General features: G+C 71.9%; 46 protein-coding genes and 2 pseudogenes. 20 read left to right on the top strand and 28 right to left on the bottom strand.

What is annotated here, in order from left to right:
- Together CA984_RS07590 and CA984_RS07595 are read left to right on the top strand one after the other, a co-directional pair.
- Positions 1 to 674, top strand: a pseudogene (locus CA984_RS07590) (ThiF family adenylyltransferase); the annotation flags it as partial.
- A 64-nt stretch (positions 675 to 738) separates the two neighbouring features.
- Positions 739 to 2,076 (top strand): ABC1 kinase family protein, encoded by a 1,338-nt coding sequence (locus CA984_RS07595; protein WP_086569695.1) that lies wholly within the window; start codon positions 739 to 741, stop codon positions 2,074 to 2,076.
- Between the two features lie 214 nt (positions 2,077 to 2,290).
- Here the strand turns inward: CA984_RS07595 and CA984_RS07600 are convergent, their stop codons facing one another.
- The 5 genes from CA984_RS07600 to CA984_RS07620 all read right to left on the bottom strand — a co-directional run bounded on the left by CA984_RS07600 (position 2,291) and on the right by CA984_RS07620 (position 6,276).
- The gene (locus CA984_RS07600) at positions 2,291 to 2,446 is read right to left on the bottom strand and encodes a hypothetical protein (RefSeq protein WP_165781151.1); all 156 of its coding nucleotides are present in this window, start codon (positions 2,444 to 2,446) and stop codon (positions 2,291 to 2,293) included.
- An 89-nt stretch (positions 2,447 to 2,535) separates the two neighbouring features.
- Positions 2,536 to 2,805, bottom strand: coding sequence for a WhiB family transcriptional regulator (locus CA984_RS07605; protein WP_012894732.1), 270 nt, complete (start codon positions 2,803 to 2,805; stop codon positions 2,536 to 2,538).
- A gap of 127 nt (positions 2,806 to 2,932) precedes the next feature.
- Positions 2,933 to 3,229, bottom strand: a complete 297-nt coding sequence (locus CA984_RS07610) for a hypothetical protein (protein ID WP_086569699.1) — start codon at positions 3,227 to 3,229, stop codon at positions 2,933 to 2,935.
- A 114-nt stretch (positions 3,230 to 3,343) separates the two neighbouring features.
- On the bottom strand, positions 3,344 to 4,210 hold the full coding sequence (locus CA984_RS07615; protein ID WP_086569701.1) for an acyl-CoA thioesterase: 867 nt from the start codon (positions 4,208 to 4,210) through the stop codon (positions 3,344 to 3,346).
- Complete coding sequence (locus tag CA984_RS07620) at positions 4,207 to 6,276, bottom strand: ATP-dependent DNA helicase UvrD2 (RefSeq protein ID WP_086569703.1); 2,070 nt, start codon at positions 6,274 to 6,276, stop codon at positions 4,207 to 4,209. Before CA984_RS07620 ends, CA984_RS07615 begins: the two co-directional genes overlap by 4 nt.
- 179 nt (positions 6,277 to 6,455) lie before the next feature.
- Here CA984_RS07620 and CA984_RS07625 point away from each other — a divergent pair, with 179 nt between their 5' ends.
- Positions 6,456 to 7,535 (top strand): alpha/beta hydrolase, encoded by a 1,080-nt coding sequence (locus tag CA984_RS07625; RefSeq protein ID WP_086569705.1) that lies wholly within the window; start codon positions 6,456 to 6,458, stop codon positions 7,533 to 7,535.
- A 198-nt stretch (positions 7,536 to 7,733) separates the two neighbouring features.
- Entirely contained in the window at positions 7,734 to 7,970 is a 237-nt protein-coding gene (locus CA984_RS07630; protein WP_031171307.1) for a mycoredoxin, read from the top strand.
- Here CA984_RS07630 and nudC read toward each other — a convergent pair whose 3' ends face one another.
- Positions 7,971 to 8,948 carry an NAD(+) diphosphatase gene (nudC, locus tag CA984_RS07635; RefSeq protein WP_086569707.1) on the bottom strand — a complete coding sequence of 326 codons (978 nt, stop codon included), beginning with the start codon at positions 8,946 to 8,948 and terminating at the stop codon, positions 7,971 to 7,973.
- Positions 8,949 to 9,175: 227 nt separating this feature from the next.
- Here nudC and CA984_RS07640 point away from each other — a divergent pair, with 227 nt between their 5' ends.
- The 4 genes from CA984_RS07640 (at position 9,176) to CA984_RS07655 (ending at position 14,998) form a co-directional block, all read left to right on the top strand.
- Positions 9,176 to 10,381, top strand: a complete 1,206-nt coding sequence (locus CA984_RS07640) for an ATP-grasp domain-containing protein (protein WP_086569709.1) — start codon at positions 9,176 to 9,178, stop codon at positions 10,379 to 10,381.
- Entirely contained in the window at positions 10,378 to 12,096 is a 1,719-nt protein-coding gene (locus CA984_RS07645) for an IucA/IucC family protein (RefSeq protein WP_086569711.1), read from the top strand. The genes CA984_RS07640 and CA984_RS07645 overlap by 4 nt, the downstream gene beginning before the upstream one ends.
- Complete coding sequence (locus CA984_RS07650; RefSeq protein ID WP_086569713.1) at positions 12,093 to 13,718, top strand: IucA/IucC family protein; 1,626 nt, start codon at positions 12,093 to 12,095, stop codon at positions 13,716 to 13,718. Before CA984_RS07645 ends, CA984_RS07650 begins: the two co-directional genes overlap by 4 nt.
- Positions 13,719 to 13,819: 101 nt before the next feature.
- Positions 13,820 to 14,998, top strand: coding sequence for an alanine racemase (locus tag CA984_RS07655; protein WP_242675800.1), 1,179 nt, complete (start codon positions 13,820 to 13,822; stop codon positions 14,996 to 14,998).
- An 88-nt stretch (positions 14,999 to 15,086) separates the two neighbouring features.
- On the opposite strand, the gene CA984_RS47050 is transcribed toward CA984_RS07655, so the two are convergent.
- Entirely contained in the window at positions 15,087 to 15,359 is a 273-nt protein-coding gene (locus tag CA984_RS47050) for an ATP-binding protein (protein ID WP_207620774.1), read from the bottom strand.
- On the opposite strand from CA984_RS47050, the gene CA984_RS49215 reads away from it, so the two are divergent.
- The 3 genes from CA984_RS49215 (at position 15,327) to CA984_RS07670 (ending at position 16,686) form a co-directional block, all read left to right on the top strand.
- Positions 15,327 to 15,572, top strand: a complete 246-nt coding sequence (locus CA984_RS49215; RefSeq protein WP_423229291.1) for a Scr1 family TA system antitoxin-like transcriptional regulator — start codon at positions 15,327 to 15,329, stop codon at positions 15,570 to 15,572. The genes CA984_RS47050 and CA984_RS49215 overlap by 33 nt on opposite strands.
- Before the next feature lie 27 nt (positions 15,573 to 15,599).
- On the top strand, positions 15,600 to 15,803 hold the full coding sequence (locus CA984_RS07665) for a DUF397 domain-containing protein (RefSeq protein WP_086569717.1): 204 nt from the start codon (positions 15,600 to 15,602) through the stop codon (positions 15,801 to 15,803).
- Between the two features lie 358 nt (positions 15,804 to 16,161).
- Complete coding sequence (locus CA984_RS07670) at positions 16,162 to 16,686, top strand: DinB family protein (protein WP_086569719.1); 525 nt, start codon at positions 16,162 to 16,164, stop codon at positions 16,684 to 16,686.
- 104 nt (positions 16,687 to 16,790) lie between these two features.
- Here the strand turns inward: CA984_RS07670 and CA984_RS47055 are convergent, their stop codons facing one another.
- The gene (locus tag CA984_RS47055; RefSeq protein WP_207620776.1) at positions 16,791 to 17,081 is read right to left on the bottom strand and encodes a hypothetical protein; all 291 of its coding nucleotides are present in this window, start codon (positions 17,079 to 17,081) and stop codon (positions 16,791 to 16,793) included.
- A 200-nt stretch (positions 17,082 to 17,281) separates the two neighbouring features.
- On the bottom strand, positions 17,282 to 17,839 hold the full coding sequence (locus tag CA984_RS45330; protein ID WP_133061573.1) for a hypothetical protein: 558 nt from the start codon (positions 17,837 to 17,839) through the stop codon (positions 17,282 to 17,284).
- 399 nt (positions 17,840 to 18,238) lie between these two features.
- Between CA984_RS45330 and CA984_RS07680 the strand changes: the two genes are divergently transcribed.
- Positions 18,239 to 19,093, top strand: a complete 855-nt coding sequence (locus tag CA984_RS07680) for an alpha/beta fold hydrolase (RefSeq protein WP_086569721.1) — start codon at positions 18,239 to 18,241, stop codon at positions 19,091 to 19,093.
- 189 nt (positions 19,094 to 19,282) lie between these two features.
- Here CA984_RS07680 and qcrB read toward each other — a convergent pair whose 3' ends face one another.
- From qcrB to CA984_RS07740, 12 genes are all read right to left on the bottom strand, one after another.
- Positions 19,283 to 20,920, bottom strand: coding sequence for a cytochrome bc1 complex cytochrome b subunit (gene qcrB, locus CA984_RS07685; RefSeq protein WP_086569724.1), 1,638 nt, complete (start codon positions 20,918 to 20,920; stop codon positions 19,283 to 19,285).
- 210 nt (positions 20,921 to 21,130) lie between these two features.
- Positions 21,131 to 24,844, bottom strand: coding sequence for an ATP-dependent helicase (locus tag CA984_RS07690; RefSeq protein ID WP_086569726.1), 3,714 nt, complete (start codon positions 24,842 to 24,844; stop codon positions 21,131 to 21,133).
- Positions 24,845 to 24,872: 28 nt separating this feature from the next.
- On the bottom strand, positions 24,873 to 28,028 hold the full coding sequence (locus tag CA984_RS07695; protein WP_207620777.1) for an ATP-dependent helicase: 3,156 nt from the start codon (positions 28,026 to 28,028) through the stop codon (positions 24,873 to 24,875).
- 328 nt (positions 28,029 to 28,356) lie between these two features.
- Positions 28,357 to 31,143: a CDP-glycerol glycerophosphotransferase family protein gene (locus CA984_RS07700; protein WP_242675801.1), complete on the bottom strand. Its 2,787-nt coding sequence runs from the start codon at positions 31,141 to 31,143 to the stop codon at positions 28,357 to 28,359.
- A gap of 181 nt (positions 31,144 to 31,324) precedes the next feature.
- Positions 31,325 to 31,645: an MGMT family protein gene (locus CA984_RS07705; protein WP_086569731.1), complete on the bottom strand. Its 321-nt coding sequence runs from the start codon at positions 31,643 to 31,645 to the stop codon at positions 31,325 to 31,327.
- Positions 31,633 to 32,004 carry a hypothetical protein gene (locus CA984_RS07710; RefSeq protein ID WP_031166756.1) on the bottom strand — a complete coding sequence of 124 codons (372 nt, stop codon included), beginning with the start codon at positions 32,002 to 32,004 and terminating at the stop codon, positions 31,633 to 31,635. The genes CA984_RS07705 and CA984_RS07710 overlap by 13 nt, the downstream gene beginning before the upstream one ends.
- A 131-nt stretch (positions 32,005 to 32,135) precedes the next feature.
- On the bottom strand, positions 32,136 to 33,368 hold the full coding sequence (locus CA984_RS07715) for a S8 family serine peptidase (protein ID WP_086569734.1): 1,233 nt from the start codon (positions 33,366 to 33,368) through the stop codon (positions 32,136 to 32,138).
- Positions 33,362 to 34,339 carry a hypothetical protein gene (locus tag CA984_RS07720; protein ID WP_242675802.1) on the bottom strand — a complete coding sequence of 326 codons (978 nt, stop codon included), beginning with the start codon at positions 34,337 to 34,339 and terminating at the stop codon, positions 33,362 to 33,364. Before CA984_RS07720 ends, CA984_RS07715 begins: the two co-directional genes overlap by 7 nt.
- Before the next feature lie 104 nt (positions 34,340 to 34,443).
- The gene (locus CA984_RS07725; RefSeq protein ID WP_086569738.1) at positions 34,444 to 35,754 is read right to left on the bottom strand and encodes a S8 family serine peptidase; all 1,311 of its coding nucleotides are present in this window, start codon (positions 35,752 to 35,754) and stop codon (positions 34,444 to 34,446) included.
- On the bottom strand, positions 35,748 to 36,482 hold the full coding sequence (locus CA984_RS07730; protein WP_242675803.1) for a hypothetical protein: 735 nt from the start codon (positions 36,480 to 36,482) through the stop codon (positions 35,748 to 35,750). The genes CA984_RS07725 and CA984_RS07730 overlap by 7 nt, the downstream gene beginning before the upstream one ends.
- 208 nt (positions 36,483 to 36,690) lie before the next feature.
- Positions 36,691 to 37,872, bottom strand: coding sequence for an adenylyltransferase/sulfurtransferase MoeZ (gene moeZ / locus CA984_RS07735; protein WP_086569742.1), 1,182 nt, complete (start codon positions 37,870 to 37,872; stop codon positions 36,691 to 36,693).
- Positions 37,873 to 37,949: 77 nt separating this feature from the next.
- The gene (locus CA984_RS07740; RefSeq protein WP_086569745.1) at positions 37,950 to 38,864 is read right to left on the bottom strand and encodes an alpha/beta fold hydrolase; all 915 of its coding nucleotides are present in this window, start codon (positions 38,862 to 38,864) and stop codon (positions 37,950 to 37,952) included.
- A gap of 284 nt (positions 38,865 to 39,148) precedes the next feature.
- Between CA984_RS07740 and CA984_RS07745 the strand changes: the two genes are divergently transcribed.
- The gene (locus tag CA984_RS07745) at positions 39,149 to 39,478 is read left to right on the top strand and encodes a hypothetical protein (protein ID WP_086569747.1); all 330 of its coding nucleotides are present in this window, start codon (positions 39,149 to 39,151) and stop codon (positions 39,476 to 39,478) included.
- A gap of 352 nt (positions 39,479 to 39,830) precedes the next feature.
- Here the strand turns inward: CA984_RS07745 and ku are convergent, their stop codons facing one another.
- Positions 39,831 to 40,724, bottom strand: coding sequence for a non-homologous end joining protein Ku (gene ku / locus CA984_RS07750; RefSeq protein ID WP_086569749.1), 894 nt, complete (start codon positions 40,722 to 40,724; stop codon positions 39,831 to 39,833).
- Positions 40,725 to 40,920: 196 nt separating this feature from the next.
- Between ku and CA984_RS07755 the strand changes: the two genes are divergently transcribed.
- From CA984_RS07755 to CA984_RS07765, 3 genes are all read left to right on the top strand, one after another.
- Positions 40,921 to 41,214: a hypothetical protein gene (locus CA984_RS07755; protein WP_207620778.1), complete on the top strand. Its 294-nt coding sequence runs from the start codon at positions 40,921 to 40,923 to the stop codon at positions 41,212 to 41,214.
- Positions 41,215 to 41,274: 60 nt separating this feature from the next.
- Entirely contained in the window at positions 41,275 to 41,904 is a 630-nt protein-coding gene (locus CA984_RS07760; RefSeq protein ID WP_031166735.1) for a TetR/AcrR family transcriptional regulator, read from the top strand.
- Positions 41,905 to 41,994: 90 nt separating this feature from the next.
- A complete protein-coding gene (locus CA984_RS07765) occupies positions 41,995 to 42,225 on the top strand; it encodes a DUF3107 domain-containing protein (RefSeq protein WP_086569751.1) in 231 nt (76 codons plus the stop codon).
- A gap of 480 nt (positions 42,226 to 42,705) precedes the next feature.
- Here the strand turns inward: CA984_RS07765 and CA984_RS07770 are convergent, their stop codons facing one another.
- Positions 42,706 to 43,356, bottom strand: a complete 651-nt coding sequence (locus tag CA984_RS07770) for a ferritin-like fold-containing protein (RefSeq protein WP_086569753.1) — start codon at positions 43,354 to 43,356, stop codon at positions 42,706 to 42,708.
- Between the two features lie 370 nt (positions 43,357 to 43,726).
- On the opposite strand from CA984_RS07770, the gene CA984_RS07775 reads away from it, so the two are divergent.
- From CA984_RS07775 to CA984_RS07785, 3 genes are all read left to right on the top strand, one after another.
- On the top strand, positions 43,727 to 45,619 hold the full coding sequence (locus tag CA984_RS07775) for a DEAD/DEAH box helicase (protein ID WP_423229292.1): 1,893 nt from the start codon (positions 43,727 to 43,729) through the stop codon (positions 45,617 to 45,619).
- A gap of 120 nt (positions 45,620 to 45,739) precedes the next feature.
- Positions 45,740 to 46,612, top strand: coding sequence for an alpha/beta fold hydrolase (locus tag CA984_RS07780; protein WP_086569755.1), 873 nt, complete (start codon positions 45,740 to 45,742; stop codon positions 46,610 to 46,612).
- A 100-nt stretch (positions 46,613 to 46,712) separates the two neighbouring features.
- Positions 46,713 to 47,630, top strand: a complete 918-nt coding sequence (locus tag CA984_RS07785) for an oxygenase MpaB family protein (protein ID WP_086569757.1) — start codon at positions 46,713 to 46,715, stop codon at positions 47,628 to 47,630.
- A gap of 18 nt (positions 47,631 to 47,648) precedes the next feature.
- On the opposite strand, the gene CA984_RS07790 is transcribed toward CA984_RS07785, so the two are convergent.
- The 4 genes from CA984_RS07790 to CA984_RS07805 form a co-directional block, all read right to left on the bottom strand.
- The gene (locus CA984_RS07790; protein ID WP_086569759.1) at positions 47,649 to 48,530 is read right to left on the bottom strand and encodes a RecB family exonuclease; all 882 of its coding nucleotides are present in this window, start codon (positions 48,528 to 48,530) and stop codon (positions 47,649 to 47,651) included.
- Between the two features lie 6 nt (positions 48,531 to 48,536).
- Positions 48,537 to 49,253 (bottom strand): MBL fold metallo-hydrolase, encoded by a 717-nt coding sequence (locus CA984_RS07795; RefSeq protein ID WP_086569761.1) that lies wholly within the window; start codon positions 49,251 to 49,253, stop codon positions 48,537 to 48,539.
- 132 nt (positions 49,254 to 49,385) lie between these two features.
- Complete coding sequence (locus CA984_RS07800) at positions 49,386 to 49,997, bottom strand: MarC family protein (protein WP_086569763.1); 612 nt, start codon at positions 49,995 to 49,997, stop codon at positions 49,386 to 49,388.
- Positions 49,998 to 50,043: 46 nt separating this feature from the next.
- Positions 50,044 to 50,685, bottom strand: a complete 642-nt coding sequence (locus tag CA984_RS07805; RefSeq protein WP_086569764.1) for a DUF6758 family protein — start codon at positions 50,683 to 50,685, stop codon at positions 50,044 to 50,046.
- A 74-nt stretch (positions 50,686 to 50,759) separates the two neighbouring features.
- On the opposite strand from CA984_RS07805, the gene CA984_RS07810 reads away from it, so the two are divergent.
- Positions 50,760 to 51,179 carry an NUDIX hydrolase gene (locus CA984_RS07810; protein WP_086569766.1) on the top strand — a complete coding sequence of 140 codons (420 nt, stop codon included), beginning with the start codon at positions 50,760 to 50,762 and terminating at the stop codon, positions 51,177 to 51,179.
- Here CA984_RS07810 and CA984_RS45935 read toward each other — a convergent pair.
- A pseudogene (locus CA984_RS45935) lies at positions 51,142 to 53,980 on the bottom strand (hypothetical protein); the annotation flags it as partial. The gene CA984_RS07810 and the pseudogene CA984_RS45935 overlap by 38 nt on opposite strands.

A 53,980-nucleotide genomic window follows, 5' to 3' on the forward strand; every position in this document is an offset into this window, starting at 1 on the left:
TCGTCGCCCTGCTCGCCGCCTCCGGAGTCGGCCGGCTCTGCGTCGTCGATCCCGGTACGGCCCGCCCCGGGGATGTCGTACCCGGCGGGCTGACCTGGGCCGAGGTGGGGATGAGCAGGCAGGACGGCGCGGTGGCGGTGGCCAGGGCCCTGGCGCCCGAGGTCACCGCGTGGACCGGTGACGGCGCGCCCCAGCTCGCCGACGGCGCCCGCCGGCCGGACCTGGCGATCCTCGCGCCGGTGGAGCCGCTGGACGGTCTGCTGGTCGGCGAGCTCGTCGCCTGGAAGGTTCCGCACCTGCTGGTGACCGCCTTCGAGGGCTCCGGATCGGTCGGTCCGATGGTGCTGCCGGGGCAGAGCACATGCCTGCAGTGTCTAGATTTGATTCGACGCGATCGCGACCCCGGCTGGCCGGTCGTCAGCGCCCGCCTGGGAGGCTTCCCCGCAGGGGAGATCGCCTGCGGCACGGTGATGTCGACGCTGGTCGCGGCGGTGGCGACCGGTCATGCGCTTGCTCTGTTGGACGGAGGTGAGCCAAGTGTGACCAACGGCACAATGGATGTATTGCCTGATTGGAGATGGAAGCGGCGATCCTGGAGTGTTCATCCACAATGTCGTTGCTTCCGAAACGACATGGGTTCGCTAACAATGGTCGCGTCGGCTACCTGCTGCTGATAGACACCACCCCGAAGGGAGGGAGCGGCGTCTCGCTGTACGGCGGACACGCCGCAAACCAAAGGTGAGTGACCTTCCGCGCCGCGCCGTTGCGCGCTCCGCCAAGCTGGCGGCCCTCCCTATCGGGTTCGCCGGCCGCACCGCTCTCGGGCTGGGAAAACGGATCGGGGGCAAGCCCGCAGAGATCGTCGCCCAGGAAATCCAGCAACGCACCGCCGAGCAGATCTTCAAGGTTCTGGGAGAGCTCAAGGGCGGGGCGATGAAGCTCGGCCAGGCATTGTCCATCTTCGAGGCCGCTCTGCCTTCGGAGGTCGCCGGGCCGTACCGCGCGACTCTGACCAAACTGCAGGACGCCGCTCCGCCGCTGCCTGCCGCCACCGTGCACAAGGTCCTCGTCGAGCAGCTGGGGGACGACTGGCGAGAGAACTTCCAGTCGTTCGAGGACAGGCCGACCGCCGCCGCGTCGATCGGGCAGGTGCACAAGGCCGTCTGGCACGACGGCCGGACGGTCGCGGTCAAGATCCAGTATCCGGGGGCGGGCAAGGCGCTGCTGTCCGACTTCACCCAGCTGGCCAGGCTCGGCAAGCTCTTCGGCGTGCTGCTGCCCGGCCTCGACATCAAAGCCGTGCTCAGCGAGCTGCGTGAGCGGGTGGTCGAGGAGCTCGACTATCTCCGCGAGGCCGAGGCCCAGCACGCCTTCGCGCTGGAGTACAAGGACGACCCCGACTTCCTGGTCCCGGACGTCATCGCCGCCAACGAGCAGGTGCTCGTCTCCGAGTGGGTGGACGGCACCCCGCTGTCGCGGATCATCACCGGCGGCACCAAGGAGGAGCGCGACCGCGCGGGGCTTCTCCTCGTCCGGTTCCTGTTCTCCTCTCCCGCCCGGGTCGGCATGCTGCACGCGGACCCCCACCCGGGAAACTTCCGGGTCCTGGAGGACGGACGGCTGTGCGTGCTCGACTTCGGCGCCGTCAACCGGCTGCCGGACGGCTACCCGTCGGTCTTCGGGAAGCTGACCCGCATCTTCAACAACGGTGACATGGCGACCGTTGTCCAGGGCCTGCGGGACGAGGGATTCATCCTCCCGCACATCGAGGTGGACATGGAGGCGTTGCGGGCCTTCCTCTCCCCCTACATCGAACCGACCGCGGTCGAGGAGTTCACCTTCAGCCGGGAGTGGCTGCAGCACCAGGCGGCCACGGTCACCGACCTACGCCCCGGCAACGTGGTGCGCCAGCTCAACCTGCCGGTGTCCTACGTTCTCATCCACCGGGTGCACGCGGCCGGGGTCGGGGTGCTCTGCCAGCTCGGCACCACCGCCCGCTTCCGCGAAGAGGTGATCCGCTGGGTTCCCGGTTTCACCGAGGAGGACCCCGAGGAGCACGCCGTCGCCGCGAGCTGAACCGGACGCGGGCCAGGCGAGCGCAGGAAGGCGGATACGGCCGACCACGGGTGACGGAGCGGACACATCCAGCCGGTCGGCAGGGCGGGGACGGTGATCGGCTGCGGCGGGAGGCAGCCGGCGCGGTGCGGATCGACATAGCACGGAGGGGTGGCCCGTTCGGACGGGCCACCCCTCTGTGTCATTCGTCTACCTCTCGGTGATCCTTATCGGATCAGGCGAGGCGCAGGAGCGCGTTGCGGAGGCGCGAGGACGCGCGCTCCGCATCACGACGGGCGCGTCGCAGGCGCACGATGCCCGAGACCAGACGCTGCTCCTCCGCCTCGCGGTGGAGCGTCCGTATTCGGTCCCGGACCAGTTCTTCATGCATAGACGGCATCTCAAGGCTCCGGGTGGCGAAGTAGGTCATTGGAAGTGGTCCTTTCAGGAACTTCGAGTTCTTGGTTGATCAGGTGGTGATCAGGCAGCGAGCGGAGTCTTGCGGGGACGTCCACGCGGACGCTTCCGCGGAACGACGGCTCCCCGAAGGATGAGTTCGCCGCCCCAGACGCCCCACGGCTCCTCGCGCTCGAGCGCGCGGGCCAGGCAGGCCTGCTGGATCGGGCAGCCTCCGCAGAGCGCCTTGGCGAACTCCACGTCCTCCGGAGACTCGGCGAACCAGAGGTCGGGGTCGGTACGACAGGGGATTGTGGCTTCGTCGATCAGGTCCATGACCGTCTGGGCCCCCATCTGTTTCACCTCTCTGTTAGGTGTTGATCTTTGTTTACCTCTGGCTGGGGGTCAGGAATGACGCGGACAAACAAGAAGGCCGCGGATCCTGGTTGCGGATCCGCGGCCTGAAGGCTCTCCCTCTCGGTCAGGTTATGACCGGAGGTTGCCCCCAGGGGTGCGGACCGCGCAGGCCACCGTTTCGGGCGTGCTTGGTCGGTGCGTAGCCGCCTGCATCGGGAACCGGGACGGCCAGGGCGCCCACCGCCGGGAAGGCGGTCAGGGCGGTCGTGTGGCCTGCCGGGATCTGGATGCGGACAGACTGCTCCTGCTGAAGCTGAGCGGCCGCGCCAACCGTGAGGAGGGTCCGGCTGCCGCAGGGCAGGATGGTGCTACGGCGCTCGAAAGTGAGCCCGATCTGGGCGGACATCATGTTGATCTTCACAGCGGACTCACCTCGATTCGTGGATCGTCGGACAGGACCGTCCGACTTGCTTGACCATGACCCTAAACCCGGGTCCCGGGGACGAGCAACATATTTTCTACCTGCAGTTTTACACTAACTCACGCGGATCATGGCCTCCTGCACCACCGACACCGCCAGTTCGCCGGAGCGGGTGAACATCTCGCCCCTCGCCAGCCCGCGCGCCGCCCCCGACCACGGCGACTCCTGGGCGTACAGCATCCAGTCGTCCACCCGGAAGGGGCGGTGGAACCACATCGCGTGGTCGAGCGAGGCCCCGGCGACGTTGGAGGCTCCCCAGGCCAGGCCGTGGGTGAGCAGCACGGTGTCCACCAGGGTGAAGTCCGAGGCGTAGGCGGCGAGCACCACGTGCAGCAGCGGGTCGTCGGGCAGCTCGGCGTCGTAGCGGAACCACACGTTCGTCTCCGAGCCGCGCAGCTCCGGGTCGCGGTGGGCCTCCCACGTCAGGGGGGTCACATACCTGGCGTCCACCGGGCGCGGCCTGGCCAGCCACTCCCGCCACGGCGAGTCCTCCCCCACGACCTCCAGCATCCGATCCTGGAACATGGGCAGGCTCTCCGGCGCGATCACGTCCGGCATAGCGGCGGCCTGGTGCTCGACGCCGGTCTCCATGACGTGGAAGGAGGCCGACATGGTGAATATCACCTTGCCGTGCTGGATGGCCGAGATCCGGCGGGTGGTGAAGGAGCGGCCGTCGCGGACCCGCTCGACGTTGTAGACGATCGGGATCGCCGGGTCGCCGGGCCGGATGAAATAGGCGTGCAGCGAGTGGACGTAGCGCTCCGGCGGCACCGTACGACCGGCCGCCACCAGCGCCTGGGCGGCCACCTGGCCGCCGAACACCCGCTGGATGCGCTCCTCGGGGCTACGGCCCCGGAAGATGTCAAGCTCGATCTGCTCCAGGTCGAGCAGGTCGAGCAGCTCCTTGAGCGCCTCGTTCACGCGTCCTCCGTCTGATCTTGGGCAGCGCGGCAGAGAGCGAACACCGCCTCGCCGTACCGGTCCAGTTTGACGCGTCCGATTCCGGTGATCGCCAGCAGGTCCTGTTCGGAGGTCGGCGCCCGCTCCGCGATCGCCTGCAGGGTGACGTCCGTGAAGATCACGTAGGTCGGGACCTTGGTCTCCTTGGCAACGCCGGTGCGCCAGGCCTTCAGACGCTCCAGCAGGGCCTCATCGTAGTCGGCCGGGCAGCCGGCGCACCTGCCGAGCTTCTGCTCGGCGGCGGCGACGAGGGTCTTGGCGCAGATGCGGCAGCTCACCGGCGCGGCGACGGCCCGGCGGTCCTTGGGGGCGGGCGAGGAGGCACGGCTCCGCTCGGCCGGGCGGCCCGTGAGGCCGTCGAGGAAACGGGAGGGTCTCCTGGAACGGCGTCCGCCCGGTGAGCGCGCCAGCGCCCACGACAGCGCCAGGTGGGCGCGGGCCCGGGTGATGCCGACGTAGAGGAGTCGGCGCTCCTCCTCGATCTGGTCGGGCGTCTCGGCGTAGATGATCGGCAGCATGCCGTCCGTGACGCCGACCAGGAAGACCGCGTCCCACTCCAGGCCCTTGGCGGCGTGCAGCGAGGCCAGCGTCACGCCCTCGACCGGCGGCGCGTGCTGCTCGCTGGCCCGGCGCTCCAGCTCCGCCACGAAGGCGGGCAGGTCCCCGCCCTCGGCGGCGAGGTCCTCGGCGAGGTCGGCCAGGGCCTTCAGCGACTCCCACTTCTCCCGGGCCTTGCCGCCTCCGGGCGCCTCGGGGGTCAGGCCGATGCCGGCGAGGATGTGGTGGACGGTGGGGGCCAGCTCGTCGTCGTCCGCCGCGGAGCGGGCCGCGCCACGCAGCAGCACGACGGCCTGGCGGACCTCGGGGCGCTCGAAGAAGCGGTCGGCGCCGCGCAGCAGGTAGGGGATGCCCGCCTTGGCGAAGGCCTGCTCGTAGACCTCGGACTGGGCGTTGACCCGGAACAGCACGGCGATCTCGCGGGTCGGCACGCCGCCGTCGGCGAGCTTCTTCACCGCGCGCGCCACCCCCTCGGCCTCGGCGGGCTCGTCGTCGTACTCGGCGAAGACGGGCTCGGGGCCGTCGGGGCGCTGGGCGATCAGGGCGAGCTTGTGCGGGGTCCTGGCCTTGTCGAGCACCCGGTTGGCCAGGGAGACCACCTGGGGGGTGGACCGGTAGTCGCGGACGAGCTTGATCACGGCGGCGGCGGGATGCTCGACCGAGAAGCCGGTCAGGTAGCGGGGGGTGGCGCCGGTGAAGGAGTAGATGGTCTGGTTGGGGTCACCGACCACGCACAGGTCGTCGCGTCCGCCGAGCCAGGTGTCGAGCAGCAGCTTCTGCAGGGGGTTGACGTCCTGGTATTCGTCCACGACGAAGTAGCGGTACTGCTGGCGGATCTGGGCGGCCACCTCGCGGTGCTCGGTCATCACGGCGGCGGTGAGTTCGAGGATGGTCTCGAAGTCGACCAGGTGCCGGTCGCGGCGGAGCGTCTCGTAGGCGTCGTAGAGCCGGAAGACCTCTTCGGCCGGGACCGGCGGGGTCCGGCCGGCTTTCCTGGCGGCCTCGGCGTAGTCCTCCGGGCCGACCTGGGTGACCTTGGCCCACTCGATCTCGGAGGCGATGTCCCGCAACTCGGAGCGGTCGGGGTTCTTCCGGATGGAACGGCAGGCGTCGATCAGCAGCGGGAGCTTCGACTCGATCACCCGGGGCGGGTCGCCGCCGATGACGCGCGGCCAGAAGTAGGTGAGCTGGCGCAGCGCGGCGGCGTGGAAGGTGCGTGCCTGCACCCCCGGGGTGCCGAGCTGCCGCAGGCGCTGCCTGAGCTCGCCCGCCGCGCGTGTGGTGAATGTCACGGCCAGCACGCTCTGGGCGTCGACCACCCCGCTCCGCACGGCGTGCGCGATGCGGTGGGTGATCGCCCGCGTCTTGCCGGTGCCCGCTCCCGCGAGCACGCAGACCGGACCCCGGACGGCCTGTGCCACCTCACGCTGCTCGGGATCCAGCCCCGCCAGAACGTCGTCGGGCTCCACGGAGACTCCTTCACACGCGATCAACGGGCCGGATGAAAACATCCTCCCAGTCAGTGGCCAAGCATCGCCCATTCTGGCAACATGCCGCCGTCAACCTATGTCGTTCGCCGAGATGCACAAACAAGGTCGTTTCCCCCACAATGGGGACTGAACTGTGCCCTGGGGGAAGGAAGATACCCGTGCGAACTGCGGTAACCGTGAGTGCGCTCGCCTTGGCGGCGCTGGTGATCGGACCCACCGCGGTGCACGCGTCTCCGGTGGCGTACGCGGCCTCGGCGGCCTCGCCGCCGGGCGCCGAGGCGACCGCGAAGGCCGCCTCCGTCACGGAGACCCGGGCCACCGCGGCGACCGCGAGGACCAGGGCCGCCGCGGGGCGCGCCGCCACGGCCAGGACCGCGTCCGCCGGGAAGGGCGACCCGACGCCCACTCCGACCCCCGTCCCGACGCCGTCGCCGACCTCGACGTCGGCCACCGACCCGCTGCTGCAGGACGTCTCCGTCGACACCGTCTCCTACGGCCCGCACGTCCGTCAGCGGATGGACGTCTGGCACCACGGCGACGGCGTCGGGCATCCGGGCGTCTTCCTGATCCATGGGGGCTGGTGGTCCTCCGGGGACAAGAAGTACATGACCGCGATCAGCCGGAGCTACGTCGAGCAGGGCTACACGGTCTTCAACATCAACTATCGCCTCTCCACCGACGCCGCCTGGCCCGCCCAGCGCACCGACACGCTCGACGCCATCGCGACCGCGCGCAGGCACGCCCTCCTGTGGGGCTTCGACCCGGCCAACTACGTGGTCGTCGGCTTCTCCGCCGGAGGCCACCTGGCCACCGCCGCCGGCACCTACAAGAACGGCGGGCTGCCCGGCCTGCGCGGCGTGGTCGGCGTCTCCCCGGTGATCTCACCGCTCACGGCCTACAACGAGGGCGCCGACACCATCGACGCCAACCAGCGCAAGCTGCGCGAGTCGGCCATCCGCCTGGCCGGGGGCTGCGAGCCGGACAAGTGCCCCAGGATCTGGAACAGCATGGAAGTGCCGTTGCACGCGAGCAGCGGTGACGTGCCCGTCCTGAGCGTGCACTCGCAGGACGAGTTCGTGCCGGCGGCGCACAGCATCCGGCTCCGCGACCGCCTGGCCCGCTTCGGCGTGGGCATGACGGTGCTGACCGAGCCGGGCGTCGAGCACAGCTCACCGCTCTACCGGCTGCCCGGCGTGGCCGAGACGGTGCACGCCTGGATCGCCGCCAAGCTGCTCTGACCGGCGGGAAGCCCGGCGTCTGACAGGCATCCGACCGGCGGGAAGCCCGGCGTCCGACCGGCATCTGGCCGGCATCCGACCGGCGGGAAGCCCGGCGTCCGGTCGGCGGGAAAGCCGGCGTCCGGCCGGCGGGAAGATGAACGGCTCTCACTTTGTTGCCAATGAGCGCCGAACATCACATGAGGGGATTTCCACAAAATGGCGCTGACTGTTTACACCACCACCTGGTGCGGCCCCTGCAAGCGGCTGAAGTCCCAGCTCACCCGGGAGGGCATCTCCTACCGGGAGATCGACATCGAGCGGAACCCCGACGCCGCGCAGTTCGTCATGAGCGTCAACAACGGTAACCAGACAGTGCCGACCGTGCTGTTCGACGACGGCACGGCCGTGACCAACCCCTCGGTGCGAGAGGTCAAGGCCCGTCTGAGCGTCTGATCACCAGTCGCTGGTCAGCGGTCCGCCGTACCAGGTCTCGATCAGCCTGCGAGCGATCGAGACCTCGGGCGGCAGGCGCACCTCGCCGCTCTCCAGGGCGGCCAGCAGCTCGGCGCGGCTGAACCAGCGCGCCTCGGTGATCTCCTCGAGATCGAGGACGAGCTCCGTCGACGTGGCGCGCGCGAAGAAGCCGAGCATCAGGCTGCGCGGGAACGGCCAGGGCTGGCTGCCCAGGTAACGGGGGTCGACGACGTGCACGCCGACCTCCTCGACCACCTCGCGCGCCACCGCGTGCTCCAGCGACTCGCCCGGCTCGACGAAACCGGCGAGCACCGACAGCCGCCCCTCGGGCCACTGCGGCCCCCGGGCGAGCAGGCACCGGTCCTCGTCGTCGTGGACCAGCATGATCACCGCCGGGTCGACGCGGGGGAAGTGCTGGCTGCCGTCGCTGGGGCAGACGCGCACGTGCCCGCCGGCCCGCACCTCGGTGTGGCTGCCGCACCGCGGGCAGAACTCGTGGGTGGAGTGCCACGCCTCCAGCGCGACCGCGTAGACCAGAAGGCCGGCGTCCAGGTCTCCAAGCAGCGACCCCACTTGGCGGAGCCCGGCGGCGACGGCCTGCCCCTCCCGCAACGCCGAGGGGGCGAGCGGGGCGACGATCCGGTTGAAGGAGTCGCCGTGGGTGACGCCCTCCAGCGAGGCCGACACGGCGAAGTAGGCGACGCCGTCGACGTCGACGCCGAGCAGGTAGCGCTCACCTTCGGGCGCCTCGGCCGTGGGCAGCAGCACCAGCGCCGCCTCGTCCCCGTCACGCCGGACCAGCGCCTGCCCGTCGTCGACGACCACGACCCGGCTCGCGCCGTCCGCCCATGCCCGCTTGAGCCACTCGGCGTCGCCGCGGAGCGCCGCCGAGCGGTCGATGGCGCTGCGCGCGAGCAGCAGCGGTCCCAGTAGTCCCTCTTGTGTGGTGATCTCCACGTCGTCCCGCCTCCCAGACCGATTGGACATCTTACGCCGCAGGACAGGGCCGATCTCGGGGTCCCCTCATCTCTCCGGATCCCTCGACCTGGACGGCGGGCGGCTCTGGACGAGGGACTCCCCGGACGAGATGTCCCCGAATCCGCGATCACGCCAGCGCGATGATCTCCACCCGGCTAAGATACAGCCGGTTAGGTTAGGCTTACCTGATATCGGGGGTCCCTGCATTGCGGCTGTACCTCACCGCGCTCAAACCGACCGACTCGGTCACGGACGGGTTCCTCCCGGCGGCACGCGCCCTGGGCTGCGACGTCACGATCCTGACCGACCGGCCGGAGCACCATCCGCACACGGGGACCGAGGTGCTCCGCTGCGACGTCCGCGACGCGCGAGCGGTGATCGACATCATCGCGCACCACCACACGCCGGACGCGGTTTTCTCCAACTCCGACCACATCCAGGCGGAGACCGCCCTCGCCGCCGCCTACTTCGGCCTGCCCGGCAAGGACTGGCGCGCCTGCGTCACCACCAAGAACAAGGCCCTCACCCGGCGCCGGCTGGCGGCGGCCGGGGTCGAGGCCGTCCGTTCGGTACGGCTGGCGCCGGGCGACCCGGTGCCGCCGGACCTGCCGTTCCCCGCTGTAGTCAAGCCGCGCGAGGGCGTGGCCAGCGAGGACGTCGTGCTGGTGGGGGACGCCGGCGAGCTCGCGGCGGCCGTACGGGCGATCCGGGACCGGCGGCCGGGCGAGACGCTGGTCGTGGAGGAGTATCTCGACGGTCCCCTGCACACGATGGAGACGCTCGGCGACGGGCGGAGCGTCCAGGTGCTCGGCGGCTTCCGGACCACGCTCGGGCCGCTGCCGTACTTCGTGGAGGAACGGCTCGACTGGGAGCCCCCTCCCGCGCGCGACCATGTGCTGCGGGCTCTGGAGGCGCTGGGGGTGGGGTTCGGGGCCTGCCACACCGAATACGTGATGACGCCCGCCGGACCGCGGATCGTCGAGGTCAACTACCGGGTGATCGGCGACAACTGCGACTTCCTGGTCGGCAGCCTGTTGGACGTCCCGCTGTTCGAGCRCATCCTCGGCGTCCATCTGGGATGGGGGCTGCCCGGCCCGCGCCACGCCGGCGGGGACGGGCACGGCACCCACCCCGGACGGGCGCCGGGCGGCCCCGGGCCGCACGGGACCGTGCTCAGCCTGGTGGCGGACCGGCCGGGGACCGTGGTGAGCGCCCCCGGCGCGGTCGCGCCGGGGGCGGACGACCCGGTCCGGCTCTGGCACCGGCCGCTACGCGCCGTCGGCGACCGGATCGAGCTGACCAACACCAACCGCGACTATCTGGGCATCGTCCGCGCGATCGGCCCCGACCGGGCCCACGTGGACGCGGCCGTGGCGGCCTTCACCGCCGAGAGTCCATGGGTGATCGCATGATCGGCGGACGCGCCCCGGGAGGGCGGGAGCCGTACCTGTCGGCCCGTGTCCTGAACGCGCTGCTGCGCGAGGACTACGGCGGCCTGGCCGGGCGGGTGACGCGGAGCAAGGACGGCGTCGCGCTGCTGCTGCCCGGGGGGCGCAGGGTACGGCTGACGCCGGGTTCGCTGTTCCAGGACTTCGTAGTGGCCCCGGAGGAGGCGCTCCGCCTGGAGGAGGTCCTGAGCGCCCTCAGGGAGATCTCCGACCCGGCCGACGCCGCCGGGATCGAGGCCTTCACCCGCGAGTGCCACGAGGCGCTGCGCGCCCTCGGCCTCCACGACGCCCGCCGCGACGAGGTGCTCGCCCGGCTGGACCGTGACWCCCTCACCGCCCGCCCGGAGCACGGCGCCCTCCTCCCCTCCCGTCCGGACCACGGCTCCCCCCGGCCCGGACACGACGTCCCCGCAGCCTCCCGGACCCGCGGGCGGCTCGGCGCGGTGCGCTACGAGACGCTGGCGGCCTCCGTCGACCATCCGGTCTACCCGACGGCGCGCTGCCGGGCGGGCCTGTCGGACGAGGAGCTGACGGCCTACGCGCCGGAGTTCGCGCCCGTCTTCGCGCTGCGCTGGGCGGCCGTGCCCCGGGAGCGGGCGGCCGGGGCGGCGATGCCGTTCGCGCCGGACTTTCCGGCGGCCGGGCTGCCCCGGGAGCTCGCCGGGACGCACGTGCTGTTCCCGGTGCATCCGCTGACGGTCCCGGCGGTCGAGCGGATCCCCTGGGCGGTCATGGGGCCCGAGCCGTACCTGGAGGTCAGGCCCACGCTGTCGATGCGCACGGTCGTGATCGACCCGGCCACGCACCTGAAGCTGCCACTGGCCACCAGCACGCTCGGGCTGCGCAACCGCAGGTCGATCAGGCCGGACACGCTGGCCGACGGGGCGCGGGCCGAACGGCTGCTGCGCGAGATGCCCGACCCGGGGGTGCTCCTCGCCGACGAGCAGACCTACGGCCACGCGGGCCACGAGTATCTGGGCTGGCTCGTCCGCCGCCTCCCGCCGGGTGAGATCGTCACGGTGGCCGCGCTGCCCGCCCCCCTGCCGGGCGGCGGGCTGGTCATGGAGGAGATCGCCGGGCGGTGGTACGGCGGGGACGTGACGCGGCTGCTCACCGACTACCTGCGGCTGCTGTTCGGTTTCCACGTGCGCCTGTTCGTCCGGTACGGCACGGCGCTGGAGGCCCACCAGCAGAACCTCTCGCTGGTGCTGGGGGACGGTCCCGCCAGGCTGCTGGTCAAGGACAACGACGGGCTGCTGACCTCGCCGGACCGGTTGCGCGCGGCCGGAATCGCGGTGCCGGGCTTCGCCGACGCGCGGATGCTGACCGACGACCCGCACGCGCTCGCCGACGTGTTCGTGACCATCACCCTGCACCTGGCGGCGGCGGCGGTGACGTTCGGCGCGCTGCCGTCGCCGCAGGCCTCCCGGCTGGTCCGCGACGCGCTCCGGGAGGCACTGGCCGAGCACGGGGACGACCCGATGGCCAGGCTGCTGCGGGCCAGGACCCTCGACGCCGCCCGGCTCGTCGGCAAATCGATGATCACCGCCGGGACCCTGGTGGACAAGGCGCGGACCGGGGCGCGCGACGTGAACAAGTTCTACGGCACCAGCGGTCCCAACTACCTGCGCCAGCCACCTCAGGCCCTCCAGAACGTGATCATGCGAAGGACGCCATGACCAGCCTCGCACTCGACTCCTCTCCAGCCGCCGTCGCCGAGGAGGCGTCGCTGGCGGCACTGCTGCGGTGCTGCGTCAGGGAGGTGGCCGGACCGCGCGGGCAGGTCTGGCCCGCCGAGCCGTACGTGCTGCTGCGCGTCGCCGGCACCCTGCTGCGGGTCCGGACGCACGGCGGGCTCGCGCTGCGGTTCGAGGGACCGCCCGAGTGGCTGGAACGCGGCTGCTGGCAGCCGCTCTCCGTGGACCTGCTCGTCCGGCTCGTCGAGGCCGAGCTCGGGGGGAGCAACGAGGAGTTCGCGGCGCAGGTGGAGGCGAGCCGCACCGCCATGGCGACGCTGCTCTCGGCCCGCCGGGACGCCGCGCCGCCGGCGGATCCGTGGCTGGCCTCCGAGCAGGGGCTGGTGTTCGGGCATCCGTTCCACCCCAGCCCGAAGGCGCGCGGCGGCGCCGACTGGCTGCGCTACGCCCCTGAGGCGCACGCCGGCTTCCCGCTGCGGCTGCTCGGCGTCCGCGACGACGTGCTGGCCGAGGCGGGCGACACCGGCGCGCTGGACGGGCTCGGCCCGGCGCCGCACGGCTACACGCCGCTGCCCGCGCATCCGTGGCAGCTCGACCTGCTCGCGGCGGAACTCGCCGCCCCGCTGGCCGACGGGCGGTTGATCGACCTGGGGCACGGCTCCCGGACGGCGGTCCCCACCTCGTCGGTCCGCACGGTCTACGAGCCGCGGATCGACCGGTGCCTGAAGTTCAGCCTGGACGTGCGGATCACCAACTGCGTCAGGAAGAACTCCTGGTACGAGCTGGCGGGCGCGGTCGAGCTGACCCGGCGCCTGGGACCGGTGTTCGAGGACCTGGCGGCCAGGTTTCCGGGCACCCGCTGGCTCCCCGAACCCGGCTACCGCTCCGCCGATCTGGGCCCCCGGCTCCTGGAGGGGCTGGGCGTGATCATCCGTACGAGCCCGTGGTCGGTCTGCCGCCCGGGGGTGACCCCCCTGCTGAGCGGAGCGCTGGCGGCGGCGTCCCCGCGCGGGTCATGCCGTTCCTGGCCGGTGGCCCCCCTGCCGAGCGGAGCGCCGGCCGTCCCGGGCGACCCTCCGGCCGAGCCCGTGCGCTGGTGGCGCGCCTACGTGGAGCGGGTCGCGCTACCGGTGCTCGACGCGTACCTGAGCCACGGCGTGGTGCTGGAGCCTCACCTGCAGAACGTCCTGATCGGCGTGGACGAGGCGGGGCTGCCCGTGGAGGCGGTCTTCCGCGACATGGAGGGCACCAAGCTCGTCGCCGGCCGCCACGACCTCTCCGGCCTGCCGGAGCGGGTCGCCGAGGCCCTCACCTACGACGCGGCCGGCGGCTGGGACCGGGTGGTCTACTGCCTGATGGTCAACCACCTCGCCGAGATCGCCGCCTCCCTCGCCGGGCCCGGGTCCACGCGGGAGCTGTGGGCGGCGGCCGGGGAGGTGCTGGCCGGCTACGCCGACTCGGTGGGGTGGCCGCAGCCGCTGTCCGACCTGCTGGCCGGGGCGCCGCTGCCCGCCAAGGCCAACCTCTCGGTCCGCTGGGCCCGCTCGGCCGACCGCTCGGCCGGATACGTACCGGTGGCCAACCCGCTGGCGGTGCTCGCGTGACCCCGGACGGTGTGTTCTCAGACGGCTCGATCCCGGACGGCGTGTTCTCAGACAGCTCGATCCCGGACGGTGTGTTCTCAGACGGCTCGATCCCGGACGGTGTGCTCACGGACAGCTCGATCCCGGACGGTGTGCTCACGGACGGCTCGATCCTGAATGGGCCGGCACCGGACAGACCGCCTCTGGACAGGCCGGTTCCCGACGAACCGCTCGCGGCCGGCCGGCTGCCGGACGGGCTGACACCGGACGACCTGCCCGCCTACGTCTACGACCTGGCCTCCCTCGACGAGCACGCGGCGGCCGTACGGGCCGCGCTGCCGGGCATCGAGCTGTACTACGCAGTGAAGGCCAACCCCGACCCGGAGCTGCTGCGGGTGCTCGCGCGGCACGTGGACGGCTTCGAGGTCTCCTCGGGCGGGGAGCTGGCGCACGTGCGCGGGCTGTTCCCCGGCGCCCGCGTGGCCCTCGGCGGCCCGGGGAAGACCGACGCGGAGCTCTTCGGCGCCGTCACCCGGCTGCACGTGGAGAGCCCCGGCGAGCTGCGCCGCCTGCTGGCGTCGGGACGCCGCGCCGACGTGCTGCTCCGGGTCAACCTCGACGTTCCCGTGGCCGGGGCGTCGCTGGCCATGGGCGGCGGCGCGACCCCGTTCGGCATGGACCCCGGCGGGATCGCCGAGTGCGTGACGCTCCTGTCCGGCCAGGAAGCGGTACGGCTGCGCGGCATCCACGCCCACCTGGCCAGCGGGCTGGCGGCGCCCGCGCTGCTGGAGCTGGCGGCGGCCGTGCTGGAGTACGCGCGCGGGCTGGGCGTCACCGAGATCAACCTCGGCGGCGGCATGGCGGTGTCGTACACCGACCCGGACGCGCGATTCGACTGGCGCTCGTACGGCGAGGGCCTGGCGGGGCTGCGCCGTCCCGGCGAGGTGCTGCGGATCGAGCCGGGACGGGCGCTGACCGTCTACTGCGGGCGGTACGTGACCCGGGTGATCGACGTCAAGCGGGTCCACGGCGAACTGTTCGCGGTGGTCGCCGGGGGCACCCACCACCTGCGCACGCCTGCCACCAAGGGCCACTCCCAGCCCCTGGCCGCGCTGCCGCCGGGCGAGCCGGTCACCATTGTCGGCCAGCTCTGCACGCCCAAGGACGTCCTGGCCCACCGGATGCCGGTGCGCCTGGCCGTGGGGGACATCGTGGAGTTCACCATGGCCGGCGCCTACGCCTGGAACATCTCCCACCACGACTTCCTGATGCACCCGAAACCCGGCTTCCACTACGGGTGAGCGACCGCATGCGTCTTGTGGGAACACATGTGGTCTTGTGGGAACACGTGGCCGCTCACCCGGTGCCGGGAACGGCCGGCGGGCGGGCTCAGACGCGGAGGCGAGAGCGCGGGAGCGGGTCTGCACAATCGGCCGTGCGGGGCGCGTCGGATCGCCCGCAGGGGAGCCGCCACGCGGCCCACACCGTCTTACCGACCTTGTCGCGGACGGGGATGACGCCCCACTGGTCCGCGGGCGCCTCGACGATCGCGAGCCCTCGGCCGGAGGTCGCGTCCTGACCGAGGTCGAGCCGGACCTGGTTTCCGCCGCCGAAGAGAGCAAGACCACCTTGCAGGTCATACCGTTCAGCGCAGGTGCTCATGCGGGAACGAGTGGTTCGCTCGTCATTCTGGGATTCCCGGAGCCGACCGACCCTCATGTGGTGTACGTCGAGACTCTGACCGGGGACCTCTATCTGGAAAAGCACAGCGACGTTGCCGCCCATAGCATTGCATTTGAACGGTTGTGCGCTACGGCTCTGTCGCCGGACGACTCCATAGGCCTGACGAGAAGAGCAGCCGACAGTCTGAGCTAGAGCCCAAAGCAGAGAAGGAGCCGAGGGATGGACCAACCCGATCCCTCCTGTCTGGTCTGGCACAAGAGCTCCTACAGCGGCCAGACCGGCAACTGCGTCGAGGTGGCCAGTCTGCCCGGGGGCGGCCGGGCCGTACGGGACAGCAAGAACCCGGACGGGCCGATGCTGCGCTTCACCACCGACGAGTGGCAAGCGTTCGTCGGTGGCGTGAAGGACGGCGAGTTCGGCTGACAGGACAGGGCTTTTCACCAAAGGCCTCCATGTCACTGCCGTCGATCATCGGCACCCCCGGATGTGACGCGGCCACCGGGCCGGCGATCAACGCCCCCACCCGCCGATCGTTGATCGTTGATCGTTTCCAGGTCATACGCCGATCGCATCCGGCCTGGGGTGGTCAAGTCGGTGGGCGCCCGGTTCTGAGCGCGCTCGACGGTCTCGACCTCCCAGGTCGTCCCTCACCAGGGGCGACACCCGTTCATGCCCCACTGAATGCGGGCTTTGGCCTTACCCGCCCCCCTGAGCCGTCTCAACACGCGCTACCGGATATTCGATGGAAGCGCAGGCGGGGACGCTGCCAGACTCCCTACTCGTGACCGTACCCCGTGTTGATCTTCTGATCCGGCAGCTCGACACCGCCTGGGCGCTGTTCGAATACCACCTCAAAGACCTCGACGACGCCCAGTGCCTGTGGGAGCCGGCGGCCGGCTGCTGGACCGTCCGCCGCCAGGACGACGGCCGCTGGACGGCCGACTGGCAGGTGCCCGAACCCGATCCCGTGCCCACCCTCACCATCGGCTGGCTCACCTGGCACATCGGCTTCTGGTGGACGACCACCCTCGGCCACTGCTTCGGTGACGGCGCCCCACCCCGCGAGGAGATAACCTGGCCGGGCGACGCCGCGGCCGCCGCCGACTGGCTGCGCGGCCTCAGGGACGACTGGCGGGCCCGTCTGAGTGAGCTCACCGACGCCGACCTGGACTCCACCGACCGCACCGCCGGGCTGTGGGGGCAGGACGATACGCTGGCGAACGTGGCCGGCTGGGTCAGCGTCGAGCTGACCAAGAACGTCGCCGAGATCGGCTACGTACGCCACCTGTACGCCGCCCGCGCCTGACACGACCACCCACCCTGCTGGTCGAACCCGGCCGACCATCAGGGGCACGATCTTTGCCAGGACTCACGGTCCAGTAGTTACGCGTGCTCACCCGCCGGCGGCTGTCAGCCGCGTCGCCGGCTCAAGGCGCTGGCCGGCGTACCCGTGTGCCTTGCCACCACGACGACGACGTCCGCGCCTCGCCCGGCGACCCTGACCTCCGCCTGGACGGCCAGCCGGAAGGTGTCGTCGAGCAGGGTGTACGTGTGTTTCGCACGATCGAAGGAAGCGACTCTGACGGCCGCCAGCTTCTGCAGTGCCACGGCGGCGGCCGGTGGGTGCAGCTTGGCCCGTTCGGCGACCTCGGCCACGGTCGAACTCACCGGCGGCCGTACCGCGAAGACCACCAGCTTCACGGCCTACCAGCAGATGGGCTGGACCGATGCCAAGCCGTCGCTGCCCGCCAAGCGCGATTGCCCCCCTCCGTCCCCGGCCCGGGCCCGATGCGCGGCACCGGGCCTGGGCTCGCGCCCTGGCGATGGAAGGGTGATCACCCGCCAAGCCGCCGCCACTGCGGCGCCCTGAACCGCCGCCGACCCCGCGCCCGCCGCGCTTCTCACCCCGTACGGCGGCTTACGCCGTACGGCGGCCCGTCTTCTCCGGCCACAGGCAGGCCGATCAGATCCCGGTTCTCCCGGACGGCGATCCGCGCGCGGTCCCGGGACTCCTCCTGGGAGATGAGAACGCGCGCCCACCTTTTCAGCGCCTCACTCCACGCGCGCCGCGCCGAAGTCACTTCGGCGGGAAAGCTTCTGCTCCGGCGAATGCGGTCGTATTCCTTTGACAGGGCCTCGACCCGCCGGTGTGCTTCATCGAGTGTGGGGGCCGAATGGTCGGCAGCAGAGGAAAGGACATCCGCTCCGGCACCCGCAGCGGGACGGCCTCCGTCAAGGACCTCTTCCCGGACGGTCAGCGTTCTTACCCACTCCGTCAACGCCCAGATCCAGGCCTGCCGTGCCCGCGCCAATTCGGCAGGCGATCCGTTTCCCTCATCGAATGCCTGCTGTGCCTGACCATAGCGGCCCTTGGCCCAGCGCACCTCGCTCCCGGCCTCCCGGAATGCCAGCCGAGCCTCCTCGCGCCGCCCCCATTCATGTCTGCGCTCATCCCTCACAATGCGAGGCTACGAAAATAAATTCAGCCATTCAAGGGTAAAACAGGGTTTCGCCCTTGATGCGGTTACAAGGATCCGGGAAAGAAGCTCGGCCATTCGCCGGGACGAGAACCTCCACTCACGGTTCCCTCACCGTGGCCGACGCCGTCCGGTGGAATACGGCGGGCCTGTGCGGAACATATGCCGCCGGCAACCGGTCCGGCTCCGAACACAACCAGTGGCACACCTTCGTCGGCAATGTGAGGAACGGCGAGTTCGGCTGACAGGACAGGGCTTTTCACCGAAGTCCTCCATGTCGTTGCCGTCGATCATCAGCATCCCCGGATGTGACGCGGCCGCCGGGTCGGCGATCAACGACTCCAGGCGGTAGGCGGTGAGAAAGGTTGAAATAGTAGGCGGATGTTCAGCGAGAGTCTCGTGGCCGTGTCCGGTCAGCCCGTCGTGGAGCTGTTCGTCGCGCGGAGCCGGGGGCCCGCCGAGCGCACGCTGCTGGTGATCCACGGCGGTCCCGACTGGGACCACACCTACCTGCGCGAGCCGCTCGCGGAGCTCGCCGGCCGGCACCGGGTGGTCCTGCCGGACCTGCGCGGCTGCGGGCGTTCCACCCGTGGGCTCGCCGACGACCGGTACACCCCGGCCGAGGCCACCGATGACCTCGTCGCCCTGCTGGACGCACTCGGCACGCCGCAGGCCGACGTCCTCGGGTTCTCCTACGGGGGCCTGATCGCCCAGCGTCTGGCCCTGGCCGCTCCCGAGCGCGTCCGGCGGCTGATCGTCGCCTCCAGCAGCGTCCTGCCGGTGCCCCCGGACGCCTTCGACGGCTGGCGCGAGCGCGAGGAACGGCGTGCCCCGGAGGCCGCGGTGTGGGCGGATCCGGAGCTGTCCGGTCCGGAGCTCACCCGCGCGGCGGCGATCGCCGGAGCCGGGGCGAACGTCTGGCGTCCGGAAGCGCTGCCCGCCTACCTGGATCGCCTCGCGGACGTCCGTTTCTCCGCCGAGTGGGCGCGCTCCTGGCGGGCAGGTAGTCTGCCCACCGCCCGTCATCAGGACGCGGCCCAGCGGCTTGCCGCGCTCGGCGTCCCGCTGCTCCTGCTCCAGGGACGGCAGGACATGGTCTTCCCCGCATCCCTTGCCGAAGAGACCGCCATGCTGATGCCCACCGCCCACGCCGTGGTGATCGAGGAAGCGGGCCACATGACCCACATCGACCAACCCCGCGCATGGCTCGACGCCGTCGCCGGCTTCCTGTCCTGACTGCTCGGCCGTCTGTCCGGGGGCGGGGCCGTACGGGACAGCGGGAACCTTGAGGCCTGGGGGCTGAGACTTCCCTGATCCCAGGAGATCGACCGGGTAGGAATCGGAGAGATGGTCGACTCGTCGTTCACCCGCCTCGGCGCGATGACGACAGGCGCCGGCCGGAACCGTGGCCCCGGCCGGAACCGGTCAGGAGGGCAGTGACTTGTCCTTCTTGACGTCCGAGCCGACGGCCGCGTGCTCCTCGTGAGGGTGCTCGCCGTCGAGCGGGATCTTCTCCCCGCCGTAGGCCTTGCTCAGCTTGGCGCGGAGCTTGCCGAGCGGGCCACGCATCCCCTTGGGCGGGATGCCGTCGCCGTCGGCGGAGGTGCCGGTGATCATCGGGACCGGCGTCTTGCCGCGCATGTGCGCCTCGATGGCCTCGTTCGGCGGAACGTGGACCTCGATGTACTCACCCGAGGGCCGGCGCTTGATGACGCCGGACTCCACGCCGTGCCCGATGACCGCGGCGTCGCTGCGCTGCAGGCCCAGGCACATCCGGTAGGTGACGAAGTAGGCGACCGCGGGACCGACGAAGATCAGCACCCGGCCGACGTAGGTCGTCCAGTTCAGCGAGACGTGGAAGAACGCCGCGATCTCGTCGTTGGCGCCCAGCAGCCACAGGACGCCGTAGAAGGTGACCGCGGAGATGCCGATCGAGGTGCGGTGCGGGTTGTTGCGGGGACGCTCGGCGATGTGGTGCTCGCTGCGGTCCCCGGTGACCCACCGCTCGGCGAAGGGATACAGGGCCAGGCCCGTCATGACGATGCCCATCGGCACCAGCGCCGGGATCAGCACGCTCAGCGGCAGCGTGAAGCCCAGGAAGTTGATCTCCCAGGAGGGCATCAGGCGGAGCGAGCCCTCCAGGAATCCCATGTAGAAGTCGGGCTGCGAACCCGCCGAGATGTCGGCCGGGGTGTAGGGACCGAACAGCCAGATCGGGTTGATCTGGGCGAAGGTGCCCAGCAGCGCGATCGCGCCGAACGTGAACATGAAATAGGCACCCGATTTAGCCATGAAGGCCGGATATAGCGGAGCCCCCACCACGTTGTTGTTCGTGCGGCCCTTGCCCGGCATCTGCGTGTGCTTCTGCACCCACATCAACATGAGGTGAGCGGTGATCAGCGCCAGCAGGATGCCCGGGATGAGCAGGATGTGCATCGAGTAGAACCGGGAGACCACGTCCTCGCCGGGATACTCGCCACCGAAGAGGAAGAAGGTGATCCAGGTGCCGACCACCGGCAGCGCGATCATCACACCCTCGGTGATCCGCAGACCGGCGCCCGAGAGCAGGTCGTCGGGGAGGGAGTAACCGGTCAGACCCTCGAACAGGGCCAGCGTCAGCAGACCGACGCCGATCAGCCAGTTGAGCTCACGCGGCTTGCGGTACGCACCGGTGAAGAACACCCGGAGCATGTGCACCATCATCCCGGCGACGAACAGCAGGGCGGCCCAGTGGTGCATCTGCCGCATCAGCAGACCACCGCGGACGTCGAAGCTGATGTGCAGAGCCGAGGCGTACGCCTCGGACATCATGACGCCCTTGAGCGGCTCGTAGGAGCCGTCGTAGACGACCTCGCCCATGGTGGGCCTGAAGAAGAACGTCAGGAACGTGCCGGTCAGCAGCAGGATGACGAACGAGTACAGCGCGATCTCACCCAGCAGGAACGACCAGTGGTCGGGAAAGATCTTCCGTAAATTTCGCTTGAGGAAGTTCCCCGCGCCCAGACGGTCGTCGATGAAGCTGCTTGTGCTCGCTATGGGCTTCGGAACGGTTCCGCTGCTCATGCGCGCCCTCCGTTTCACGGACCTCGGCCTCAGCGTCGCCGTGCTCCCGGAAACCGGGACCGGGTGGAACGGCGAAGTCCGTTGTGGATGACCAGGTATCTCCATCATCCGTGGCAATGGGTAGATCGAGGCAAAGGCCGGGCGGCCGGACCGAGGACAAGAGCACCGGCGATGCGGAGGAACTTTCCCCTTTCCCGCCGTCTCCTCGGGTCAGCCGAGGGCGGGGATCGACTCGATGAGCCTGATCAGGCCCCGCTCGTCGAGAAGGTTGACCGGCCTGACCGTCTCGTTGAGGCGGACGAAGTGGAAGGCGGCGCTCACCTGGTCGAGGGGGACGTCGGCCAGGTGGGACCAGGCCAGGCGGTAGGCGGCGAGCTGGACCGCCGCGGCGGCCTCGGCCTTCTTACCCTCGGGGCGCCGGCCCGTCTTCCAGTCGACGACCTCGTAGCGGCCGTCCGGGAGTTCGAACACGGCGTCCATCCGGCCCCGGACCAGCCGGTCGGCGATCATCGTCTCGAAGGGGACCTCGACGTCCAGTGGCTCCCGGCCGGCCCACTCACTCTCCTCGAACCGGTCACGCAACTGGTCGAGCTGGATGTCGGTCTCCTCGAAACCGTCGGACGAGCCGGGCAGCTCCATCTCGTCGAGCAGGCGCTGCTGCCCCCACCGCGACTCCAGCCAGCGGTGGAAGGAGGTGCCCCGGCGGGCCAGCGGGGTGGGCTTCCTGGGCACCGGGCGGCGGACCTGCCGGGCCAGGGTCTTGGGATCGGAGGCCAGGGTGACCAGGGACGAGACAGTCAGATGGGTGGGCAGCTCCACCTGCCCGCCGCCGCGCCGCCGGTTCACGGCCCGCTCCCTGAGCAGGAGCTCGGTGTCGCGCTCCCACGCCTTCGCCCGCTCCCTGTCCCAGCCGCGCAGGTCCGCGAGGGCACCGGCCCGCTCGTTCCCCGGTCCCTGCTCCTCCTCGGGCACGCGTCGATGCTCCGGTCCCGGCTCCCCCTCAAGCAGCACACGCCCGTTGCCCGGCTCCCCCTCCGGCAGCACACGCCCGTGCCCCGGCTCCCCCTCGGGCGCGCGCCCGCCCTCGTGTACGGCCTCGGCCGGGACATCCCGCCGGGCGCGAGAGACGCCCTCCTCGTCGTCCGGGTCGTCGAGGAAGTCCGGGGCATCCAGGAAAAGGACGTCCTCGTCCTCGGGCTCCTCGGGGAAGGGGATCTCCTCTCCCTCCGGCGGGACGTCGGGGAAGGGGACGTCGGAAAAATCGGGAAAGTCTGAAAAAGGGGCGTTCTCGGCTCCGAGGGCCTCGGCGGAACCGTCCCGGGGACGGGAGGCGGCCGGATCGCCGCCCTGTGCGGCGAGGTCCGTGAGGGCCGCGAGGGCGGCCTCGACCATGGTGGCGCCGTCGAGGACCGCCTCGTAGCGGAGGCCGTCGGGGGTGACGGGCCAGTCGGCCTCGGCGGGTTCGGCGAGCAGGGGGTTGGTGGCGCCCTCGCCGGCCTCGGGCGCCCAGACGGAGACGCGCCCACAGGTCTCGCGGATCTCCACCAGGAAGTCGGAGGGCTCCAGGGGCTTGGCCGCGCTGCCCCAGCGGTAGCCGGAGGCGATCAGGAGGTAGTGGGCGCGGGTGACGGCCACGTAGGCCAGGCGGCGCTCCTCCAGCAGGTCCCGGTCACGGCAGCGCTCGTCGAACTCCGCCAGCTCCTCCTTGCTCAGCCCGCCCAGCCGGGGCAGGTCGGAGGCGTCGCCGCGGAGTGGGTAGGGCAGCTTGCGCGGGTTGTCCGTCCACTTGGGGCTGGTCGTCGGGCGGGCCGGGAACATCGTGCCGACGGTCAGGGTCCCGGCCTTGGACAGCGCCTGGGACATGCCGGGGATGACGACGACCGGCCACTCCAGGCCCTTGGAGGCGTGGATGGTCATCAGCTTGACGCTGTTGCTCTCCCCCACCCGCCCGGCGTCCAGACCGTTCTCCTCCTCGTCGGCCGCCTTGAGGAAGGCCAGGAACGCGCCCAGCGTCGGATCCTCGGAGTCGCCCGCGAACCGGGCGGCGGCGTCGAGGAAGGCGTCCAGGTCGGCCCGGGCGGCGAACGGCCCGATGGCCGTCCCCCGCGCCGCCACCTCGATGTCCAGGCCGAGCCTGCGCTCGATCTCGATGATCAGGTCGGGGAGCGGCTGGCCGGTGTGGGCGCGCAGGATCCGCAGCTCCTGCGCCATGGCGAGCAGCCGTACCCGGGCCAGGGGGGAGAACAGGTCCTGCCACTCGGGACGGTCGGGCAGCTCGTCGAGGGCGTCGATCAGGCTGCCGCGCTCCTCGGCCATGTCCGCCACGACCTGGTCCAGCGGGTCGGACGCCATGGACCCGCCCTCGCGGGTCTCACGGTTCAGCTCGCGCGCCCGCTCGCCCAGCTCCTTCAGGTCGGCCGGGCCGATCCGCCAGCGGGGACCGGACAGCAGCCGGACCAGCGCGTCGCCCGCGGTCGGGTCGTAGAGCACGCGCAGGGTGGAGACGATGTCGGAGACCTCCGGCACGGTCAGCAGGCCGCCCAGGCCGACCACCTCGACCGGGATCCCCCGCTCCTCCAGCGCCCGGCGCAGCGCGGGGAACTGCGACCGCTTGCGGGCCAGGATCGCCACGTCGTGCGGCTGCAGGCACTGCGGGCCGCCCCACGCGCTCTGCTTGGCCTTCTTCCGCTCGCCCTCGCCCCACGGCATGCCGTCGGGCGCGCTCTCACCGCCCAGCACCCTGGCGATCCCGTCGGCGACCCACGCCGCCTCGTCGTCGGCGGTTTCGTGGAAGGCGCACACCACCCGGCCGCGCTCGATCCGGTTGCCGCCGGGCACCAGCACCGGCACCTCCCGCGCCTCCATCCGGAGCGGGAGCTGCACCCGGGCCGCGACGTCGAGCACAGCGTCGCCGTTGCGGAAGCTGATCGACAGGCGGCGGACCGGGGCGGGTTCCCCCGAGGCGGTCGTGAAGTCACGGGGGAATCGGGTGAGGTTGCCCGCCGAGGCGCCGCGCCAGCCGTAGATGGACTGGCAGGGGTCGCCCACGGCGGTCACCGGGTGACCGCCGCCGAACAGCGAGCGGAGCAGGACGAGCTGGGCGTGGCTGGTGTCCTGGTACTCGTCGAGGAGGACGACGGCGAACCGGCCCCGCTCGATCTCGCCGACCTCGGCGTGTTTGGCGGCGATCCGGGCGGCCAGCGCCATCTGGTCGCCGTGGTCGACGACCTCACGGCTCCGTTTGAGCCGGTCGTAGGCCTCGACCAGCGGCAGGAGCTGCTCCCTGGCCCGCTGGACGGCCAGCGGCCTGCGCTGGGGCAGGGTGGGCGAGCCGGGCAGCTCGCCGTACCGGTCGGCGAGCCAGGCGCCGATCTCCCGCACGTCCTGCGGGCCGCGCAGGTGCTCGGACAGCTCCCCGGCCAGCTCCAGCACCGCCCGGGTGACGGTGGCCGGACCCCACTCGATCTGCTCCATGGGCCCGTCGTAGGCGCTGACCACACGCACGGCGAGCTGCCAGGAGACGGCCGGGCTGACCAGGCGCATGGTGGGCTCCAGCGCCTCACGCAGGGCGTGGTCGGTGACCAGCCTGGCCGCGTAGGCGTGGTAGGTCGAGATGGTCGGCTCGCCCTCCAGCAGCTCGGCGGGGACCTGCTCGGCCGCGACGAGGCCGTTGAGCCGCTCGCGGACCCGGATGGCCAGCTCGCCGGCGGCCTTCCTGGTGAAGGTCAGGCCGAGCACCTGTTCGGGGCGGACCAGGCCGTTCGCCACCAGCCAGACGACCCGCCCGGCCATGGTCTCGCTCTTGCCCGACCCGGCTCCGGCGACCACGACCATGGGTTCGAGACCGGCCTCGATCACCTCGGCCTGTTCGGGAGTGGGGGGGAGGATGCCCAGCTTGGCGGCGAGCTGGCTCGGGCTCAGCACGGGGCGTCCCCGCGGCGGATCGTACGGCTCAGCACACCTGGTCCCCGTTCTTGCTGACCGGGCAGCTCGCCCGCACGGCGCAGGTGCGGCATCCGTCGTTGACCTTGGCCTGGAAGAACGGCCCGGACATGCCGAGTGCCACGGTGTCGACCATGTCGCGCGCCCAGCCGGGGTCGGCGTCCTCCGCCAGGGGCGGCTGGGCCTGCTCCTTGGCTTCCTTCTTGCCCGCGGCGTCGCCCACCTGGACCAGGGCCGCGCCGCCGGGCTCGGTCATCCCGTGCCGCTGGAAGGCTCCCAGCAGCGCGGCGAGCTGGTAGACCCCCAGCTGGGGGTGGCGTTCGATCTCGGCGTCCTTCGGCCCGTTCTTCCCCGTCTTGATGTCGATGATCACGGCCCGGCCCTCGGCGTCGCGTTCGACCCGGTCCACCCGCCCCTTGATCTGCACGCCCTCGGAGACCATGGCGGTGAACGCCTCCTCCAGGCCGACCAGCTCGCGGGGGTTGTCCTGGTGCCAGCGGACGAACTTGGAGATCATCTGCTCGGCGACCTGGCGCTGTTTGCGGTTGTACCAGACGCCGCCGAAGTCCAGCTCGTGCCAGATCTCGTCCAGGCGCTTGCCGAGGGTGTCCTCGGCGGGCATGCCCGTCGCGGCGAGCACGGCCAGCGCGTGGATGACCGTGCCCAGTCCCCGGGCCGCGTCGGTGCCGCTCGCCCCCACGGAGGTCTCCAGCAGCCAGCGCAGGCCGCACTTGGTGAAGTTCTCCACCGCGGAGGGCGAGATGCGCACGACGTCGTCGGGCCAGCTCAGCGGGCGGTCATCGGAGATCGGGGTGAGGGCGTACCACTCGTTGGGGTGGGCGCCGGACACCCCCTCGGCGGCGAGCCTGGCCAGGTGCCCGGCGGCGGCCCTGCGCAGGGAGGCGGGCCGGGTCGGGTCGGAGACGGCCGAACGCAGGTCCGCCACCAGGGCGGACATGCTCAGCCAGCGGGAGCGCTCGTCGACGGCCGTCTCCTCGGTCGCCCCGGGGACCAGCTCGGTGAGGAAGCGGGAGGGCCGCTCCTCGCTGTCCTCGCCCCCCACGGCGGTGACGACGAGCCTGGTCCTGGCCCTGGTGGCCGCCACGTAGAACAGGCGGCGCTCCTCGGCCAGGAGCTGGGAGGCCAGCGCGGCGGAGACGGCCGCCGGGTTCTCGTGCTCGGATCCCTCGGCCCTGGCGACCATGTCGTCGGTGCTCAGGATGGAGCCGCGCAGCCGCAGGTCCGGCCAGGCGCCCTCCTGGACCCCGGCGACGACCACGACGTCCCACTCCAGCCCCTTGGACCGGTGGGCGGTCAGGATCCGCACCGAGTCGGTGTCGGGGGCGCGGTCGGCGAGGGAGTCGCCGGGGATCTCCTGGGCCACCAGGTCGTCCACGAACACCTCGACACCCGCGTGCGGCAGCCGGTCGACGAACCTGGCCGCGTGGTCGAACAGCGCCACCACCGCGTCGAGGTCGCGGTCCGCCATGGTCCCCCTGAACCCGCCCGTGACGCTGACGCCGGTCCACTTCTCGGCCAGGCCGGTGGCCTGCCAGACGGTCCAGAGCACGTCTTCGGCGGTGCCGCCCTGCCGTACGGCCTCGGCGGCGCCGGAGATGAGCTTGGCGAGCCGCTCGGCGGGCAGCGCCACGTGCGGCTCCACCCGGACCAGCTCCCGCACGTCCTTCAACGCCGCGACCAGCAGCTCGCCCGACGAGCGCGGCCCGGCGACGTCGCGCTCGCCGGAGTGGTCGACCATGTCGCGTTCGTCGGGGTGCGTCATCGCCTCGTGCTCGGCGATCCGCAGGGCTCTGCGCAGGCGGCGCACACCGACCATGTCGGTGCCGCCCAGCGCGCCGGTCAGCAGCTCCTCGGCCATCGCCTCGTCGAGGGTCTCCGGATGAAGGGCGACCTGGATGAGCCTGATCAGCGGTCGCACGCCCGGCTCCTGGAACAGCGGCAGCTCGCCGCCGCCGACCACGACCGGCACCCCGGCGGTGACCAGGGCGCGGCGCAGCAACGGCACCTGGCGTGTGGCCGATCGCACCAGCACCGCCATGCGCGACCAGGGGACCCCGTCCAGCAGGTGCGCCCGGCGGAGCGTGTCGGCGACGACCGCCGCCTCCTGCGTGGCCCCGTCGGTCACCAGCACCCGGACGTCACCGGGCTCGGCGTCCGGCAGCGCCCGCAGGTCCCGGTGCGCGGCGCCGCCCGGCGTCGCGGGCAGCCGGGCGGCCACGCGGCGCGACGCCCTCAGGAGCTCGGAGCCGCTGCGACGGCATACGCGCAGGGCGATGACGGGCGCGTTCTCGCCGTCGGCCCCGGGGAAGCGCTCCGGGAAGCGCATGATCCCGCGCACGTCGGCGCCGCGGAAGCCGTAGATCGACTGGTCGGGGTCGCCGACCGCGATGAGGTCGCGCCCCTCCCCCGCCAGCTGCTGGAGCAGGGACTCCTGGGCCGGGTCGGTGTCCTGGTACTCGTCCACGAGGACGACGTCGTAGGCGGCCCGTTCGCGGAGCCGTACCTCGGGGTCGGCGAGCAGGCCGACGGCGGTGCGGATCAGATCCGAATAGTCGAGCACCGGCTCCATGTCCAGGTCGAACCTGGCCTGGTAGCGGTCGGCGAACCGCCCGGCGGCCACCCAGTCGGCACGGCCGTGACGGCGGCCCAGCTCGACCAGCTCGTCGCCGTCGAGGCCGCGCTCGGCGGCGCGGGACAGGAAGTCGCGGAGCTCCTGGGCGAAGCCGCGGGTCTTGAGCGCCTCGCGCATGTCGTCCGGCCAGTGCGGAGCGCCGTCCTCCAGCTCGCCGTGGAGCAGCCGCCGGACCTCCAGGAGCTGCTCGGGGCCGGTCAGCAGGCGGGGCGGGACGCCCCCGGCGAGCACGGCCTCGCGGCGGAGCAGCGCGTAGGCGTAGCTGTGGAAGGTCAGGGCGAGGGGCGTGCGGGTGGTGCGGCGCATCCGGCCGGTGATGCGTTCGCGCAACTCCTCGGCCGCCTTGCGGCTGAAGGTGAGGACGAGCACCCGCTCGGGATCCACGCCGCGGCGCTCGATCCGGTCCACCACGGTCTCCACGATCGTGGTGGTCTTGCCGGTGCCGGGCCCCGCGAGCACGAGCAGCGGGCCGCTCTCATGGGCCACCACCGCACGCTGATGCTCGTCGAGCACAGGGGCAACAGCTCTCCCCGCACCCTCACGACGCACCAAACGCCAGCTCTGGCCACTCACAACTCGCCATTCCACCAGATCCCGGACGATGATCGTGCCGAGTCCGGGTGCGCGGTATGGCGGACCTCCCGACTCGACCAGCTGGATGATCAGCCCGTCCCGGCTCCCTCCGATGATCGGTGCGAGCGCACGCCCAGCTCAGGCCGGTGCGGGCCGGGCGTGGCGCCGGGCACGGCCCCTGCCGGTCCGGCGCCGCGCCCCGGCGAAAGGGATCGCACAGTGACGCATGCCATCTGATCGCCGGGGCGCGGCCCCGCCCCGGACGGGTTCAGGAGACGAAGACGTGGTCGACCAGCCGGGCTGTCGCCTTGCCGTCGTCGCGGGGAGCGTAGACGCGCCGGAACCGTTCGTACCGTTCGGCGTGCGCGGCGCTCACCTCGTCGACCGTCCGGACCGCCTCGATCACCTGGGCCCCGGTGGTCAGCAGCGGCCCGGGGGCCTCGGCGGCCAGGTCGAGATAGAGGCCGCGCTTGGCCGAGTAACGCTGCAGGTCGTGGGTGAAGAAGAGCATGGGCCGTCCGGTCGCGGCGAAGTCGAACATGACGGAGGAGTAGTCGGTGATCAGCACGTCAGCGATCAACAACAGATCCGACATATCCGGGTAAGTCGTGACGTCACGCCCGAGGCCCTGGGGCATGTTGGGCGCCGCCTGCATCGAGTGCGCCCTGATCAGGAACTCGTAGCCGGGGCCGAGCACCCGCCGCGCCTCGGCCAGGTCCAGCCGGAGCGAGGCGTTCTTACGGTCGTAGTCGCGGAAGGTCGGCGCGTAGAGCACCACCTTGACGCCCTCGGCGACGCCGAGCCGGTGGCGCACCCGCGCGGCCATCTCGTCCCTGTCGGGGGCGGACAGCACGTCGTTGCGGGGGTAGCCGCTCTCCAGGACCTCGCCCTGGTAGCCGAACGCCTTGCGCAGGATCGGGGTCGCCCACGGGCTCTGCGAGACCAGCAGGTCCCAGCCCCGCACCTCCACGGCCTGCCGGTGCCAGGCCGGCGGCCTCGGATCGCGGGACATGTGCGGCAGGTCGTTGCCCAGGCGCTTGAGCGGGCTGCCGTGCCAGGTCTGCACGACCATCTGGTCCTCGCGCGCCCGGAACCACGGCGGCAGGAAGCCGTTGGTCACCACGTACCGCGAGCGTGCGAGCACGGCGTAGTGCTCCCGGCTGCCCGCGCGGACCACGGTCGGCCGGACGTCCGAGCCGAACCCGAGCTCGGCCGCGGTCGGGGGCGTGAACGCCCCGTCCTTGACCACCCAGATGTGCTCGCGGTCGTCGCCGCGCCGCATCCGCTCCTCGTAGATCGCGCGGACGTTGCCTTCGTACTGCCGCCCGTCGTAGGCGACGTAGACGGTCGCGTCGTTCAGCTCGCGGGCCCGCTCGGCCGGGTAGAACGAGCGCCGCAGCGCGTACAGGCCGCCGGCGCCCCTCTCGTCGTCGGGCAGGTCCTCGGCGACGGTCAGCACCGGCACGTCGAACCGGGTGGAGATCAGTCGGTACTCCCGGCCGTCACGGACCTTCGGGTCCTCGTCCAGCGAGTCGAGGATGGCGTGGTCGACGCGGAGCGGCACGATCTCCCCGGAGGGGTCGCGGACCGCCATGCTCCAGCTCCCGCTGCCCAGCGGCACCGTCTCCCCGAAGCGGGGCATCGCGGCGGGCGCGAACCGCACCGAGAAGCGGGAGTCGGCACGCTCCAACGCCACGGTGTGGATCAGTCCGGTGCGGTGCCGGAGCGTCAGCTCGGCCGGCCCGGAGCCGGGGTACGAGCCTTCGAGGGTGAGCACGCCGTCCTCGCCCCAGGTCACCGCGGAGACGACCGGGCGGATCCGGTGCGCGGAGACGATCACCCGGTCACGCCGGTCGCCCAGCACGGTGATCTCCCGCTCACCGACGACCGAGCGGCTCTCCGCGGCCCGGCCGAGCATGACCGCGGCCGCGGGGTCGCCCTTGGGCTCGATCCAGAGCCGGCCGCCGTCACGCTCCTGCAGCAGCGACGGTACGGCCAGCGGCACGACGACCTCGGTGCCCCCCTCCACAGGGGTGAAGTCGGCCGACATCCGGTGGCCGTCCAGGCGCGCGTGGCCCTTGCCATGCCCCCTGCCCGGCAGGAACACCGTCAGCTCCAGCCGGTCGCCGTCCAGCCGCACACCCGTCAGCTCGGCCCGGGTGGGCTGCAGCACGACCTGGAGGGCGCGGTCGGAGGTCCAGACCGGGCGGGCCCACCAGCCTCGGCCGAGATCCAGTCCCCGGGGACGCTCGGTGCGGCCGATGGAGGGGCCGCGGAGCAGGCCGGTGGCGCGGGCGCCCCGGCTCCAGATCACGATCTCGGCGCGCCAGGTGGTGGTGTCGCGCACGACGGCCCGGCGGCGGAGCAGCCGCYTGCCCCCACGCACGACGGCCCGCACGCCCGCCCGCCAGCGCAGCGACCACGGGTGCAGCTCGGCGGTGAAACCGGACCAGTCGTAGTTGCAGCCGGCCTCCTGGGCGCCGTAGGTGGCCTCCGGGTGGAAGACCCTCCGGGTGCGCAGCCGTACCGGCGGCAGCCAGCGGGGGCCGCGCAGCACGACGGAGGCCCGGTTGAAGCGGGGGCCGCGGACCGAGAGCCCGGCCAGGTAGGCGTGGCCGCTGATCCGCAGCCGCCCGCCGGACCAGGAGACGTCCTCGACCTGGGTCATCGGGATCAGGTCGGCGGCACGCAGCCGGAACATGGCCTCCGGAAGCTCGTCCTGGAACGGCAGGTCCGCGTACCAGCGCAGCTTCCTGCGGACCCGCCTGGACGGCTCCGCCGCGGCCGCGGCGATCTTCTGCAGCGCGTCGCCGTCGGCGAGGTCGTCCACCTCCCGGTGCTCGACCAGGTGGAAGGCGATCCTGCGGGCCACCGGCAGATCACGCTTGACCCGCGCGTCCACACCGGCGATGTAGGGCTTGAAGAGGGTGACGAACTCGCGCCGGCGGGCGGCGCCGCGTTTGACCGCCAGGTCCAGCCGGGAACCGAGGGGACCGGCCAGGGCGTCGGCGTCGAACCTGCGGCGCTCGGCCGGGGTCAGTCCCCCGGCCAGCACCGCCGCTACAATGGATTCGAGTGGTTCTCCCCGGTCACAGAGATCTTGAACAGCCCGTAGACGGTCGGCGACGGGATCGCCGCCGGATCGCGCGGGTGTGGCGCCGGTGGCCATGGGGGAGGCACCGCCTTTCGGACAGAGCGCTGTCCTAGGCCATGTTAGTGTGCCGCGCCCAAGCCGGTTACGCCGTGTTTTCGGGCGCCCCGTCCCACCGCGCCGCGCGCATGTCCGCGCGGGCGCCCCTCAACGGGGTCCGCTCCTCCCGCCACCTGGCCAGACACCTCTGCTCGTGGCCCGGCGGCGGGGTCCCGTCGGCATGCACGACACGCCACCAGGGCACGCCGCCGCCCCAGGTGGACATGACCTTCCCGACCTGGCGAGGACCCCCCTCCCCGAGGTATTCGGCGATGTCGCCGTAGGACATCACCCTGCCGCGCGGGATGCGTTCGACCAGGTCGAGCACCCGCTCCGCGTAGGGGGGCGGGTGACCTACCGGCTCCATACGGCCGGCCCGGCCGCGAGGATCTCGTCGATCTTCCCGAACTCGTAGGCCGCGGAGCCGTTCAGCTGCTCGACGAGGCCGTCACGGATCGCGTAGGACTCCCCGTCCTCTCCGACCAGGCGCGCACCCAGCAGGGCCGACACCCGTGCCAGCTGGGCCACCTGCCAGTCGGATCCGGGCGTGCCGGACAGGCCGCCGCCGTTCCAGACGGCTATGGCATGAACACCTTCACCATGGCGGGCCAGGACCTCGCCCGCCTCCTGTGAACCGCGGAACTCGAACCCCGCCTGCCCCAGCACAGTCGCGAGCTCCGCGAAGGCGAGAGGCGCAGGGCGCTCCACGCGCAACTCGTACCCCATGACGGGCGACCCTAGCGAATATTTGACGGTCCTCGAACCATCGGGGCCGTCATCGACCCCACCGCATCCGAACAGTGTCCAAAACGCGTTCCAATCGAATTCAACTTACGTCATGTCCTCCCGGCCGTGGATCACGGCCACGGCCGCCCCTGCCCCGTCATCGGCGCGCCCGACGCGGGGGCGGACTGCTCCGACCGCCGGTTCAGCATCACCACGGCCCCTCCGAACGCCAGCAGCCCGCCCAGCAGGCCCGCGCCGTACAGCCAGAGCCGCAACGGCTCCGGACCGGGCCGGGCGGGCTCCTGGGGCAGCGGGCCCCCGCCGAAGTGCTCGACCACGGGCGCCGGCGCCGGCGTCGTGCGGTTCATCAGCTCTCCCGCCCTGGCGAGCGCCGCCCCGGCGTCGACGACGCCGAAGCCGACGTGGTCGTCGTATCCGGCGACGGGGGCGGACCTGGCGGTGGAGGTGAGAGCCTGCACCACCAGATGCGGCGAGATATCCGGATATTTAGCTTTTATGAGGGCGGCAACCCCCGCCACCAGCGCCGTCGCCGCGCTGGTCCCCTCCGAGGAGCCGTAGGCGCCGCCCGGGGTCACCACCGGCACGTCCACCCCCGGCGCGGAGACCAGCACCGACAGGTTGTCGCTGCTGAACGTGGCCGGCCGGCCCTCCGAGTCGACCGCGCCCACCCCGATGACCCCGGAGTATCCGGCGGGGAAGTTCCAGAAGGAGGTGGCGTTGTCGAGGGCGTACTCGGAGGCGCCGTCGTTGCCGACGGCCGCCACCAGCACCACCCCCCGCGACAGCGCGTAGGAGACGGCCTCGCGCTCGGCCTTGTGCGGCCCGTAGGCCCCCAGGGACATGCTGACGACCTTGGCCCCGTGGTTGGCGGCGTAGCGGATCGCGCGGGCCAGCGGGCTGTCGGTCCGGGTCCGCAGGTCCGCCTCCGGCAGGCCGGCCCGGCCCTCCGTCCCGCTCCGCAGGACCAGCGGCAGGGAGAGGATCCCCGCGTCGGGGGCGGTCCCGAGGAGGCCGCCGCTCCCCCTGCCCGCTCCGGCGATGAGCGAGGCCATCGCCGTGCCGTGCCAGGCCGCGGCGGGCCTGCCGCTCGCCTGCTGCGCCGAGCCCATGTCGGGACCGGAGACGACCCGGCCGCGCAGCTCCGCGACGGCCCCGTCCACCCGGCCGTCCACCAGGGCCACGGTGACGCCCGCCCCCCTGGTGGTCTTCCAGGCCTGCTCGACGTTCATCGCCTCCAGCACCCAGCGCTGCTCCTCGCGCACGTCGGCCGCGCCCACCGGGACGGAGACCGTCAGGGAGAGCCCGACCAGGGCGCCCGCCGCCCAGAACCGCCGCCTCAACACACGTTCCCCTGGGTGCACTGCGGCACGGCGTTGGGCTCGTCACCCAGGGCGCGGGCGATGCGCCCGGCGACCGCCTGCGCCGCCGGCCACAGCTCGCTGTGCAGGATCTCCTCCGGGGAGATCGACTGACGGGTGCGTCCGTCGCTGTAACCGGCGGTGGAGAAGACGACGTAGGGACCTACCGGGATCCAGGCGTTGCGCTGCCGCTGGGCGGCGCCGAACAGCTCGCTGGCCGTGCCGGGGAACGCCACGGGCCGCACCCCCACGCGGTCGTCGACCGGGAGCTGCGCGGTCGCGGCGGTCCGCGTCTCCTCGTCCCGCAGCACCGCGATGCCCACGGTGATGACGAAGGTGGACGTCTGGTCCACGTAGGTGGCCCGCAGCAGCGTGCGGCAGCCGTACTGGGCGAGGACGGAGCCCGTCGAGGCGTCCGTGCCGGACCTGCAGGGGGTCTCGGGGGCCAGGCCGACCCGCCGGGCGTACTGCTGGGCCCGGCCCAGACCGATGTACTGCAGCTCCAAGGGGAAGACCAGGTCGGTGGACCAGGCCTGCCAGCGCCTGGCGATGTCGTCCTTGATGTAGCGGGTCTGCTCGGCGGCGGTGAGCGGGCGGGCCGCGGTCTCGCGGAACAGCCCGACCGCACCGGTCAGCACGTTGCTCGCGGCGATCGCCAGGATCGTGCCCATCAGGATCAGGAAGATCGTGCGGAACCGGATCCCCTGCTCCAGGGTCGCCAGCTCGGCGCGCTCGGCCGCCAGGCGGTCGCGGCCTGCGGCCGACCAGGCCCGCACCCGGACCCGCCGGGCGCCGGTGCCGGTGCCGGTGCCGGTGCCGGACGGAGGCGCGCGCCGCACCCGGGCGCTGCCCGCGCGCGGCGTCCAGGAACCCGGTGGCGGCCAGCCGTCACGGGCAGGGGAGGCCGAGGCGTCCCTGCGCCGTCCCGGCTCCTGTGACCGCTCCGGCTCCGACATACTTCGATGCTACGTTGCAGGGCTCTGCCGCCCTATCGTCGGAACGTATTTATGGCGTCACCCTCCGTACGGGATTCCGTCTCGCGCCCGCGGCCCCCGGGCCGTCAGGGTGCGGCCGGGGAACCGGGACCGAGGGGCTCCGCCGTGTCCGCGAGACCGCCCGTGGGACCGCCCGCCAATCCGTTCCCGGAACCGGTCGCAGGACCGTCCACGGGGCCGCCCGACGGCCGGGCGGTCCGGCCGACGGACACGGCGATCACCACCAGGGACAGGGCCGCGCCGAATCCGGCGGCCACGGCCCCCCCTCCGTACATGGTGATCTTGCGCTGGTCCCGCTGGACCACCTGGACCGGCTCCACCCCCCTGCCCATCGGGCGGGCCGGATCGTGGCTGCCGGGTCCCGTGGCGGTAAGGGTGTGGCGGGAGATCCTGGCGGCCTCGGCGAGCGCCCGGGTGGCGTTGACCACGCCGAAGCCCATGCCGGTGTCGTACCCTCCGGTCGGCCGCCGGCTCGCCCCGGCGGTGAGCGCCTGCGCGACCAGCGCGGGCGACATTTCTGGATATTTCGCTTTAATCAGTGCAGCGACGCCGGAGACCAGCGCGGTCGCCTGCGAAGTGCCGCGCCCGACCCAGTACTCGTCGCCGGGGCCCGCGCCGAAGATGTCCACTCCGGGCGCGGCCACCAGGACCGAGGGGTTCCGGTTGGAGAACGAGGCTCTGCGCAGCCCCCGGTCGGCCGCGGCCACCGAGACCACCCCGGGGAAGGCCGCCGGGTAGGAGTAGGGGGCGTAGCCGGTGGAGTCGGGCTTGCCCGCGCCCTCGTTGCCCGCCGCCGCGACCAGCACGACCCCCCGGGAGATCGCGTAACGGATCGCCGCCCGCTCCTCCCTGGTCGCCAGCTCCTTGGAGATCGACATGTTGATCACGTCCGCGCCCTGGTCCACGGCGTATCTGATGCCCCTGGCCACCACGTCCTCGAACCGCTCGGCGGTGTTGAACTCGCGGAAGCCCGGCTCCTCGTCCTCCAGGATCACCCGGACCGACAGCACCCGCGCCCTGGGCGCGACACCGATCACCCCGTCGGCTCCGCCGGGGCCGTGCCCGTGCCCGGCGATCAGCGACGCCATGTAGGTTCCGTGCAGCCGCAGCGGAGCCACCCCCGGCGGGTTGGCCCCCGCGGTGAAGTCCTTGCCCTCGGTCACCGAGCCCACCAGGTCGCGATGGCCGGGATCCACCCCCGAGTCCAGCACCGCGACGGTCACGCCCCCGCCCTTGGAGATCCGCCAGGCACCGGGCAGGTCGAGGGTCCGCAGCACCTGGCGCTGACTGCCCCGCACGTCGTCGGCGTGCGCGGCGGGCGCCGCCCCCAGCGCGATCACGGCCAGCACCCCGGCGACCCCCGCCCGCCTCAGCATCGCCACTCCTCGGAGACGCAGTCGGGCCGCACGGGCGTGGACAGGTCKGCGAGGATCCTGTCGGCGATGTCGCCGGTGAAGGCGAACATGGCCGGCCGCTGCTCCCCCACGGCCTTGGCGGGACGCCCGTCGATCTGCCCGACCGTGGTCATCACCACGTACGGCCCGGCCTGCCGTACCAGGCTGCTCTGCCGTCCGGCGGCGGTGAACCGGTCGGTGACCGTGCCTGGGAAGGCCAGCGCCCTCAGGCCCGGCGAGGGGCGGCCGGCCCTGGGCAGCGCCGCCTTGGCGGCGGCCGCGCCCGCCTCCCCCGTGAAGGCCACGACGCCGACGGTGACGACGACGCCCTGGAGCGCGTCGATGTAGGTGGCGCGCAGGACGGCCCGGCAGCCCGCCCGCCGCAGCGCCTTCCTCAGCTTGGCGTCCACGCCCCTGTCACAGCGGGTCTCCGGCGAGATGCCCACCCGGCGGGCCCTCTCCTCCCCGCCCTGCTCGGCGGCGTAGCTGATGGTCTCGGGGAAGACCCTCCCGGCGGGCCACACCTGCCAGCGCAGGGCCATCTCACCGGCGGCGGCCCTGTCCAGCTCCGCCTGGCTCGGGCCGCGCGTGAGCTCGGTCCCGGCGGTGCCGGCGGCCACCCCGGCCACCGCCGCGCAGAGCAGCGTCAGCGCGGACGCCACGACCAGCGTCGGCCAGGCAGGCCGCCGCTGACCTGGGACTTCATTCACGCCCTCGACCTTAATGCGGAGAGGAGGGTGTCATCCGCCGTTCCGTCCGGATCCGACGTGTTGGAAAGTATTCGACGGTACGGAATAGCGGGGTGTCAGGTCCGTCCGGCCCAGGCGGCCGCCCCGCGGGCCGCCGCCACCCGGTCTCACCCCGCAATGACACGGCGCCCCGCGGAGCGGGGCTCCGCGGGGCGCCGGACGTGGGCGACTAGTAGCTCGGCAGGCTCGGGTCGACCGTCTTGACCCAGCTCAGCACGCCGCCGCCCACGTGGACGGCGTCGGAGAAGCCGGCGTTCTTGACGATCGCCAGGACCTCGGCGGACCGGGCGCCGGACTTGCAGTGCAGGACGATGCGCTTGTCCTGCGGGAGCTTCTCCAGCGCGGAACCGTTGAGGAACTCACCCTTGGGGATGAGCACGGCGCCGGGGATGGAGACGATCTCGTACTCGTTCGGCTCGCGGACGTCGATCACGTAGATGTTCTCGTCGGCGTCCTGCATGGCCTTCAGGTCCGTCGCGGTGATCGTGGAGCCGGAGGTGGCCTCCTGCGCCTCCTCGGAGACCGCGCCGCAGAACGCCTCGTAGTCCTCAAGGAGCTCGGTGACCGTCGGGTTCTTGCCGCAGAGCACGCACTCGGGGTCCTTGCGGACCTTGACCGAGCGGTAGTTCATCTCCAGGGCGTCGTAGATCATCAGGCGGCCGACGAGCGGCTCCCCGATACCGGTGAGGAGCTTGATGGCCTCGTTGACCTGGATGGAGCCGATCGACGCGCACAGCACGCCCAGCACGCCGCCCTCGGCGCAGGAGGGGACCATGCCGGGGGGCGGGGGCTCGGGGTAGAGGCAGCGGTAGCAGGGCCCGTGCTCGGCCCAGAACACGCTGGCCTGGCCGTCGAAGCGGTAGATCGAACCCCAGACGTACGGCTTGCCGAGCAGGACGGCCGCGTCGTTGACCATGTAGCGGGTGGCGAAGTTGTCGGTGCCGTCCACGATCAGGTCGTACCGGGAGAAGATCTCCATGACGTTGTCGGTGGTGAGCGCCACGTTGTGGACGACCACGTCGACCAGCGGGTTGATCTCCCTGACGCTGGCCGCGGCGCTCTCCGCCTTGAGGCGGCCGACGTCGGACTGACCGTGGATGACCTGACGCTGCAGGTTGGACTCGTCGACGACGTCGAAGTCGATGACCCCGAGCGTGCCCACGCCCGCGGCGGCGAGGTACAGCAGGGCGGGAGAGCCCAGGCCGCCGGCGCCCACACAGAGCACCTTGGCGTTCTTCAGGCGCTTCTGCCCGGCCATGCCCACGTCGGGGATGATCAGGTGGCGCGAGTAGCGGCGCACCTCGTCGACGGTCAGCTCGGCTGCCGGCTCTACCAGCGGTGGCAACGACACAGTTCTGCTCCCGTTTCAGGGGGTCTTGAGGGTACGGCTGAGCACAGCACGCACCACTCACAACCTAATGCGATGCCTCAGTCATTCCCAATCGGGATGGGGGCAGTCTCACGTATCAGACGCCGGGCCTCACGGGCCACCCTTCCGGGCAGCTCCATCTGCGCCACGTGCCCGGCGTCGGGCAGCAGCACGAGCCTCACGTGGGGGAAGGTCCGCCCGGCCCGCGCGGCCATGCGCGGGTTGACCAGGCGGTCGTGACGCCCGTGGACGACCAGCGTGGGCGCGGTCACCTGGGCCGCCTGCCGCCACAGGTTCTCCGCGCCGCGCCTGAAGTACTCGGCGACGAGGCCCCGCGCGGAGCCGACCAGCGCGGCCGCCGCGTACGGCAGGCCGTCCCTGCGGCGCAGCTCCTCGGCCGCCTCCCGGAGCCGCTCCGGGTGGATGCGGCCGAGATCGGCGTAGCACATGCCGAGCGTGGCGTTGAGCCGGCGCTCGGCGGGCAGGGCGCTCAGCTGTGTCGCGGCCCACTCGCCCAGTCTCGGCACCGCCGACAGCGCCACCCGTGCCGGGCCGTACCTGGGGAGCAGGTCGGGCAGGGCCGGTGAGATGAGCGTGAGGGAGCGGACCAGGTCCGGCCGGGTCGCGGCGACCCGCACCGAGACGGCGCCGCCCAGCGAGTTGCCGAACAGGTGGACCGGGCCGCCGGCGACCCGGTCGATCAGCGCGGTGACGGTCCGGGCGTGGGCGTCGATCGAGTAGTCGCCGCCGGGCGGCTCCGGTGAGTGCCCGGCCCCCGGCAGGTCGATCGCGTGGCCGGTGACCACGTCGGACAGCTCGCCCATCAGGTCGGTCCAGTTGGTCGCCGAGCCCGCGAGGCCGTGCACGTAGACGGCGGTCTCCGAGGGACCGGGCGGGGTCGAGCGCACGTGGACGCGCCGCTCCCCCAGATCCATCAGCTCGCCGGGCCAGCTCGGAATCGGCTCGACACTCACGCGTCCTCCCTCGTTCGGCTTCCCTCCGACGATAGTCCCCGCCGGACAGTCCGTGTACAAATGCGACATTAAAGGCATTTCATTTCAAAACTCACCATCAAAGTACCACATCGTCAATAAAGCGATAATCAGAGAGCAAAACGCGCCAATCTCCGTTTGTCACCCGACATGCGAGGAAATTAAGACAACCAGGGACGGCCCATTAGCGGCCATCCCGGACATTTTCCGATCACTCCGGAAAATGTTGAAAACGGGGCAACCGATCCTTTCAAGGGGGAAACGCAATGCCCAAGCTCAAGAGTGTCATGGCAGGTCTCGCGCTCAGCACGGCGATGGCCGGCGGAGCCGTCGGCATGGGCGCCGCGACCACGGCGACCAGCGCCGGCGCCACCGCCGGTACGAACACCACCTCCATCGCCTCCTTCCAGACCAACTTCGGCTGGGCCAGCTGCGGCTGCAACCGCCGCTGGCGCTGTGGCGGCGGCTGGGGCTGCCACCGCCGTCACAACCACTGGAGCAACCGCCGCCACCACCAGAAGTTCAACATCAACATCAACAACAACAACAACAACGAAGAGGACGCCCAGAACGACAACAACAACAACAACGTCTAGCCTTCACGGCCGGACGCCGGACCGGGGCGCTCGCACCTGAGCGCGGTGCGCGGTCGAGCCAGATGACCGCACACGACCCGATCCACCGTTGTCACAGGCTCCGGGCCCACGGCGGGGCATGAGCTTCGGGCCCACGGCGGGGAGCAGGGTGCCCGTGTTCGCTGGGATCGCGGTCCCCCACAGGGGATCGTGACCACACAGGGAACACGGGCACTTCAAAGGTGATTTCGATTATCCGATTCTCAGCCGGCGCGAGACGCTGTTCTTTTCCGCGTTTCCGGGTGGGGGTCCCATGAATATCCGATCCATGGGGCCCCCATTCCGCGGAGACCGATTCCCGGCGCCGCCGTCCTCACGCAGGACGGCCGGTCCTCCGTCCACCGGGAGCCTCTTCCCCTCCGGCCCGGCCCTTCTTCGAGGGCTCGGCGGCGGCCTTTCCCTCAGCCGGCCCCTTAGCCGGAGCCGCGCCCCGGCGTTCTTTCTTGGCGGCCTCGACGCTGGCGCGCAGCGCGGCCATCAGGTCGGCCGGCGGCCCCTCCTCGACCGGCGCCTCGGCGGGCACGATCTCCCTGCCGGCGATCTTCGCCTCGATGACCTCCTGGACCGCCTCCCGGTAGCCGTCCCTGTGCGCGGAGGGGTCGAAGTCCGCGACCATCGTCTCGATCAGCGACTCCGTCATCCGCACCTCCTGGGGCCTGACGTCGACGCCCTCCTCCAGGAACGCGAAGTCCGCCGGGCGCACCTCGTCCGGCCAGAGCATGGTCTCCAGCAGGAAGACCCCGTCCCGGACCCGGAGCGCCGCGAGCGACTCGCGCTGCCGCAGCGCCACCTTGACGACCGCCACCAGCCCCGAGCGCTCCAGCGCGTCACGGAGCAGCACGTACGGCTTCACCCCCTCGGGATCAGGCTCCAGGTAGTAGGCCCTGTCCAGCAGGACCGGATCGATCTGGTCCGACGGGCTGAACTGGAGCACCTCGATCCTGCGCGAGGTGGACAGCGGCAGGTCCTCGAAGTCGTCGCCGGCGAGCACGACCATGTCGCCGCCCGGCAGCTCGTAGCCCTTGGCCACGTCGGCGAACGGGACCTCCTCCTCGCACGCCTGGCAGAACCGGCGGAACCTGATCCGGCCGCCGTCCTCGCCGTGCACCAGGTGGAAGGTGACGTCGCGGCGCTCGGTCGCGGTGAACAGCCTGACCGGGATCGTGATCAGCCCGAACGAGACCGTGCCTTTCCAGATGCTCCGCATGGCGTCTCCCTGCCTTTGAGCTTCCCATCGAGTTTCGCACACACGTTCGGAAGCGGTGTCAGGTGGATGTAAACACTCACCAACGGGGCAGGTACCCGTCATGGCGGATCCGATGCCGTGGCTTTCTCAGCCGGCGGGACGCGACGCCGTACGCTTGGCGATGTCCGGTGTTCGCAGGAGAACGGAAGCAGGGCGGATGTCAGAGATGGATGTGCGCGACGACAGCCTGCACGGCGAAGAGCCCGAGGAGATCGGGGTCGAGGTGCCCGAGGCCGACGTGGCCGAACAGCACCGCCCGGCGGACGAGGACACTCCCGACTGGCCCGAGGAGATCTCGACCGAGGTGCCCGAGGCCGACGTGGCGGAGCAGCGCCGTCCGGTGGACGAGGACGGCCCCGAGTGGCCCGACCACATTCCCCTGGAGGCCGATCCCGCCGACGCCGCCGAACAGAGCCGGACGGTGGGGCCGGACGAGGACGACTACCGCTGACCCGGGTTACCCGCGCGTAGGATGATTCAAGACACCAGGAGCACCCGCAAGGAGAACCCCGTGACCGCTACCCCGGACGCCAAGCCCCGGGGCACCCGGCTGCCCCGAATGGCCCGTCGCCGCCAGCTGCTCAGCGCGGCGCAGGAGGTGTTCGTGGAGAACGGCTACCACGCGGCCGCGATGGACGACATCGCCGAGCGGGCCGGGGTCAGCAAGCCGGTGCTCTACCAGCACTTCCCCGGTAAGCAGGAGCTCTACCTGGCCCTGCTCGACCTGCACGTGGACGACATGATCGCCCGCTGCCGCGACGCCCTCGCCTCCACCACGGACAACAAGCAGCGCGTCCAGGCCGCGATCGGCGCCTTCTTCGACTTCGTCTCCGGCCAGGGCGAGGCGTTCCGGCTGGTCTTCGAGTCCGACCTGCGCAACGTCGCCCCGGTCCGCCAGCGCATCGAGCGCAACCTCCGCGAGAGCGCCGAGATGATCAGCCAGGTCATCCGGGAGGACACCGGCTGCTCAAGCGACGAGGCCCGCCTGCTGGGCGTCGGCCTGGTCGGCATGGCCGAGGTCAGCGCCCGCTACTGGATCAGCAGCAACGGCTCCATCCCCAAGGACGCCGCCACCCAGCTCATCGCCCGGCTGTCCTGGCGCGGCATCTCGGGTTTCCCCCGCACGACCGCCGAGCACTGACGCGTCTGTTCGCTTGACGCGATCAACCGGCGCGTCGGGCCGCCGTTGGGGCGACCATGGGACGAGCAACCCTCGTCGAAAGGGAGCACGATGGAAATCAAGATCGGCGTGCGTTCCGTGCACCGTGAACTTGTAGTGGAGACCGACCTCTCGGCCGAGCAGGTCGAGGAGGAGCTCGGCAAGGCCCTGACCGCGGACCGGGGCATCTTCGGCATCAGCGACAGCAAGGGCCGCAGGGTCCTCGTCCCGATCTCCTCGCTCGGCTTCATCGAGATCGGCGAGGAGGAGGCCCGGCCCGTCGGTTTCGGCGGCACCCTCTAGAGATCTCAGGGCTCGCGCCAGGCCGTCGTCCTCCATCGGCCATGGCGCGGGTCCGAGGGCCGGAGCACGGCGCCGGCTCAGTCCCCGCGACATCCCTCGCGTTCGCCCAGAGCGCAGCCGTGCGGACGGCGAGCGCGGCGGACGCGGTGCCGCTCCAGACTGATGGCCGGACAGTCCGCGCCACCCCTGCGTAACACAGCGCGCGAAATCCAGCGGTTCGGCCCACATCTCGTCAAGGAACTGCCGTAGCGGCGCGAGGCCCTCATGTCTCGCACGGTACAACCGTTTGGCACCTTCACGCTGCTCGATCGGCAGACCGGCTCTCCCGGAGACCCGCGTGCGCCGCCGTACGCCGGGCCGGATCTCCTCCCGGCGGGGCTCCCGCCCATGAATCCGCCCCCCGGCCGTCCCCCCGGCCACGGACACGCGTCACGGGCACACGCCACGGCTCCCGGCGCGGGCACGCGCCACGGGCACCCGCTACGGCCCCGGGGTCAGCCCCATCGCGGCCATCCGCCGGCCGTGCGCCTCGGTCAGCCGGGCGAACATCCGGGTGATGTCCTCACCCGCCGCCTCCACCAGCAGCTTCGCGAGTTCGGGCCGGGCCTCGGCCACGTGCCGGCCCTGGCTGAGCGCCTCTCCCACCATCCGCCTGGCCCACAGCGCCAGCCGCCCGCTCTGCGTGGGGTCCTCCTTGATGGCCGTGCCGACCCGCTCCACGACGAACTGCGACCGCCCCTCGTCGACGAGCACCTCCTCCACGAGCCGCCGCGTCTCGGCGTCCACGTGGGCGGCGGCCTCGCGGTAGAAGTCGAGCGCGATCCCGGTGCCGACGTAGGCCTTGACCAGAGCCTCCAGCCAGTCTCCCGGCGTGGTCTGGGTGTGCCAGTCGTCCAGCGGCCCGACGAACGGGGCCATCGCCTCCTCCGGGTCGATCCCGAGCGAGGCGAGGCGGTCGTGGAGCAGGCGGAAGTGGGCGTACTCGGTCGCCGCCAGGTCGCCCAGGGCGGCCCGGTCGGCCAGTGAGGGGGCGTGCCGCGTGGCGTCCTCGGCGAGACGGAGGAAGGCCGTCAGCTCGGCGTAGGCAAGGACGCCGAGCAGGTCGCCGACACCGGCAGGGGAATCACTCATGCAGGCAGCCTACGAGTTGACACGCCCAGCGATTCACCAGGAATACTAAGAAATCGGTTCCGCGTTGTGGTATCGAGTACACTGCTCTGAGAAAGTGCGACCGCACTGTGTCAATCCGGGAGATCTGCTCCTGGAAGCCCCCTAAGTCGGCATCATGCCGCAGCGGTCGCTGATGACATTGAGAGGGCTGGCCCTTCCGCGAGGACCCGGCACGGGGAAATTTTTTTTCAGCCCGTGGTCCCGGCAGGACTGCCTTCACCGGAGATTTAGGCAGGCCAAGCTGACGACGTTCCGAGACCTCGGAGTCACACCGGAGATCGCCGATGCCCTCGAGACCGAGGGCATCATCGCGCCGTTCCCCATCCAGGAGATGGCACTCCCCCTGGCCCTCAACGGCCAGGACATCATCGGCCAGGCGCGCACCGGCACCGGCAAGACCTACGCCTTCGGCGTGGCGATGCTGCAGCGTGTCGGCAAGCCCCGGAAGAACCGCAAGAAGCCCCGCGGGCTGGTCGTCGTGCCGACCCGCGAGCTGGCCGTCCAGGTCACCGAAGACCTGGTGACGGCCGCCGGCAAGCTCGGCTCGCGGATTCTCACCGTTTACGGCGGGCGCGCCTACGAACCCCAGGTCGAAGCGCTCAAGCAGGGCGTCGACGTGATCGTCGGCACCCCCGGGCGCCTGCTCGACCTGGTCAAGCAGAAGCACCTCGACCTCGGCCAGATCGACGTGCTCGTCCTCGACGAGGCCGACCGCATGCTCGACCTGGGCTTCCTGCCCGACATCGAGCGCATCATCAAGCTCATCCCGGAGCAGCGGCAGACGATGCTGTTCTCCGCGACCCTGCCGGGCGAGATCGTCGCCCTGTCCCGGCGTTACCTCACCCGCCCCACCCACGTGCGGGCCGAGAACAACGACGCCGAGGCCGAGGCGACGCCGCAGACGACCCAGTTCGTCTGGCGCGCGCACCGGATGGACAAGATCGAGATCGTGGGCCGTCTGCTCCAGTGCGACGGGCGCGGACTCACGATGATCTTCTGTGAGACCAAGCGCGCCTGCGACATGGTCGTCGAGCAGCTCAAGGAGCGCGGCTTCGCCGCCGCGGCCGTTCACGGAGACCTGGGCCAGGGCCAGCGCGAGCAGGCTCTGCGGGCCTTCCGCAACGGCAAGATCGACGTGCTGGTCGCGACCGACGTCGCGGCGCGCGGCATCGACGTGGACGACGTCACGCACGTCGTCAACTACGACTGCCCGCAGGACGAGAAGGCCTACGTGCACCGGATCGGCCGCACCGGCCGGGCGGGCAAGACCGGCGTCGCGGTGACCTTCGTGGAGTGGGAGGACCTCACTCGCTGGAAGGTCATCAACAACGCGCTCTCGCTCGACTTCGCCGAGCCGGTCGAGACCTACTCGACCTCCCCGCACGTCTTCAGCGACCTGGGCATCCCCGCGGGCACCAAGGGCGTGCTGCCGCACGCCAACCGGTCCCGGGCGGGCCTGGCCGCCGAAGAGGTCGAGGACCTCGGCGAGACCGGCCGTGTCCGCTCCCGCGGTCCCCGCAGGGGACGCGAGGAGGAGCGGGACGAGCGACGCGAGCGCCCCGCCCGCACTCCCCGGGAGCGCCGCCGCACCCGCGGGGGCCGTGCGGACGCGGACGCCGCGGAGCCCGTGGCGAACGTGCGGGAGGAGACGGTCGCCGAGGCGGCGCCGGTCGAGGAGCCCCGGCGCCGCCGCTCACGTGCCGGCCGTGCCGCCGAGGAGACCCCGGTTCCGGTCACGGAGCAGGAGATCCAGAGCCCCGTCGTCGAGCTCACCGAGGTGGAGGTGGACGTGACGTCTCGCAAGGACGACAACCGTGACGACCAGCCCGCCGAGACCGCGCCCCGCCGGGGCCGGACCCGGAAGGCCGGGCTGAACCCGGAGGTGAGCCTCACCGAGGACACCGAGGTTCAGGCGCGCAGGGAGCCCGTGGCGGAGCAGGCCGACAGGCCGCGCCGCAGGCGGGAGCCGGTGGTCGAGGTTCCGCAGTGGGAGGATGAGTCCGTGGACGGTCACTGGGACGACGAGCCCGTGGCGGAGGCGCCCGCGCCCCGGCCGCAGCCGGAGAAGATCATTCCGGCGAGTCCGTTCTCGGTGATCTTCCAGTCGCCCGACCTGGCGACGGACGACGACGAGATCGCCCCGTCGGCGGCCTCCGAGAGGGCGCAGAGCCGCCGTCGCCCGCCGAGCAGGGGCCAGCAGCGGGGCCCACGCCGTCCGAGCTAGCCGTACCAAAGAAAAAGGGGCGCGACCGCAGGGTGGCGCCCCTTTTCGCGTCCTGGGACGCACAGAGCCATGTCACAGACGCACAGAGCCATGTCACCAAGAGAGGTATCGTGGGGCCACGTGAGTACGCCGCGATTTCTGACCCTGCCTCCTGGCGTCCGATCCCGTCAGGTCGATACGACGGTGGGCCCCTTCGCCGTTCTGGAGGCCATGCCGGTCAGCGGCGTCCCCGAGCGCTGGCCCGCCCTGCTGGTCCCGGGCCTGACGGGCAGCAAGGAGGACTTCATCGCGGTCCTGCAGACGCTGGCCCAGTCGGGACGGCGGGTCATCGCGGTCGACATGCGCGGGCAGTTCGAGACGGCCGGCCCTGAGGACCCCCGCGCCTACACCTGCGCGGCGCTCGGCAACGACATCGACGTCCTGGCGTACACGATCGGCGGGGGTGAGCCCCTGCATCTGGTCGGGCACTCCTTCGGCGGCCTGGTCACCCGGGAGGCGGTCATCGACGGCCGCACCAAGTTCGCCTCCTACACGCTGATGAGTTCGGGCCCCGCCTCGATCGTCGGCGTGCGCGAGCGCGCGGGCCGGACCATGCTGGCCGAGCTGCCCGAGTTCGGCCTGGAACACATATGGCACACCCGGATGGAGCCGGAGGTCCTGGCCGCCGGGGTGCCGGACGAGATCATCGCGTTCCTGCGCAAGCGGCTGTTCGCCAATTCCCCGACCGGCATGACCACGATGACGGAGCAGGTGCTCTCCACGCCGGACCGGTGTGACGAGCTCACCCAGGTCGAGGTCCCCACCCTGGTCCTGTACGGCGAGCACGACGACGGCTGGCCGCCGCGGACGCAGTCCGAGATGGCCGACCGGCTGAACGCCGAGTGCGTGGTCGTTCCCGGCGCCGCCCACTCCCCCGCGGTGGAGGCCCCGGAGACGACGGCCGCCGCGCTCACCCGGTTCTGGAACGCCGCCGAGGCACGCCTGCTGGGCTGAGGCCTCCCGGCCCGGCCAGGAGGCTCCCGTACCGGCGCCTTCCGTTGCGCACCACCCCTGTTGGACGCCCCGTCGAATGCCATGTAATCATCTACTTACTATGGCGAGCATCGAAGACATCGTCGTCCAGCCCCCGCACACCGCGACCTGGCTGGTGCACATCGACCGCTCCATGTGGATCGGCGGGGTCCGGGGCCTCATGCTCCAGGCGCTGCATCCACTCGCGATGCGCGGAGTCTGGCAGAACTCCAACTTCCAGGAGGACCCGTTCGGACGGCTCCGCCGTACGGCGGACTTCGTGGGCCGGGTCACGTTCGGCAGCCCGGCGGAGGCCGACGAGATCGGCCGCCGGGTCCGGGGGATCCACCGCCGGCTGCGCATCGACGACCCCGACACCGGCAGGACCCACCGCGTGGACGATCCCGAGCTGCTGCTCTGGGTGCACTGCGCCGAGGTCTCGTCCTACCTGTCCGTCGCCCGGCGGGCGGGCCTCGGCCTCACCGACCGCCAGGCCGACCGCTACCTGGCCGAGCAGCGCCGCAGCGCCACCTACGTGGGCCTGCACGCCGAGGACGTGCCCGGCTCAACGGCTGAGATGGACGACTACTTCGCCGGGATACGGCCCCGGCTGAAGGTGACCCCGGAGTCCGCCTCCACGGTGCGCTTCCTGCTGTGGCCGCGCCTGCCCGCCGAGCTCCGGATGCTCACCCCCGGCAAGCCCGCCTACTTCCCGTTCGGCGCGCTGTGCTACTACTCGCTGCCCGACTGGGCCAGGAAGCTGTACGGCGTGCTGCCCGACGTGCCCCGGAGCACCGTGGGCGCGGCGCTGAAGGCCTTCCGGCTGGGCATGAACTCGGTGCCCGAGACCGTGCACGACCGCGCGTTCATGCCCTCCACCCGCGACATGCTCACCGGTGCCCGGACGCGCCTGGACGCCGCGGGCTACGACCTGGGCAAGGGACTCAAGGGCCTGACCGACCCCCGCCGCTGGCCGGACGGGGTCGCGGAGGCCGCCTGAGCCCGTGTGTGCCCGGGGTCAGTCGGCCAGGCCGTCCCAGGGCAGGCGGTCGCCCCCGGCCGCCTGCCCTTCCGGGCAGTGCCTGCGGAAGTCGCACCAGGAGCAGAGGGGGCCGGGCTTGGGCGGGAAGAGCGCGTCGATCTCCGGGGGGACACGGGGCGGCGTGCGGTCGGCGCCCCTGGTGCGCGCCGTACCCGACCAGTCCCTGTAGCGGTCCTCGGCGTCGGAGGCCTCGACCGCGATGTCCTCGGCCCGGCTCAGATGGCGGGCCAGGGAGGCGTCGGTGTGCTCCCACTCGGCGATCGTGCCGGTCGGCAGGTGGTGGAGCTCGACCCGGTGACACGGGCGGTGCATCACCCGGGAGGAGGCGACGGCGTAGACGGCCAGCGCGAGCGAGGACCGGGCGTCGTCCGCGGTGAGGGGCCGGCGGCCGGTCTTGTAGTCGACCACGACCAGCTCGTCGCCACGCCGGTCGAGCCGGTCGACGCGGCCGGAGACGGCGATGACGGAGGTCCTGGCGGCCACGGTCCGCTCGACGCCGACCGGCTCGTCGGAGGGGTCGAGGCTCGCGACGTATCCGGCGGTCATCTCGCGGGCCCGGTCACGCCAGGCGGCCGACTGCTCGGCGTCGCGGAAGCCCTCACCGATCCATCCGCGGGTGACCAGAAGGGCCGCCGTCCCCGGCGTCCGCCGGTCGTACGGCTCGCGCCACCAGGCGGCCAGGGCGTTGTGCACGCTGACGCCCACGCTGTTGTGCGCCCAGGGCGGGCCCTTCTGCGGCGAGGGCCGGTCCATGTAGGCGAACCGGTGCCGCCGGGGACATTCCAGCCAGGTGTTCAGCCGCGACGGCGTGCAGGAGTACAGCCGCCGCGGCATGCCCTCAAGGGGGAGCTGGTCCACGGAGGACTACTCGTCGAGGAGCTTCAGGTTGATCTTGGCCGCCCGCGTCCCGTCGCTCAGCGGGCCCTCGGTCTTCTCGATCACGTCGCCACGGGTCAGCGAACCGGACAGCCACGCGTCGAACTGCGGCTCCAGGGCGCCGATGGTGGTCTCCTCACCGTGCGCGGGCAGCACGCGGGTGCCGTGGCGCAGGGTGAACAGCCGGCCGCCGATGGCGGTGAGCTGGTCGGCCAGCGCGGGATACTCCCCGCCGATCCTGCCGGGCCCGTCGGCCTGCAGGGACTTGCCGGTGAAGACCGTTTCGAGGGCCTCGCAGTAGAGCGAGACACCGCCCTGGGAGACACCGGGGGTGGACAGGACCTCCAGCTCGACGTCCGCGACGCCGAACACGCCCTCGTCCTCCATGTCGATGTCCGGCCAGGTGTCCGGCCAGGTCAGCCGCCACAGCGGCCGGTCCTTGGGGTGGAGGGCCACCACGGCCTCGTCGCGCGCCGCCACCTCGATGGCCGCGCCCACGTGGTCGGGCAGGCCGTGGGTGCAGACGACGGCCAACACCTCCCGCTCGCCGACCTTCTCCAGGATCTTCTCCGCGTCTCGCGCGGGGTCGATGACGATGACCTCCTCATCGTCACCCAGGATCCAGGTGTTGTTCTCGACCTTGTGCTCGGCGCCGTCGACATCGACGACGCCCTCGGTCACCACTCGTTCGATACGCGCTGTCACGCTTCCGAACTTTACTGCCTCGCTCCACCCTGCGGCTCGAGCACAGGTAACGGATAGTCTTCCCATTCACCCTATTCGCCCGCCTATTCACTCCTCATCACCCGTTTCAGGCCAACAACGGGTCGAACGGCGCTATCCCGTCGCGAGAAGTGTGCGGATCGCCGTGATGATGAGCTGCACGGCGAGAGCGGAGAGCAGCAGGCCCGAGACCCGGGTGACGAGCTCGACGCCGTTCTCCTTGATGACCCGGAGGATGGTCACCGAGAAGCGCATGAACACCCAGAGCAGGATGTGCACGGCCGCGATGGCCAGGGCCAGCGCCAGGATGCCGCCGTTCTTCTGGCCGGCCTGCTGGGCGAAGACGATCGTCGCGACGATGGCTCCCGGCCCGGCCAGCAGGGGGGTGCCGAGCGGGACCAGCGCGACGTTCACGTTGGACTTCATCGTGTCGGGGGGCGGCCCGGTCTCGCCGGTGAGCAGTTGCAGGGCGACCAGCAGGAGCAGCAGGCCTCCGGCGATCTGCATGGCCGCCACCTCGACGTGCAGGTATCCCAGGATGGCCCGCCCGAAGACCGCGAAGAGCACGATGAGGCAGAACGCGACGATGGGCGCCTGCCAGGCGATCCGCGTGCGCTGCCGCTCCGTGCGGCCGCGGGTGTAGGCCAGGAAGAGCGGGATGATGCCGGGCGGGTCCATGATCACGAACATGGTGACGAACGCCTCGACGAAGAACTGGACGTCCAACGCGCACTCCCCTTGAGCCGTCGTGAGGGGAGTGGTCGGTGCCGGGTCAGACGTCCTCGCCGCCCAGGCGCGGAGAGAACGCGCCGAAGGGCAGGTCGAGAGCCTGGTCCTGATCTCGCAGGTCACGTAAAGAGAGCTCGGCCAGGGTGATCAGGTAACCCGCCTCGGCCGGCCAGACGACCGTCCACAGCCAGTTGCCCAGCGCCTCGCCGGCGTAGACCGCCCGGTCCGGGGCGGCGTCGACGCACCACAGCGCCGCCGGATGCCCCTTGATCTCGACCTTGGCGTGCGGCGGCCCCTCGTCGAACCCCGTGCCCGGATCGGTGCCGTCCAGACCGGCGAACCCCGCCCCCAGGCCCACCCCCGGCTCCTCGGCGAWGATCAGCAGGTCGGCCGGGCCGGGAATGAGAGAGGGGCCGGAGAGCGCGATCACGGTGGCCCTGACGCCACTGCGCTCGTCACCCGCCTCGGCCAGCCCGGTGACCAGCCAGCCCTGTGGCAGAGGCCACGGCAGCCAGGCGGGGACCAGGGCGTCTCGGCTGATCGCCTCCACAGCGGCGGAGGAGGGGCGTCTCGGCGGCTGCAGTGGCAGGACGTCACCGTGCGGACCACATCGCCAGGCGCTCGACCAAGCGCTCGGCGGACGGAGCGGGCCGAAACACCGCGGGCATACAGGCGCGGCTCTCACGCCTACCCACGGTGCTTTGTCAGTGGCCCGTCCGTCAAGGGCACACCGCGTTATCGAGCCGTAATCTTATCAATGTGCGCGTAAATTGTGTGGGCGCGATCATCCACGACGGCTCCGGGCGGATGCTTCTCATCCGCCGCGGGCGCCCGCCCGGCGCGGGCCTCTGGTCCGTCCCCGGCGGCCGGGTCGAGCCGGGCGAGCCGGACGCCGAGGCGGTGGTCCGCGAGGTGCTGGAGGAGACCGGCCTGACGGTCACCGCGGGCCGCCTCGCCGGCGCCGTCGACCGCCCCGGGCCGGACGGCCTCGTCTACGAGATCCGCGACTATCTGGCCGAGGTCTCCGGCGGCACGCTCGCCGCCGGGGACGACGCCGCGGACGCCCGGTGGTTCACCCACGAGGAGCTCGTACGGCTCCCGCTCGCCCCCGGCCTGCTGGAGGCCCTGGTCGAATGGGCGGTCATCGGGCCGCGGTCAGGGTCGAGCGCCACAGCGTGAGGTGGTCGGCGTCGTAGGTGGTGGACCTGCCCAGGGCGACGAGCCGGCCGCCGGCGACCGCCACCGCGCCTAGCCACTGGGCGCCGTCGCCGCCCAGGCTGTCCTGGGTGGGGGTGTGGCGCTGCCAGTCCAGCCCGTCCTCGGAGGTCCAGGCCACGCTGTCGCCCTCGCCGGGCAGCCCCTGCCAGCCGACCGCCACCACTCCCTCCTCCGTCGCGGCCAGATCCTGTACGGCGGCCGCCCGGTCGGCGGGGAGCCAGGAGAACTCCCACGTCGTGCCGTTGTCGGCCGAGACCGCGCCGAAGGCCCGGAGGCCGTCCCCGGTCCGGGCGGTGCCGGCGGCGACGACGTGGCCGCCGTGCAGGACCACGTGCCGCAGCCCCGCCGACGTCGCCCCGGGGGGCAGGACCGGCTTGCGCGCGGTCCAGTCGACCCCGTCCGCCGAGACCCAGACCACGCCGGTCTCGTGTTCCGCGTTACCCGCGCCGCCGACGGCCACATACCCGGAGGAGGTCGCCGAGACGTCGTACAGCCGCACCCCGCCGCCACCGGCGGGGAGCTTGCCCGCCCTGGTGTAGCGCTTCAGGTCGGGCGAGAACCACACGGCCGGGACGGTCCCCGCCGGGCCGCGGTCCTCACCGGCCAGGACGTAGCCGGACGGTCCTGCGGCGACCGCGTGGGGAGCGAGGTAGTCGTGCTCGGCGGCCGGGGCGAGGGCGCCCAGGACGGGCACCCGGCGCCAGTTCGCGCCGTCGGCGGAGGTGACGAGCAGGGGCGCGGTGGAGGAGGCGTCGGTCATGGTGCTGCCCACGGCCAGCCAGCCTCGCCGGCTCTGCGCGACGTCGCTGAGCGCCTGCCGCCGCGAGCCGCCGAGGACCTGCGCCGGGCCACCGGCCTGCCAGCTCTCGCCGTCCGTGCTGGTCCAGATCCCCGCGTCGCCGGACGCGGCGCCCACGGCGACGAACTTTCCTCCCCCGGCGGCCACCCTGGCGGTCTCGCGGGCGGCCCTGGCCAGCCCGTCGATCTCGTCCAGGGGGACCGTCCGTGCCCGGCCCCCCTTGGGCGCGGTGATGAGGACCAGGCGGTTGTCCACGTCGGCGGCGCGTTCGTCGCCGCCGACGACGAGCGTGCCCTCGTCGGAGACGGCGAGCGCCCGCAGCGAACCGGGCATCCGGCCGAGGTCGGCGGACTTGCTCCAGTCATGGCCGTCCTTGCTGGTGTAGACGGCATAGCGTTCGAAACCGGATTCGGTGATGGCGGCCACCCCGGTCGAGGAGGAGGCCAGGCGCTTGACGCCCGAGCCGTCGGGGGCCAGGCCGCCGATGGTGCCGCACCGGGTCCAGTCGGCGCCCTGGGGCGAGCAGTAGACCTCCACCTCGCCCTTGTCGCTGCGCCGCTGGGTGGGGACGAGCACGAACCCGTCGGCGGCCACGGCCAGCGCGCCCGGCCCGGGGACGGCGGACGCCCGCGACGCCTCGGTCCGCAGCCAGGTCCTGCCCCCGTCGGTCGAGCGCGCGATGACAGGGGTGGACCCGCCCGGGGCCGGATCACCCAGCGCCACCACGGCGTCGCCCTTGGCGACGACCGCCTTGAGACCCCGGGTCCCGTCCGGCAGTCCGTCCTTCCCGGCGGTCACCCGTTCCCAGCCCCGCTCGTCGGACAAGAGCCACGCGACGGCTCCGGTGGTGCCGTCCGGGAGTACGGTCGTCCCCACCGCGACGAAGCCCGAGGAGGTCCTGGCCAGGTCCATGATCTTGTCCCCCGCCGCGAAGGCGTCCAGCACGCCGGTGTCCACCGCGCTCCAGCTGTGGCCGTCGGCGCTGGTCCACAGGCCGCGTCCGGCACCGAGCAGGTCGTTCCCCGCGGCCAGCCAGCGGCCGTCGCCGCCCGCCACCAGTCCCACCGTGGTCGGTCCCGTCCCGTAGCCCATCGGTCCGGTCACCTTGCCGAGCCGCCAGGTGCCGCCCCCGTCCGGGGAGACCAGGAACAGCGGCCTGGGGACCGGGCTGGTGGTGTCGCTGCCGACGGCGACCATGACGGTGCCCGCCGAGGCCACGGCGTTGAGCACCTGACTCGATCCGTCGCCGCCGGCGTCGGGCGACGGCACGAAGTTCGCGTCCCCCGAGTGCGCCTCGTCGCCGACCAGCCGGAGTCCGGTGGTGAAGGGGCCGCTCACCCACCCCCACAGCACCAGGCCGCCGCCGACCGCGACGGTCAGGACCAGCACCATGAGGAAGGGGATCACCAGGCCACGGCCGCGCCTGCGCCTGGTCGGGCTGGAGCGGCGCATCGCGGAGGGCGCGGGGGCGGTGCGGTGGTGCCGCCCGCCGTTCGGCCCCCGCCTGCCGGGCGGGCCCTGGGCCACCAGCAGGTCCGGACGGGCCGGCCGGCCCTCCGGAGGGCGTCCCACCCGGCGCACCGGCTCGAAGTCGTCCTGAGCCGGTACGGCGGGCCGGCCGGATCCCGGTTCCGGTGCCGCGGGAATCCCGGCCCCGCCCCGGATCCCGCCGTCGGGCCCGTACGTCTCGTCGTAGGAGCCGTACGTCTCGTCGGGCCCGTACGCCTCGTCATGGGAGCCGTACGCCTCGTCGGGCCCGTACGCCTCGTCGCGGGAGCCGTACGCCTCGTCGGACCCGTAGGTGTCGCCCTGGGACTCGTGTGGCGGTCCGGAGGCGGCCGGAGGGGCGGGCCGGGTCTCGTCCCCGCGCTCGCGGGGCGGCCCGGAGGCGACCAGCAGGTCCGGACGGGGGCGTTTCCCGGGCTCGCGGGGCGGCCCGGAGGCGACCAGCAGGTCCGGACGG

The sequence above is a fragment of the Streptosporangium minutum genome, from assembly GCF_002149035.1.
Classification (GTDB): domain Bacteria; phylum Actinomycetota; class Actinomycetes; order Streptosporangiales; family Streptosporangiaceae; genus Streptosporangium; species Streptosporangium minutum.

Bases quoted from the DNA above. Each gene is read 5' to 3' on its own strand.
- CA984_RS07600 (WP_165781151.1), bottom strand. From the start codon at position 2,446: ATGCATGAAGAACTGGTCCGGGACCGAATACGGACGCTCCACCGCGAG.
- CA984_RS07605 (WP_012894732.1), bottom strand. From the start codon at position 2,805: ATGGGGGCCCAGACGGTCATGGACCTGATCGACGAAGCCACAATCCCC.
- CA984_RS07630 (WP_031171307.1), top strand. From the start codon at position 7,734: ATGGCGCTGACTGTTTACACCACCACCTGGTGCGGCCCCTGCAAGCGG.
- CA984_RS07650 (WP_086569713.1), top strand. From the start codon at position 12,093: ATGACCAGCCTCGCACTCGACTCCTCTCCAGCCGCCGTCGCCGAGGAG.
- CA984_RS47050 (WP_207620774.1), bottom strand. From the start codon at position 15,359: ATGAGCACCTGCGCTGAACGGTATGACCTGCAAGGTGGTCTTGCTCTC.
- CA984_RS07665 (WP_086569717.1), top strand. From the start codon at position 15,600: ATGGACCAACCCGATCCCTCCTGTCTGGTCTGGCACAAGAGCTCCTAC.
- CA984_RS07680 (WP_086569721.1), top strand. From the start codon at position 18,239: ATGTTCAGCGAGAGTCTCGTGGCCGTGTCCGGTCAGCCCGTCGTGGAG.
- qcrB (WP_086569724.1), bottom strand. From the start codon at position 20,920: ATGAGCAGCGGAACCGTTCCGAAGCCCATAGCGAGCACAAGCAGCTTC.
- CA984_RS07705 (WP_086569731.1), bottom strand. From the start codon at position 31,645: ATGGAGCCGGTAGGTCACCCGCCCCCCTACGCGGAGCGGGTGCTCGAC.
- CA984_RS07710 (WP_031166756.1), bottom strand. From the start codon at position 32,004: ATGGGGTACGAGTTGCGCGTGGAGCGCCCTGCGCCTCTCGCCTTCGCG.
- CA984_RS07720 (WP_242675802.1), bottom strand. From the start codon at position 34,339: ATGTCGGAGCCGGAGCGGTCACAGGAGCCGGGACGGCGCAGGGACGCC.
- CA984_RS07725 (WP_086569738.1), bottom strand. From the start codon at position 35,754: ATGCTGAGGCGGGCGGGGGTCGCCGGGGTGCTGGCCGTGATCGCGCTG.
- CA984_RS07745 (WP_086569747.1), top strand. From the start codon at position 39,149: ATGCCCAAGCTCAAGAGTGTCATGGCAGGTCTCGCGCTCAGCACGGCG.
- ku (WP_086569749.1), bottom strand. From the start codon at position 40,724: ATGCGGAGCATCTGGAAAGGCACGGTCTCGTTCGGGCTGATCACGATC.
- CA984_RS07755 (WP_207620778.1), top strand. From the start codon at position 40,921: ATGTCAGAGATGGATGTGCGCGACGACAGCCTGCACGGCGAAGAGCCC.
- CA984_RS07765 (WP_086569751.1), top strand. From the start codon at position 41,995: ATGGAAATCAAGATCGGCGTGCGTTCCGTGCACCGTGAACTTGTAGTG.
- CA984_RS07770 (WP_086569753.1), bottom strand. From the start codon at position 43,356: ATGAGTGATTCCCCTGCCGGTGTCGGCGACCTGCTCGGCGTCCTTGCC.
- CA984_RS07775 (WP_423229292.1), top strand. From the start codon at position 43,727: ATGGCACTCCCCCTGGCCCTCAACGGCCAGGACATCATCGGCCAGGCG.
- CA984_RS07785 (WP_086569757.1), top strand. From the start codon at position 46,713: ATGGCGAGCATCGAAGACATCGTCGTCCAGCCCCCGCACACCGCGACC.